This window comes from Streptococcus entericus DSM 14446, from assembly GCF_000380025.1.
Taxonomy (GTDB): domain Bacteria; phylum Bacillota; class Bacilli; order Lactobacillales; family Streptococcaceae; genus Streptococcus; species Streptococcus entericus.
In genome coordinates this window covers 205,025-249,973 of record NZ_KB904156.1, presented here as the reverse complement: position 1 = coordinate 249,973, position 44,949 = coordinate 205,025, and the positions used below count along the sequence as shown (strand labels likewise).

General features: G+C 43.5%; 53 protein-coding genes, 1 tRNA gene and 1 other annotated feature (1 of these 55 running past the window's edge). Of the genes, 11 read left to right on the top strand and 43 right to left on the bottom strand.

The window, feature by feature from the left end; translation table 11 throughout:
* Positions 1–399 precede the first annotated feature (399 nt).
* From A3GW_RS0102720 to A3GW_RS0102710, 3 genes are read right to left on the bottom strand one after another with little or no spacing between them, the layout of a single operon-like run.
* The gene (locus A3GW_RS0102720) at positions 400–879 is read right to left on the bottom strand and encodes a hypothetical protein (protein WP_018367789.1); all 480 of its coding nucleotides are present in this window, start codon (positions 877–879) and stop codon (positions 400–402) included.
* Between the two features lie 23 nt (positions 880–902).
* The gene (locus tag A3GW_RS0102715; protein ID WP_018367788.1) at positions 903–2,486 is read right to left on the bottom strand and encodes a phospholipase D-like domain-containing protein; all 1,584 of its coding nucleotides are present in this window, start codon (positions 2,484–2,486) and stop codon (positions 903–905) included.
* A 9-nt stretch (positions 2,487–2,495) separates the two neighbouring features.
* The gene (locus A3GW_RS0102710) at positions 2,496–3,797 is read right to left on the bottom strand and encodes an LCP family protein (RefSeq protein ID WP_018367787.1); all 1,302 of its coding nucleotides are present in this window, start codon (positions 3,795–3,797) and stop codon (positions 2,496–2,498) included.
* Positions 3,798–3,999: 202 nt separating this feature from the next.
* Here A3GW_RS0102710 and A3GW_RS0102705 point away from each other — a divergent pair, with 202 nt between their 5' ends.
* The 3 genes from A3GW_RS0102705 (at position 4,000) to A3GW_RS0102690 (ending at position 6,184) form a co-directional block, all read left to right on the top strand.
* Complete coding sequence (locus tag A3GW_RS0102705; protein WP_018367786.1) at positions 4,000–4,704, top strand: cytochrome c biogenesis CcdA family protein; 705 nt, start codon at positions 4,000–4,002, stop codon at positions 4,702–4,704.
* Between the two features lie 66 nt (positions 4,705–4,770).
* On the top strand, positions 4,771–5,322 hold the full coding sequence (locus A3GW_RS0102700) for a TlpA family protein disulfide reductase (RefSeq protein ID WP_018367785.1): 552 nt from the start codon (positions 4,771–4,773) through the stop codon (positions 5,320–5,322).
* Positions 5,323–5,341: 19 nt separating this feature from the next.
* Complete coding sequence (locus A3GW_RS0102690) at positions 5,342–6,184, top strand: CPBP family intramembrane glutamic endopeptidase (RefSeq protein ID WP_083907103.1); 843 nt, start codon at positions 5,342–5,344, stop codon at positions 6,182–6,184.
* A gap of 38 nt (positions 6,185–6,222) precedes the next feature.
* On the opposite strand, the gene rplT is transcribed toward A3GW_RS0102690, so the two are convergent.
* From rplT to A3GW_RS0102665, 5 genes are all read right to left on the bottom strand, one after another.
* Complete coding sequence (rplT, locus tag A3GW_RS0102685; protein ID WP_018367782.1) at positions 6,223–6,582, bottom strand: 50S ribosomal protein L20; 360 nt, start codon at positions 6,580–6,582, stop codon at positions 6,223–6,225.
* Positions 6,583–6,635: 53 nt separating this feature from the next.
* Positions 6,636–6,836, bottom strand: a complete 201-nt coding sequence (gene rpmI, locus A3GW_RS0102680; RefSeq protein ID WP_018367781.1) for a 50S ribosomal protein L35 — start codon at positions 6,834–6,836, stop codon at positions 6,636–6,638.
* Between the two features lie 38 nt (positions 6,837–6,874).
* A complete protein-coding gene (gene infC / locus A3GW_RS0102675) occupies positions 6,875–7,405 on the bottom strand; it encodes a translation initiation factor IF-3 (protein WP_018367780.1) in 531 nt (176 codons plus the stop codon).
* Positions 7,406–7,419: 14 nt separating this feature from the next.
* Positions 7,420–7,545 (bottom strand) — a sequence feature (ribosomal protein L20 leader region).
* 20 nt (positions 7,546–7,565) lie between these two features.
* Positions 7,566–8,249 (bottom strand): (d)CMP kinase, encoded by a 684-nt coding sequence (cmk, locus tag A3GW_RS0102670; RefSeq protein ID WP_018367779.1) that lies wholly within the window; start codon positions 8,247–8,249, stop codon positions 7,566–7,568.
* A gap of 10 nt (positions 8,250–8,259) precedes the next feature.
* Positions 8,260–8,733 carry an SAG1386/EF1546 family surface-associated protein gene (locus A3GW_RS0102665; protein WP_018367778.1) on the bottom strand — a complete coding sequence of 158 codons (474 nt, stop codon included), beginning with the start codon at positions 8,731–8,733 and terminating at the stop codon, positions 8,260–8,262.
* 46 nt (positions 8,734–8,779) lie between these two features.
* On the opposite strand from A3GW_RS0102665, the gene A3GW_RS11365 reads away from it, so the two are divergent.
* Positions 8,780–8,974, top strand: a complete 195-nt coding sequence (locus tag A3GW_RS11365) for a ferredoxin (RefSeq protein WP_083907102.1) — start codon at positions 8,780–8,782, stop codon at positions 8,972–8,974.
* Here A3GW_RS11365 and A3GW_RS0102660 read toward each other — a convergent pair.
* Positions 8,960–9,451, bottom strand: coding sequence for an EbsA family protein (locus A3GW_RS0102660; protein WP_018367777.1), 492 nt, complete (start codon positions 9,449–9,451; stop codon positions 8,960–8,962). The two genes, A3GW_RS11365 and A3GW_RS0102660, sit on opposite strands and share 15 nt — an antisense overlap.
* Positions 9,452–9,454: 3 nt before the next feature.
* Entirely contained in the window at positions 9,455–10,681 is a 1,227-nt protein-coding gene (gene pepT, locus A3GW_RS0102655) for a peptidase T (protein ID WP_018367776.1), read from the bottom strand.
* A 216-nt stretch (positions 10,682–10,897) separates the two neighbouring features.
* On the opposite strand from pepT, the gene A3GW_RS10705 reads away from it, so the two are divergent.
* Positions 10,898–11,191: a DUF3270 family protein gene (locus tag A3GW_RS10705; RefSeq protein ID WP_018367775.1), complete on the top strand. Its 294-nt coding sequence runs from the start codon at positions 10,898–10,900 to the stop codon at positions 11,189–11,191.
* Between the two features lie 33 nt (positions 11,192–11,224).
* On the opposite strand, the gene A3GW_RS0102645 is transcribed toward A3GW_RS10705, so the two are convergent.
* The 14 genes from A3GW_RS0102645 to A3GW_RS0102570 form a co-directional block, all read right to left on the bottom strand.
* A complete protein-coding gene (locus A3GW_RS0102645) occupies positions 11,225–11,515 on the bottom strand; it encodes a YtxH domain-containing protein (protein WP_018367774.1) in 291 nt (96 codons plus the stop codon).
* Positions 11,515–11,907, bottom strand: a complete 393-nt coding sequence (locus A3GW_RS0102640; RefSeq protein ID WP_018367773.1) for a DUF948 domain-containing protein — start codon at positions 11,905–11,907, stop codon at positions 11,515–11,517. Before A3GW_RS0102640 ends, A3GW_RS0102645 begins: the two co-directional genes overlap by 1 nt.
* Before the next feature lie 11 nt (positions 11,908–11,918).
* A complete protein-coding gene (gene lgt / locus A3GW_RS0102635; RefSeq protein ID WP_018367772.1) occupies positions 11,919–12,698 on the bottom strand; it encodes a prolipoprotein diacylglyceryl transferase in 780 nt (259 codons plus the stop codon).
* Complete coding sequence (hprK, locus tag A3GW_RS0102630; RefSeq protein WP_018367771.1) at positions 12,695–13,624, bottom strand: HPr(Ser) kinase/phosphatase; 930 nt, start codon at positions 13,622–13,624, stop codon at positions 12,695–12,697. Before hprK ends, lgt begins: the two co-directional genes overlap by 4 nt.
* 181 nt (positions 13,625–13,805) lie before the next feature.
* On the bottom strand, positions 13,806–15,116 hold the full coding sequence (locus A3GW_RS0102625) for a serine hydrolase (protein ID WP_419757096.1): 1,311 nt from the start codon (positions 15,114–15,116) through the stop codon (positions 13,806–13,808).
* 165 nt (positions 15,117–15,281) lie between these two features.
* Positions 15,282–15,602 (bottom strand): hypothetical protein, encoded by a 321-nt coding sequence (locus tag A3GW_RS0102620; protein ID WP_018367769.1) that lies wholly within the window; start codon positions 15,600–15,602, stop codon positions 15,282–15,284.
* Positions 15,603–15,696: 94 nt separating this feature from the next.
* The gene (locus A3GW_RS0102615; RefSeq protein ID WP_018367768.1) at positions 15,697–16,338 is read right to left on the bottom strand and encodes a Maf family protein; all 642 of its coding nucleotides are present in this window, start codon (positions 16,336–16,338) and stop codon (positions 15,697–15,699) included.
* A 150-nt stretch (positions 16,339–16,488) separates the two neighbouring features.
* Positions 16,489–18,714 (bottom strand): DNA internalization-related competence protein ComEC/Rec2, encoded by a 2,226-nt coding sequence (locus tag A3GW_RS0102605; RefSeq protein WP_018367767.1) that lies wholly within the window; start codon positions 18,712–18,714, stop codon positions 16,489–16,491.
* Positions 18,707–19,330, bottom strand: coding sequence for a helix-hairpin-helix domain-containing protein (locus A3GW_RS0102600; RefSeq protein ID WP_018367766.1), 624 nt, complete (start codon positions 19,328–19,330; stop codon positions 18,707–18,709). Before A3GW_RS0102600 ends, A3GW_RS0102605 begins: the two co-directional genes overlap by 8 nt.
* 78 nt (positions 19,331–19,408) lie before the next feature.
* Positions 19,409–25,468, bottom strand: a complete 6,060-nt coding sequence (locus tag A3GW_RS11930) for an exo-alpha-sialidase (protein WP_018367765.1) — start codon at positions 25,466–25,468, stop codon at positions 19,409–19,411.
* A 317-nt stretch (positions 25,469–25,785) separates the two neighbouring features.
* On the bottom strand, positions 25,786–26,475 hold the full coding sequence (gene rplA, locus A3GW_RS0102585; RefSeq protein ID WP_018367763.1) for a 50S ribosomal protein L1: 690 nt from the start codon (positions 26,473–26,475) through the stop codon (positions 25,786–25,788).
* Positions 26,476–26,531: 56 nt separating this feature from the next.
* The gene (gene rplK, locus A3GW_RS0102580) at positions 26,532–26,957 is read right to left on the bottom strand and encodes a 50S ribosomal protein L11 (RefSeq protein ID WP_018367762.1); all 426 of its coding nucleotides are present in this window, start codon (positions 26,955–26,957) and stop codon (positions 26,532–26,534) included.
* A gap of 124 nt (positions 26,958–27,081) precedes the next feature.
* On the bottom strand, positions 27,082–27,333 hold the full coding sequence (locus A3GW_RS0102575) for a DUF1912 family protein (RefSeq protein ID WP_018367761.1): 252 nt from the start codon (positions 27,331–27,333) through the stop codon (positions 27,082–27,084).
* A gap of 58 nt (positions 27,334–27,391) precedes the next feature.
* Positions 27,392–27,462 (bottom strand) — tRNA-Thr (locus A3GW_RS0102570).
* A 211-nt stretch (positions 27,463–27,673) separates the two neighbouring features.
* Between A3GW_RS0102570 and nrdH the strand changes: the two genes are divergently transcribed.
* From nrdH to A3GW_RS0102540, 5 genes are all read left to right on the top strand, one after another.
* A complete protein-coding gene (gene nrdH / locus A3GW_RS0102565; protein ID WP_018367760.1) occupies positions 27,674–27,898 on the top strand; it encodes a glutaredoxin-like protein NrdH in 225 nt (74 codons plus the stop codon).
* Position 27,899: 1 nt separating this feature from the next.
* Positions 27,900–28,259, top strand: coding sequence for a class Ib ribonucleoside-diphosphate reductase assembly flavoprotein NrdI (nrdI, locus tag A3GW_RS0102560; protein WP_018367759.1), 360 nt, complete (start codon positions 27,900–27,902; stop codon positions 28,257–28,259).
* Positions 28,249–30,408, top strand: a complete 2,160-nt coding sequence (gene nrdE, locus A3GW_RS10695; RefSeq protein WP_018367758.1) for a class 1b ribonucleoside-diphosphate reductase subunit alpha — start codon at positions 28,249–28,251, stop codon at positions 30,406–30,408. The genes nrdI and nrdE overlap by 11 nt, the downstream gene beginning before the upstream one ends.
* 105 nt (positions 30,409–30,513) lie before the next feature.
* Complete coding sequence (gene nrdF / locus A3GW_RS0102545) at positions 30,514–31,473, top strand: class 1b ribonucleoside-diphosphate reductase subunit beta (RefSeq protein WP_018367757.1); 960 nt, start codon at positions 30,514–30,516, stop codon at positions 31,471–31,473.
* 683 nt (positions 31,474–32,156) lie between these two features.
* The gene (locus tag A3GW_RS0102540) at positions 32,157–32,507 is read left to right on the top strand and encodes a DUF3397 domain-containing protein (RefSeq protein ID WP_018367756.1); all 351 of its coding nucleotides are present in this window, start codon (positions 32,157–32,159) and stop codon (positions 32,505–32,507) included.
* Between the two features lie 110 nt (positions 32,508–32,617).
* Here A3GW_RS0102540 and A3GW_RS0102535 read toward each other — a convergent pair whose 3' ends face one another.
* Both A3GW_RS0102535 and A3GW_RS0102530 read right to left on the bottom strand, forming a co-directional pair.
* A complete protein-coding gene (locus A3GW_RS0102535; RefSeq protein WP_018367755.1) occupies positions 32,618–33,550 on the bottom strand; it encodes a DUF4299 family protein in 933 nt (310 codons plus the stop codon).
* A 22-nt stretch (positions 33,551–33,572) separates the two neighbouring features.
* Positions 33,573–34,145 carry a PepSY domain-containing protein gene (locus A3GW_RS0102530; protein ID WP_018367754.1) on the bottom strand — a complete coding sequence of 191 codons (573 nt, stop codon included), beginning with the start codon at positions 34,143–34,145 and terminating at the stop codon, positions 33,573–33,575.
* Positions 34,146–34,279: 134 nt separating this feature from the next.
* Here A3GW_RS0102530 and pepA point away from each other — a divergent pair, with 134 nt between their 5' ends.
* Positions 34,280–35,347 carry a glutamyl aminopeptidase gene (pepA, locus tag A3GW_RS0102525; RefSeq protein WP_018367753.1) on the top strand — a complete coding sequence of 356 codons (1,068 nt, stop codon included), beginning with the start codon at positions 34,280–34,282 and terminating at the stop codon, positions 35,345–35,347.
* A gap of 91 nt (positions 35,348–35,438) precedes the next feature.
* Here pepA and ptsP read toward each other — a convergent pair whose 3' ends face one another.
* The 17 genes from ptsP to A3GW_RS0102440 all read right to left on the bottom strand — a co-directional run.
* Positions 35,439–37,169, bottom strand: coding sequence for a phosphoenolpyruvate--protein phosphotransferase (gene ptsP, locus A3GW_RS0102520; RefSeq protein WP_018367752.1), 1,731 nt, complete (start codon positions 37,167–37,169; stop codon positions 35,439–35,441).
* A 2-nt stretch (positions 37,170–37,171) separates the two neighbouring features.
* Positions 37,172–37,435: a phosphocarrier protein HPr gene (locus A3GW_RS0102515; RefSeq protein ID WP_018367751.1), complete on the bottom strand. Its 264-nt coding sequence runs from the start codon at positions 37,433–37,435 to the stop codon at positions 37,172–37,174.
* Between the two features lie 171 nt (positions 37,436–37,606).
* Complete coding sequence (locus A3GW_RS0102510) at positions 37,607–38,350, bottom strand: DUF3169 family protein (RefSeq protein ID WP_018367750.1); 744 nt, start codon at positions 38,348–38,350, stop codon at positions 37,607–37,609.
* A 16-nt stretch (positions 38,351–38,366) separates the two neighbouring features.
* Positions 38,367–38,717, bottom strand: a complete 351-nt coding sequence (locus tag A3GW_RS0102505; RefSeq protein ID WP_018367749.1) for a hypothetical protein — start codon at positions 38,715–38,717, stop codon at positions 38,367–38,369.
* On the bottom strand, positions 38,714–38,929 hold the full coding sequence (locus A3GW_RS0102500) for a helix-turn-helix transcriptional regulator (protein WP_018367748.1): 216 nt from the start codon (positions 38,927–38,929) through the stop codon (positions 38,714–38,716). The genes A3GW_RS0102505 and A3GW_RS0102500 overlap by 4 nt, the downstream gene beginning before the upstream one ends.
* A gap of 1 nt (position 38,930) precedes the next feature.
* Positions 38,931–39,569 (bottom strand): CPBP family intramembrane glutamic endopeptidase, encoded by a 639-nt coding sequence (locus A3GW_RS0102495; RefSeq protein ID WP_018367747.1) that lies wholly within the window; start codon positions 39,567–39,569, stop codon positions 38,931–38,933.
* Positions 39,570–39,624: 55 nt separating this feature from the next.
* The gene (locus A3GW_RS0102490; RefSeq protein WP_018367746.1) at positions 39,625–39,819 is read right to left on the bottom strand and encodes a hypothetical protein; all 195 of its coding nucleotides are present in this window, start codon (positions 39,817–39,819) and stop codon (positions 39,625–39,627) included.
* 413 nt (positions 39,820–40,232) lie between these two features.
* A complete protein-coding gene (locus tag A3GW_RS0102485) occupies positions 40,233–40,475 on the bottom strand; it encodes a GlsB/YeaQ/YmgE family stress response membrane protein (RefSeq protein ID WP_018367745.1) in 243 nt (80 codons plus the stop codon).
* 36 nt (positions 40,476–40,511) lie between these two features.
* A complete protein-coding gene (locus A3GW_RS0102480) occupies positions 40,512–41,060 on the bottom strand; it encodes an Asp23/Gls24 family envelope stress response protein (RefSeq protein ID WP_018367744.1) in 549 nt (182 codons plus the stop codon).
* A gap of 21 nt (positions 41,061–41,081) precedes the next feature.
* Positions 41,082–41,273 (bottom strand): CsbD family protein, encoded by a 192-nt coding sequence (locus tag A3GW_RS0102475; RefSeq protein WP_018367743.1) that lies wholly within the window; start codon positions 41,271–41,273, stop codon positions 41,082–41,084.
* A gap of 23 nt (positions 41,274–41,296) precedes the next feature.
* Positions 41,297–41,821 (bottom strand): Asp23/Gls24 family envelope stress response protein, encoded by a 525-nt coding sequence (locus tag A3GW_RS0102470; RefSeq protein ID WP_018367742.1) that lies wholly within the window; start codon positions 41,819–41,821, stop codon positions 41,297–41,299.
* Between the two features lie 15 nt (positions 41,822–41,836).
* Positions 41,837–42,037 carry a DUF2273 domain-containing protein gene (locus A3GW_RS0102465; protein WP_018367741.1) on the bottom strand — a complete coding sequence of 67 codons (201 nt, stop codon included), beginning with the start codon at positions 42,035–42,037 and terminating at the stop codon, positions 41,837–41,839.
* 9 nt (positions 42,038–42,046) lie between these two features.
* Entirely contained in the window at positions 42,047–42,619 is a 573-nt protein-coding gene (amaP, locus tag A3GW_RS0102460; protein WP_018367740.1) for an alkaline shock response membrane anchor protein AmaP, read from the bottom strand.
* Between the two features lie 351 nt (positions 42,620–42,970).
* The gene (locus A3GW_RS0102455) at positions 42,971–43,597 is read right to left on the bottom strand and encodes a GntR family transcriptional regulator (protein ID WP_018367739.1); all 627 of its coding nucleotides are present in this window, start codon (positions 43,595–43,597) and stop codon (positions 42,971–42,973) included.
* A gap of 189 nt (positions 43,598–43,786) precedes the next feature.
* Positions 43,787–44,020: a GlsB/YeaQ/YmgE family stress response membrane protein gene (locus A3GW_RS0102450; RefSeq protein ID WP_018367738.1), complete on the bottom strand. Its 234-nt coding sequence runs from the start codon at positions 44,018–44,020 to the stop codon at positions 43,787–43,789.
* A 12-nt stretch (positions 44,021–44,032) separates the two neighbouring features.
* The gene (gene aguB / locus A3GW_RS0102445) at positions 44,033–44,908 is read right to left on the bottom strand and encodes an N-carbamoylputrescine amidase (RefSeq protein WP_018367737.1); all 876 of its coding nucleotides are present in this window, start codon (positions 44,906–44,908) and stop codon (positions 44,033–44,035) included.
* A gap of 18 nt (positions 44,909–44,926) precedes the next feature.
* A protein-coding gene (locus tag A3GW_RS0102440) for a GNAT family N-acetyltransferase (RefSeq protein ID WP_018367736.1) crosses the window boundary here: on the bottom strand, positions 44,927–44,949 show its final stretch. 343 nt of this gene lie beyond the right edge of the window; the window shows 23 of its 366 coding nt (coding positions 344–366); the start codon falls outside the window, past its right edge; its stop codon occupies positions 44,927–44,929.

Sequence of the window (44,949 nt, the reverse complement as noted above, 5' to 3'; positions counted from 1 at the left end):
ATCGTCTCATTCGGACAATGTATTACCTCATTATGCATAACAAACTTTACGATTACACTTTAACCCAAAATCAGTAAAATTGTTTATGCCATATTATTGTAACACCTTATTTCAAAAATCACAAAATAAGGTGTTGGTTTTGTATACACTTTTTATGTAAATCTTTAGTGTAAAGTAAGGTCACTTCCCTATTTTGATGACTGTATGAAAATTATTTTTTCTCTAAAACCTTGATAGACTTGACAAATGGTAGAAAAAATCCCCAGAAAAACTGGGGAAAGGGCATCTCAAACGAGATGAGATCAGTTGGTTCACACAACTCATCAAGATCGGCTCCTGCCTTTATGACCTCCCTAGCGTAAATTTGGTCAGTGACCAAATTCGGCTCATCGCATATTTTTATTCTAACTCATTTGTGTCATTTTGTAAAGGCCTGTGTTCTACTGGTTGAAAAAACTCGGTAACAGCTCTTTGTAGCCCATCAGGTGAGGCTGACTTTAGCCGTTGCTGGCAGACTCTAACAGGATAAAACGGCTTACCATCCAGTATCAGAACCATGTCCAAATCATCTTCTGTGACTTCATCGCTCAGTTCCCATTTGCCACCATAGTTAGCAATTAAGGTTTCACCTAAATAGGCCGCAACAGCAAATAAAATAATCCCACCATCTGGTCGTCTAAGAACTCCGCCTTCCTGCTTCTCCGTTTCAAAGAAGTCATCCAATGCCGCGATGCTTGATAAGCTAAAGTCAGCCAGATAACCAGAAGCTGTCAGATTGTCTACCGTCCACTCGATGGCTTCTGGCAAATCATCTACCAAAGTTGCCTGGGGACTTTGCGCAGTTTTAGCTTTAAATGCTTGAAAAATTTTCTTAAACATAAGATCTCCTTATAACTCCTTCGTTACAATAGCGGTGCAACAACTTTAGCGAATACACCTGTTAATTTCATAAGAATCGGTAATTGTGACAGCTCATCAGGTGTCACACGGTGGCAAAGTAGCAGAGTTTGTTGGAAATCTGCTTCAACAGCTGCGACTGCTGGTGAACGGTAGAGATAAGTTGCACACTCAAAGTGATGGTAGAGGCTACGATAATCAAGGTTTATGGTGCCAACAACAGCCTTAACACCGTCTGCTACAAAGACCTTAGAATGATTAAATCCAGGTGTATACTCGTAGATTTCAACGCCAGAATCCATCAGAATTTTGTAATAGGTTTTTGCCAGAGCATAAGGAATTTTTTTATCCGGAATTCCTGGCATCATGAGCTTGACATCAACTCCTCGCTCCGCAGCAAAGCGAATAGCATGTTCTAATTCACTGCTCAAAATTAGATATGGTGTCATGATATGGACGTATTCTCTCGCATGGTTTAACATGTCAATGTAGACATTTTCACCAACATTATCACGATCAAGAGGAGAATCCCCGTATGGTATCACATAACCATCAGTCTTGTCCACTGGTTGGGCTAAGCCGATATAAGACGCAAGCGACTCATCGCTTCCCATGCTTGTCCACATCTGTAGGAATAGCACCGTAAAACTATCAACAGCAGGGCCTTTTAAGAGGACACCTGCATCCTTCCAATGCCCAAAACGCTCGATTTCATTGATGTATTCATCTGCTAGGTTGGCTCCACCGTTAAAAGCCACCTGTCCATCAATGACTAAAATCTTACGATGATCCCGATAGTTGTAGTAGGTCGATAGAAAAGGCGTAATGGGAGCAAAAGCCCTCGCTTGTATGCCTAATTTGCCCAAACGCTCAGTGTAATCGAAGGACAGGCGAGACAGCTCGTTCATCCCATCGTAGAGCACTCGGATTTCGACTCCTTCACTAGCTTTTTGCTTTAAAATGGCTAGAATTTCCCCCCACATCAGCCCTTCATCAATGATAAAGTACTCCAAAAAGATGAACTGTTTAGCCTTGAGCATTTCTTCTTTCATCTTGGCAAAAAAGCTCTCACCTGTCGGCAAGTAGGTGACCGATGTCCCTTTATAAACAGGAAACTTATTATCGCTACGTCTCAAATATTCGACAAGATTATAAGCTGTGCTGTGCTGTGTACTGAGCTCTTGGACAACCTCCTCGTCCTGCTGTAAAAGATTTGAGCTATTTAAAATAACCTCTTTCAAACGTCTCCTCAAGGTTCGATAACCCAAATCCTGCTTGGTATATAATAAAAACAAGGAACCAAGTAGTGGAGCCAGCATAATCATCACTAACCAGGTAATTTTTGAAGTCGTATCCATACGGCTGTTGACCAGATAAAGGACACTGGCAACCGTGATAACAGCCTCAAAAATTTGAAAGAATACCCGATACTCTCCCAATAACCAACCAAAAGAAATGGAGATTAGCCATAATTGCAAAAGGATTAAGATAAAAACAATCGTCGCTCGGCTAAATACTGCACTGAAGAGCTTATCCTTTTTTAACAAGCGAATGGCTTTTAACTTGACTTTGCGTTTTTTCTCTTCCATATCATCTCCCTAACGTAAGCCTAATTCAGCTAGACGCTGCTTATAAGCCTCAAAATCAATCAGCAGACCTAAACCACCATACAGGTCATACTCATCTATCCAGTCTCCCTGCTCAGGAATACTCATCCGTTCAATGCCCTTTTGACTTGCCGTCAAGCCAGAAAGCCCATTAGATAGGATGAAAGGAAATGATATATTGGTCGAGGTTAATGCGTAAATTTTTCCCAGAGCCTCAGAGCCTGTAAAGAGCTTGGTCGGATCTTTTATTTGGGATAGGACAGCCTGCATGACTTCCTGTTGGCGACGTGTTCGGCCATTATCTCCTTCGTCATCACTTCTGAAACGCGCATAGTTAAGCAGCGTTTTACCATCCATCCGTTGAGGACCAACCTGAATCGTTTGATAAAGGCTACCGCCAGAAGCAAACCCCAAGTCATCTGGCACATCAACAGCACCAACAACCTCACCATTCACAGTTGAAAACTTTGCATCCATCTCTACACCATTAGGAAAGAGGGTGTCAACTGCCAGAGCAAAGGTTTCAAAGTCAATCATGACGTAATATTCAATAGTGATGTCAAAGTTATTTTTCAAGACTTGGCGCACATATTCCGCCCCTTGGCTATTATCCTGTTCACCGATGGTAAAGGCTGCATTCAACTTGTGATCAGCCATGCCTTCATAAGAAGCTCCCTCAATATTCACCAGGGTATCTCTCAAAAAGCTGACCAGCTTTACCTTGCCTGAGCTATTGCCGACATTCATCACCATAATGGTGTCTGTCCTAGCTTCTGTTGATTCTTCCGTGATGCGCTTATCACTACCTAAAATCAAGATGTTGACCCCATCGGCAGTCTTTTCACCCGCAAAATACTCTGTCATGGCTGGTTTTAAGTTCTCTTGACCTGAGGTCACACCAAACAAGCCCTTGAAAAACATCACTGCCATTCCAATGACAAGTAACAACATGAGGGCCACGGTTACTTTGACAAATCGTTTCACTTTAAGACCAAAGCTGGTCTTTTTGGCAAGCTTCTTTGGTGCAGAAACTTGTTTATTGACAGACTTTTTCGACCGTCTAGGTCTCTCATCCGTTAACTCTAAGTTTCGCAGAGAGGACAGTTCAGATTGTCTATCCGTCAAATGATTTTCTTCTTGAGCATAAGAAACGACTCTTGGTTCATTTCCTTCAGCCTTTGCAGACAAATAAGCCAGCTCAGCTTTTTCTTTTTCACCCAAAAAATGGATATTTTGTGTTAAATAATCATATCGTAACTGCTCATGCCGAGACAGAAAAGTACTCTTTTTCATGGATTGTTCTCTTTTCATTCAGTTACTTTCCATTCTATACTGAACAGCCGTCGCTGTCAACTGTTACAACGCTTACATAGGTATGTTTGCGCTTTCTTCATGAACAATTGCATCAATAGAAATCAAGTGTATCTTGACAAAGGTTGCTTTTTGTGTTATCTTATGGGTACATAAAAACATTGATATAAAAGAGGTATCGCCTATGGATATTTTCAAATTATTAGCGCTATTTGCAGAAGGACTATTATCCTTCTTTTCTCCCTGTGTCTTGCCTATTTTACCGGTTTATATTGGTATTTTAGGAGGACAAGTGTCATCTGAAAAAATAGAACATTCCTCTGTTCAGCGACGCATCCTGGTCAACACCCTTTGCTTTGTTTTAGGTATTACTCTGACCTTTTTTGTTCTAGGATTTGCTAGCAGCCTGCTCAGTCGTCTCTTGACCCAGCACATGCAAATAATTCAGCTCATCGGAGGTCTGCTCATCATCATCATGGGGCTAATCCAGCTTGACCTCTTTCAAACTATACTGACCAAGCGAGAGTTTTCAGCCAAACACAAAGTCTATCAAGCTGGACAACAGGTCACACCTTTGCTTGCCACTCTTATGGGATTTACGTTTAGCTTCTCCTGGACACCGTGTATCGGTCCTATCCTTGCTAGCGCTTTTCTCTACGCCAGTAGCCATCAGGGGATATTTAGCGTTCTTTTAATCAGCGTCTACTGCCTAGGTTTCATCCTGCCCTTTGTTTTAGTTGCCTTCTTTTCTCAAAAAGTTCTTGCCTATTTCAAAAAGCACCAACATCTGATGAAACACACAAAACGCATTTCTGGTATCTTGCTGATTCTTATCGGGCTGTCTATTATCACAGGCCAATTCACTACAATCAGCCGCTTCTTCCATTAACATGGTTATCAGGTCAATACCTATCATCAAAAACAACAACTAATTACCATACTAAAGGAGTCTATCATGTTTAAATCATTTAAATTCGCCATTATGATGGCTGTCGCCCTTTTCACACTTTGTGGTTGCTCACTCCTCCTACCAAGTCAAGAACCGATTGGCATTAGCAAGGGACAAGTTGCGCCAGATGTCACTCTCGTCGACAAAGATGGCAAGGCAGTTTCCCTTAAAGACTATGCTGGCAAAAAAATCTACATCAATGTCTGGGCCAGTTGGTGCGGACCATGCAAACAAGAATTTCCTGAACTGGAAAAAGTCTACCAAAACTTTAAAGATAAAGACGACTATGTTTTCTTGTCCGTCGTTTCTCCCAACGACAGTAAGTTTAACAATCAACGCCCAATGGACAGCAGTGAACAAGAAATTCTCTCAGTTGCCAAAGACGGTAAAATCACCTATCCTGTTCTTTTTGACACAAAAGATAGTTTTGCAAGTCAATTTGGCATAACGTCTTTCCCAACTCATATCATCATCAACAGTGACGGTACAGTTGGTCAAGTCATGCTCGGCAGCACCAATGAAGACGTCTTGACAAAGCTGCTTCAAGAAGCTAATTAAGAACTAAGAGGTGACCATTATGTTCAATACAATCATTTCTAAAACACATACAAAAAGTCTATTCTTCAAGGCCGCATTACTTCTCTTTAGCGGATTCTTCGTCACTATCTTTTCCTCAATAGCGGTCTCTTTATTCTTGGTGGTAACAGGACACCCTGTCATGCTGACTCAGACAGTCATGCTAGAAGTCATGTTCTTCTTAACGCTCATCTTTGCAGCTATTATTTGGAAAATCATCCACGGACAACGACTCTTTTCTCCCAAGATCGCTTGGACTAAACCTATTAACTACCTCATTCACGCCAACCTTATCGCGGCCATTGCTCTATTATTTTACAACGGTTTTATTCCTGGACTGATTGGTCTATTTGAAGGCGGTTGGGAACTGATATTGCCAAGTTTTTGGGCAGCTGCAACTGCTGGTATCGGTGAGGAAATCTGGTTACGTGGGCTATTCTTTACCGCTTTTCTCTCACTTTTTCGGTCACAATCGCAGAGCTTAACCAAGACTGCTCTGACAACTTCTGTTTTATTTGGACTCTTCCATCTTGTAAACCTTGCTCAAGCGGAACCTCTTGCTGTCGCTCAACAGATTTTCTACGCCACCTGCTTTGGTCTTAGCTTTGCGGCCCTGCGAGTGGGTTATAATAACCTCTGGTTGCCAATGCTAATCCATTTTCTTATCGACTTTCAACCCAGCATTAATGAGCCGGTCAGCTCTGGTAGCTGGATTGAGTTTATCGTTGTCTTTGTCCCTCTAGCCGGACTAGCCTTATGGACACTTATCAACATGGATAAGACGATTGAACAAACACCTGAACTTAAACACGATACTGAAGAAATCATTGTAGCCGAACCATAAAAAATATCTGGAACAACTAAATGTTCCAGATTATTTTTTTATTTTGCTAATTTTGCTTTAGCAGCGTCAGCAAGTGCTGTGAAAGCCGCTGGATCGTTCACTGCCAAGTCAGCAAGCATTTTACGGTTTACTTCGATTTCAGCCAATTTCAAACCGTTCATCAACTTAGAGTATGATAAACCGTTAAGACGAGCTGCTGCATTGATACGGGTAATCCACAATTTGCGGAAATCACGTTTCTTCTGACGACGGTCACGGTAAGCATAGTAGTAAGAGTTCATCACTTGCTCTTTTGCCGTGCGGAACAAGATATGTTTAGCTCCGTAGTAACCTTTCGCCAGTTTCAAAATACGTTTACGACGTTTGCGTGATACAACGCCACCTTTAACACGTGCCATTTATTTTTCCTCCAAATATCTATCTCTAATCTGTCTAAGGGTCAATGCTAAGATTAACGAAGACGCGTCAACATTGACTTGATACGCTTAAAGTCACCTGAGTGAACCATGCGTGCTTTACGCAACTGACGACGTTGCTTCTTAGTTTTACCGTGGAAACGGTGAGACGTGTAAGCACGGAAGCGTTTCAAACCGCCTGAACCAGTACGCTTAAAGCGTTTTGCTGATGCGCGGTGTGTTTTTTGTTTTGGCATGATAGATTTCTCCTCTTAATAATTTTTCAGGCGACAAGTTACTTCTTGTCTGGAATCGGTGCGAGTTGCATAAACATTTGACGACCATCCATTTTTGCGCGTTGCTCAATGATGGCAATATCTTGGGTCGCCTCAGCAAAATCAGCCAACACCTTAGCGCCGATTTCTTTATGGGTAATCATACGCCCCTTAAATCGGATAGAAACTTTGACCTTATTTCCTTTTTCAAGGAACTTACGACCATTACGGAGTTTGGTTTCAAAGTCACCTTTGTCGATAACTGGACTGAGGCGTACTTCTTTAACCGTCACAACGCTCTGTTTCTTGCGTTGCTCCTTTTGTTTCTTCTGATACTCAAACTTGAACTTACCGTAGTCCATAATTTTTGCAACAGGCGGTGTGGCTTGTGGCTGAATGAGAACCAAATCGACATTTGCCTGATCAGCAAGAGCTTGCGCTTCTGACAGGGGCTTAATGCCTAACTGCTCACCTTCAAGACCAACGAGACGAACTTCGCGAACGCGAATCTCGTCATTAATGAACAAATCCTTCTTAGCTATGTTCTTCACCTCTTCATATTTTTAGAGAAAAACAAGAGCGGACTTGATAAATCAAGCCCGCACACATAATCTTCCTGATGGAATCTTGACATGTCAGGGCCAGACAACCTAAGTCGCAAGGCGAGAAGTTCTCACTTCTGCTTTTCTCATTATGACTATTATACGTTATCTATTGGTCCTTGTCAAGGATTTCAGCTACTTTTTTTGAGATAAATACGACGACACCCTCAATAGACACCCCAGTTGTATCAAAATGAATCGCATCGTCAGCTGGTTTGAGCGGCGAAACTGCTCTCGTACTGTCCTTATAGTCCCGCTCAGCAATTTCCTGCTTGAGCTGGTTAAGGTCTGCTGGAATACCTTTTTCGATATTTTCCTTATAGCGACGCTCTGCTCTTTCCTCAACGGACGCAACCAAGAAAATCTTGAGTTCCGCATCAGGCAAGACCACTGTCCCAATATCACGACCATCCATGATGATTCCTCCATCACGGGCTATCCGCTGTTGCTCCGCAACCAGTTTTTCTCGCACTTCCGCCAATGCGGAAACCCAAGAGACATTGGCCGTCACGTCGTTTTGTCGAATGGCTAAAGTGATATCTTCTTTACCGGCAAAGACAGTCTGTGTGCCATCCTCTGCTATTCCAAAGCCAATTGGATACTGATCGATCAAAGCCAAAATATCAGATACCTGATGCTCTTTCAGTCCTGCCCGCAAGGCTAGGTAAGTCGCTGTGCGGTACATAGCACCTGTGTCTAAGTAGGTGTAACCAAGTTCTTTTGCTAAAATCTTTGCAACGGTACTCTTACCACTTGAAGCAGGTCCATCGATGGCAATTCTAATCTTTCTCATACCTGTCTTTCTAATTGACGATAACCACGTCACCTGGATTTGCCCACCAAGTGCCACCAGGACCGACCATCTTATCTGGGTTGAGTTCGTAGAGACGCTCGAGAGAAATACCTGCTCGTGCTGCAATCTGACCCGCACCTTCGCCAGACATAACTGTTAGGGTCTCGCCAGTAGCTGACGGTGATGTCGATGAAGCTGTACTTGATTCAGTCGTTTCTTTTTCTTCAGTTTGACTTGGTGCCTCAGTGCTTGATGACACTAAACTGCTCGATTTGCTCGGGTCATAAAAAGCTTGTTCTGCTTGTTCTTGATTGCTGCCGCCGTTTGATGTCCATAAAATAAAGGCCAGTATACAAACCACGATAAGCAAGAAAGCTGCCAATAAAATCGTCAGAAAGTAACTACTGAACCATTCAATTGACTTATTTTTTTGACCTGATTTATCATCAGCCAAGAAGGCTTTGGTATCCCATAATTTTTTCATCAGTTTTCCTCTTGTGTATTCTAAGTTTTCGTATTACAATAGTGCTATGAAAGTATCTTTGATTCCTGAAAAATGCATCGCCTGTGGTCTTTGCCAAACCTATTCTGCTGTTTTTGATTACCATGACGATGGTATTGTAAAGTTTGCCGACAGTGACGACCTCGTTAAGGTTCTTCCAGATAGTCCCGATACCCTACTAGCTGTTAAATCCTGCCCGACCAAGGCGTTAGTCCTTGACTGAAGGTTTTTTATCTTTGCGATAAGCCCAGAAATAGTCATGACGGGTCAAATTATCGTGTAATTCCACTTCGCCGTTGAAGGCTGGGTGAATCGCCAAGGCATCTAAAAAATATTTTTTTGGCCATTTTCGCATGAAAACGGTCTTTTTTTGATGATCAGTGAGGCGTAAAGACACACGATACTTGCTAATTTCAACCTTTTCAATGGCTGAAATCGGTATTTTTTTCTTGGTAAATGGATTGAGGGATGTGATCCCAAGATAACCATCCTCTCCGATAGTAAAATACCGATGAAAGCCAAAAATCGTTAGGATAACCGTTAACCAAAAACCACCAAAAATCAGATGCGTCGCTCTGCTATGCTCATAAATCAAAGAAAGAGCGAAAAAGGTTGGCAACCAAGCCAGCGACCAATAAATGATGGCTAAGGATAACTCTGGTTGCCAGTGGTAACGCACCTTGCCAAAAATTTTAATCATGCGTTAATCCTTGTGAGAGACGATACCGATAATGGTATCAACAGCCTTCTCCATGGTTTGCAAACTAACATACTCAAATCGTCCATGCATGTTCTCGCCACCGGCAAAGAGGTTCGGTGTCGGAATACCCATGAAGGAAATTTTAGAACCGTCTGTTCCACCACGAATTGGTTCAATGATAGGAGTGATATCCAGCTTTTCCATGGCTTTTTTAGCCAGTTCAATCGGCGTCATATCTCTGACAATAATCCGCTTCATGTTATAATATTGGTCTTCAATCTCAAGACCCACGCGCTCCATACCAAAGAAAACGTTCATATGGTCAGCAATGCGGTCTACAAGCATCTTGCGATCGTCAAAATCATCGTCATCAAAATCTCGGATAATGTAGGTGGCTTTAGCTTCTTCGACATTACCTGACAAATCCATCAAGTGGATAAAGCCCTCACGCCCTTCCGTATGCTCGGCACGGTCTTTTTCAGGCAACTGATTGTGAAAATCAATCGCTAGTTGAAGAGCGCTAATCATCTGATCTTTAGCTGTGCCAGGATGAACGTTACGACCAAAGAAAGTCAACTCCGCTACAGCTGCGTTAAAGGTCTCATATTGTAATTCGCCAAGAGGCCCGCCATCCACTGTATAAGCAAAATCCACATTAAAGTCAGCCGCATCAAACTTATCTGCACCAACACCGATTTCTTCGTCTGGACCAAATCCCACTCGAATCTCACCGTGTTTAATCTCAGGATGAGCAATGAGGTATTCCATAGCCGTCATAATTTCAGCGATTCCTGCCTTATCATCAGCTCCCAGCAAGGTTGTACCATCAGTAGTAATCAGCGTTTGACCCTGATACTTATTCAAGTTTGAAAAATCATCAGGGGATAAGACATAACCTGATGTTCCCAGCTCAATATGACCGCCATCATAATCTTCAATGATTTGTGGGTTTACCCCTTCGGCATTGAAATCAGCAGTGTCCATGTGTGAGATGAAGCCAATCTTATAAGGGAAGCTTGGATCGTTGGCTGGCAAAGTTCCAATTAAAAAGCCGTTTTCTTCAATATAATGAACATCCGTCAGACCAATGCGCTCCATCTCAGGTTTTAAAATATTTAGGGCAAAGTCAACCTGATTTTGACTTGATGGTGTCGTCTGGCTGGCAGGATTGCTACGCGTGTTTTCTTTGACATAAACTAAGAAACGGTTCAACAAATTCGGATAAGTCATCGTGTTACCTCTTCTTTTTCTTCTTTCCTACAATTATAGCAAAAAATAGGAAAAATTTCCCAATTTTAACCGATATATGATAATTTTACAGCAACAATTATTTTCGTCTCTTATCTGTAACATAAAAGAAACTTTTGTAATCTTTTTGTCACAAAAAAGTCATCTTTTTTATGTTATGATAGAAGCACATAGAAGAATGATAGAAAGGAGGCAAGTATGGCTAGTCCCTTGAGACAAATTGATGAGAGTCTTTTAAACGACTACATCGTCCAAGAAACCCCAAAATTCCAAACATTTGATGAACTTAATCTTAACACCAGTGATATTGATGTTGAAGAACTAGCATTTTTTGCTCAACTGTCAGTTTTTTGCATCTTGACGGTTATGCTGTCCTTCCTTTTCTTAGCGATTAAGCTCTCAGCCTTCTTTGCTTTACCGCTTGCTATTGCGAGCAGTTTATTGACCGTTTATAGCGTCAAAGAACTTCTTATTAAGCACTATAACAAATAACTCACTCCTAATATGCTAGGAGTGAGTTATTTGTTATAAGTCTTCGTCAGTATAGGTGATGATGATATCCTCAGCATCTGCTGAAGGGATTTCGGCATCTGATGGCTCACCAAACTCTTCTTTGACCAATTCTTTCACATAAGCCACTTGTTCGCTAACAAAAGCCTTGGCTTGTTCTTGGTAATAGTCTGGTTGTTCACGATAGGCGGCTATGCCTTTTTTTATTTTCATGACTAGCTGTTGACCTTTTTCGGTTGACAGATAATGACCAGCTGCGGCACCAAGAACCAGACCTAGCCCGATTTTACGAGATAATTTACCCATTATTTTTTCCTCCCTTTGAATAATTTGCTAGCTACAACTGCTGCTGAGCCAACCTTACCAAATGTGCTTGCACTGCTGTTGCTAGCTTTGCTAGTTAATTTACGTGCCTGCTGATTTAAATCTGACACACTGACTGATAAATCTGCTAAAGTTGTAAAGACTGGGTCGATGGTATTGATTTTCCCATTAACATCTTCAACTAAAACATTCGTCTTTGCTAGTAAAGCATTGGTATGGTGAAGGGTGGTGTCAACGTCACTGGTTAAGAGCTTGACCGTTTGGCGAACTTCACCAACAGTTTCATTGACATTTTTCAACAGTATCACGAGATAGACAACCAATGCAGCAAAAGCAATGGCAATAATAAGTAACGAGATTCCAACTAAGTCCATAAGATACTCCTTTATTCTTGATAATAAGGTGGGTTAAGTTTATAACGACGATAAACAACAAGTGCAAAGCCTGCGATGACTAGGAGGGCCGATAGCCATTGAGACACACGTAAACCTGCGAACATTAAACTATCTGTTCGTAATCCTTCGATGACAAAGCGTCCTATGCCGTACCAAATCAGGTAGAAGAAGGTAGGTTCACCCTGTCTAAGTAGATGGGGGCGACGTCGCAAAATAAGGATAAGGATAAATCCAACTAGATTCCACAGGCTTTCATAAAGAAAGGTGGGCTGACGATAACTACCATCAATATACATTTGCTTCTGGATAAATTCAGGCAGATAAGCCAACGAATCAACCGCACTGCCGTAAGCTTCTTGGTTGATAAAATTGCCCCAACGCCCAATAGACTGAGCAATCATCACACCTGGAGCTGCGATGTCTAAAAAATCAAGCGGTTCGATTAAATGGTAGTAGGAGTAAACAAAGAGGGCAATCGCACCAGTAATCAGTCCCCCATAAATGGCAAGTCCACCTTCCCAAATGGCGAAAATTTTGACGGGGTTAGCTGCGTAATCCTGCCATTGAAAAATGACATAGTACAGCCGAGCCCCAAGGATGGCCAGCGGAAAAGCTATTAAAATAAAGTCAATCACATCGTCTGGCTTTATTTTTTTGCGTGGTGCTTCTTTTTTTGCAAGGTAAATGGCAAGAAAGAGTCCTGTCACGATACAAAGCGCATACCAATGGATTTTAAATGGACCTAACTCAACTGCAATAGGATCAATCATGCGTTCACCCCATTTCTAGCAATCAGGTCTGTCAGGCGTTCCTCAAAGGTATTTGTCGCATCAAAGCCCATCTGCTTTGCACGATAGTTCATCGCTGCTGCCTCAACCACCACCGAAACGTTGCGTCCTGTTTTAACAGGGATACGCACGCGTGGAATCTTCACGCCAGCAAGCTCAATGTCTTCATTGCCATTGCCTAAACGATCAAAGACCACTTCAGAAGACTGTTCTAAATACACAGCTAATTGAACTTGTGAAGAATCCTTAACCGCACTAGCACCATAAAGGCTCATAATATCAATAATACCAACGCCTCTAATCTCTAGCATGTGGCGAAGGATTTCCGCAGGTTCTCCCCACAAGGTCTCCTCATCTTTGGCATAGACATCCACACGATCGTCAGCTATTAAACGGTGCCCTCGCTTAATCAATTCAAGCCCGGTCTCGCTCTTCCCGATACCGCTATCGCCTTGAATCAAAACACCCATGCCGTAGATATCCATCAGCACACCGTGAACACTAATCCGCTCTGCAAGGCACGTGTCCAAATACCATGACATAACGGCTGACAAGCGACTGGTCGGCATTCTGCCTTGCAAAATAGCTACGCCCTCTTCTTCAGCAGCTTGTAGCATTTCCTTTGGAATTTCCAAATCACGCGCCACAACAAGGGCTGGCGTTTCTTGTTGAAACATCTGGCACAAAACGGCATAACGGTTTTGGCTGGTCATGGTCATCATGTATGACCATTCTTTCATACCGATGAGTTGCACGCGCTCAGAGGTATAGTAATCGAAATAACCTGTCATCTCAAGACCCGGTCGCGAAATATCCGCTGTCGTAATGGTTTTTTCCAATAATTCTGGCGTTCCATAAATGACCTTTAGCTTGACCTTATCGGCTAACATTTTTACTGTTACTGTCATTTTTTCTCCTTTTCTATCATTTTACCACAAATTCACAAAACATGCATGATTTTACGGTAAAACAAAAAAGCAAGAAAGGCTGCTCACCTAGTAAGTTGACAGCCTTTCCTGCTCTGAACTGTGTAAGTTGATAATAGACTCAATTTGTTGCTTTCTTTGTGTTCAAACGACCTAACCCAACTTAGGAATGACGGTGTTTTTTTATTTCATGGATAATCAGCCCTAGCACCACTACAATCATCACAATAATCACGAGAGCGATGACTTTCAAATATGCCGCCCACTCGTCAGCTTCTTTTTTGATAGGAGGTTCTGAGCTCGAGCTATTTTCTGTCGATAAAGAGATGACCTCCTCAATAGGTACGGCAATACTTTCTGTTAGACCAGCAATACCTGCTACAGTGGCCTGCTGATGGTCAATGACCAGAGTTGGTTGAGGTGATGCTTTTTTTAGGGTGACCACCAAGGGCTTCTGCACTTGATACGGTTTTCCTTCTATTTCTTGTCTTCCTGATGGCAGAACGGTTTTCTTTTCGTAGTCTTTGAAGCCGTGATTTAAGAGCGCATTAACAAAGTAATGTCTCACATGCTCCCCATCTGGATCCCCCCACTTGCTTGCTCCCATCACAACGGCAATCAAACGTCGTTCACCTTGTTTAGCAGTGACAATTGCATTGTAACCCGCAGTTGGGCTGGAACCTGTTTTCAGGCCGTCAACTCCCTCAAAAGCCAGACTAGCTCCTGGTAAAGAATGATTGTAGGTTTTAAAGGTCTCTTGATAAGGCGTTCCAGTTTTGACAGTTACTTCAGCACTGTTGGTAAATGCCAATATGTCTGGGTGTTTGGTCAATAAAGCTCGCGCTAAAATCGCTAAATCTTTGACAGTTGTTAGATTATAGCGTACAGGGTCATATCCTTCTGGCGCATAATAACCCTTGAATGAGATAATATCTGCACCGGTGCCATTATAGAAGACCGTATTGGTCATTCCCAACTCCTGAGCAGTAGCGTTCATTCGCTCGATAAAGCTGGCATCTGTTCCATCATGAATTAAATGCGCCAACATCAGGGTTGCAACATTTGACGATGGTACAACCGTCATGGTCAGCAACTCCCGAACCGTATAGGTCACTCCCGCAACTATTTTATTATTTGATAACTCAAAAATTTTTGAAATCGCTTGGTCCGTTTCAGTCGCTACAACCTCAGTATCCAAAGAGATTTGACCTGATTTTATCGCTTCCATTGTAAGGTAAATGACCATCGTTTTAGTCGTACTCGCAGGATCGCTCTGCAAATCAATGTCATGACCCCAGATAATCTGACCCGTATCCGCTTCAATAACAATCGCTCCCTTGGGTGCAATAGCAGATGTTGCCGGGTAACCTAAATCCTGTGCCATTTTTACCAAGTCGTCATTGGCAGAAACAGTCATCGTCATTAGTAAAGGAAACACCCACAAACTAAGCCATTTCAAGTATTTCAAGTTCACTTCTCCTTGCCCGCATAAGAATTGTTAGTTATTATACCATAATATCTCTTTTTTTCCAACTTAAATCAGAAAAAGCAGATATCATCATACGTTATGTGACACCTGCTTTTTTAAAACTTCCCCCAATTTTTCCTCAACTATTTGCTCTTAGAACAACGGATACCGCTAGCTAACTTCATGACTAACCGTGCATTCGTCCCAGTGGTCGTCATGCTTATGGTGCAAGTGACCATCGTGGACATAGTCGATATGATCGTCGTGGACAACCGCTTCATGACCACAGCCCTCGCCATGTTCGTGGTCATGGTCAGCATGCACAGTGTGTTCTATGATCGCAACAACTGTCGCTTCATCCCAATGCCCCTCATGCTCATAATGAATGTGTCCGTCATGTAGATAATCAACATGGTCGCCATGAGCAATTGCTGCATGCCCACAGTTCGCGCCATGCTCGTGATTATGGTGCTCATGTGTGTGATGTGACATCGTTTGTCCTCCTTTTTTAATAAATCTTTCGCCTTTATTTTAGCATATTAGCCCAATGAGATAAACCACTTTTTATTTAGTGGGTGACTGCCAGTTAAGGAGTTTTTGGAGCAAATAGCCGAGCAGATACCTCTGCAACAGGTAAACCGATAACGGTATAAAGATTGCCATGAATTTCCTTAACAAATCTCGGATCCAGCTCCTGTATGCCATAAGCACCAGATTTATCTAAGGGGCGCTTATCCCTCACATAGCTCTGCACCGCTTCATCCAAACCGTCATAATAGTCAACAAAGTCAAGTCTCGCCACAGCATAAAAGACATCCAGATAGGTCGTCGTCCTCAGGCAGACCGAGGTCACCACATAGTGACTTTTGCCAAAATAAGACCGTAACATCGTCTCTGCTTCTGATAAATCTTTCGGCTTGTTGAAAATTTTGTCATCTGACAGGACAATAGTATCTGCCGAAATGTACAGTTTACCATCTTCCAGTAGCTTATCCGACTTTGCCTTTGAAATCTCACAGCAGGTTTTTGCTGCTCGCGTTAAAAAGTCCTCTTTAGCATAGACCGCCATATAGTGATCTTCGATGGCGCGCTCATCAACCTCAACACCAGCGATTTCTGGGTTCAAAAAAGATAGTAAGTCACGTCGCCTAGGAGAATTAGACAGGAGCACCACCTGACTAAACGCAGTTAGCTCTCCATATTTTTCATAATCAATAACTGTTTTCATTGCCTTCTCTTTTCATCATTTCAATGGCATGATTCAACAACTGACATCTCTCAGGCATGATAGCTGTCAAAATTATCCTGCTCATCTGTACCGAATTGCCCCATTTCATGCCGATTAAGTACCTTTATATTGTATCATAAAGAGGCAAATCTACCTAACAGTCTCTATCTGCCAATTGAACAATCCCCTAAAGCGAATAGCACCTTGGGTATCTGTCCGATAGACCTTGATTCGTTGTTGTTCAAATCGCTCTAACGTTTCCTGGTGAGGATGCTTATAGCGATTGTTCCGACCAGCCGAAATCAAGGCGAGCTTCGGCTTAGTATGCACCAAAAACTCTGGATAGGAAGAACCTTTCGACCCATGGTGGCCAGCTTTTAGGACATCAACAGGCAAATCGGGATAATGTTTAATCAATTCTAATTCCCCTGCTTCCAAATCACCTGTAAACAAAAAGTTCAAGCCTAATAAGCGACCATAAAGCACCAGTGAATCGTTGTTGCCACCATCTCCTGTCGTCCATGGATACAGCACCTGCAAATGACTCCCCATAAATGGCAATCTGTCCCCAGCTGTCACTGTCCGAACACGGACATTCATGGCTCTCAGGCGCTTCACAAATTCAGCATTCGTCAGACTCCCTTGACTAACCAAGACCTCCCCAATTGTAAACTCTTTAGCCACTTCCTCCATATCACCGATATGATCCGTATCGGTGTGGGTTAGCACCAGCTGGTCAATACGCCCAACTCCGCGACTTTTCAAATACGGAATTAGTGTGCGACTAGCATTGCTTGTGGTCTGCCGCTTCTGCCAATCCTCTCCAGCCTCAAACTCAACACGTCCGCCAACGTCAATCAGCAAGGTCTGACCCGAAGCAGCCCGCAGAAAAATGCTATCCCCTTGCCCAATATCGACAACAGTCACCTCGTTTTCTAAAGGATGTTTCGTCAAGAAAAATAGCAGAGCTAAAAGCAAGCTTAGGACAAGGACAACTTTTTTTCGGTAACGGTAATCATAAAGCAAACCGAGACACAGCAACAGACCTAGTAAAACAAAGACACTCGGACTCCCAAGAACCAACGACCGACTAGCCCAATCGCCAACAAACACTAAAAAGCGTTCCAATAAGACAAATAATACATTAAGAAAACTAAGATTTACCACTGGTGACAGAAGAAATGCCAAACTAAGAGCAGGCAACATGAGCCCATCAAACAGCAGTGATAACAGAGCTGTTAACACAAGAGACAAGGGTTGAAAACTGGAAAAATAAAACATCAAGATAGGCAAAACAGCCAAAGCAAGCGCGACAGCTTCAATAACTTGCCGTTTAAGCCCCGTAAATTCCTTAATTGTTAATAAGCAAAGAACAAAAGCGTAGCTACAAGATAAAATACCTCCAGCTGTTAAAAAAGCATTTGGAACTAAACATAGTAAGCTCAGCATCGTTAAGCCAAGGTTATCCATACCTGTTACACCTAAACGTGACCAAAAGGACTGCAACAAGCTACGACAAACGGAGACCTGAAAACCCGTCAAGACAGCATAGCAAAAGGACAGTGGCACCTGCAAGAAATCAACTTGGCGAACTGTCAACCCTAATCTTAATAAGATTTTTCTAAACCAGCCGAGAAAAAAATCCACCTGCATCCCTGACAAGGCAAATAAATGAATGATCCCAAGGCTAGAATAAAGCTCTGTCATGTCATCAAATGATTTATCCAAATGACCGAATAAAAGACCAGTCATGTAATGCGTCATGGGGTCAGGAAAATGACCATAGATATAAACCAGCGCCTGTCGTCTCAACAAACGTAGATAATCACCCAGACCAGATAACGACCGCGGAGAAACCTCTTCCAACGATGTAACTTTAGCAACCTGATAGATTCCTTGTGTCTCAAGATAAGAATGGTAGTCAAAGCCCTTAAAATTTCGTTGACCCTCAGCCTCTGATAGCTCAAAACTGCCCGTCAAGCGAACAGGCTGAGTCAAGGTTTTGAAAAATTCTTGCTCTGTCTGGGTCTTTAGCTGATAGAAGACCTGATAAACTCGTTCATCGGATTCCCCTCGAAAAGATAACTGATCACCGTTAATCTGTAGACTATCTGGTATGAGTGCTAAACTGGTTAGCTGAGCTGGCGCGGTAGTGTCTGCACGCCTTGCTTGATGGTGACGATAAGCAAACACTCCTGTAAGAACGCTTAAGATAAGAAGGGTTCTTAGAAAAATAGCTCTGCCATTTTTCCACAAACGCCAAAAACTAAACAATATGATGCCTACAAGCGACCAGTGAAATCGGTAAACGGTAAAGTAAGCTAGTAAACTCAAATAAGCCAACTGAATGGGTGGCAGTGGGAATCGCTTAATCAACTGTAATCTCCGAGCGAATCTTGTCAATGGTTTTTTGACCAATACCCGCAACCTGCTTGAGATCATCTACACTTGAAAAACGACCTACTGTTTCACGGTGGGTGATGATGTCTTTAGCTTTTTTAGCGCCGATCCCTGTGATGGTTTGCAACTGAGCCTCATCAGCGGTATTCAGATTGATTTTTTGAGTAGAGGTTGTTTCAGAGCCTGTTGCGACGACTGAAACATTTTCTCCTTGGCTAGCGACATAAATCACCGCCTCATCTGCTAGTTTTTGTGCTAAATTCACAGACTTTTTATCCGCCAAATCAGTCAACCCTCCTGCCTTCATAATAGCATCATTCACACGGCTACCAGACGGTAGTTCATAAAGCCCTTCCTTAACAACAGCCCCTTTGACATCCACTGTAATCATGATAGACTCTGAGCTTTCTTCCTCAATACTGTCACTCTTGACGTTTTTCTCCTCAACCTGTTGAATCTCTGGAAAATCATTCGGCAGACTGGGTTTCGCAAAAGCTTGACTGGCAAGCACACCTGTCAACGCTACAATAATCCCCCCCATTAGCAGAGTTGTCCTCTGCTCCTTCAATCGTTCAATCCATTCTTCAACCATTTTTCCCTCCTTGTTCTATAAAACTATTCGTAATAATAACAAAAAAGATTGGCATAAAACCAATCTTTTTTTGTTAACTTATCTAGCTCGTCTTCTCAGTCCAGCTAAGCCTAAGGCTGATAGGAGGGCTGTTGCGCCGACAGCGGCTAGAGCTGTGTGGGCATCGCCTGTTGCAGGGAGTCCCTTCTTACCTACTGTCGCTGAGGCTGGTGCTGTAGCTGCAGGAGCTGTAGCTGGTCGGCTTGTCGCTTTAACAAGCTTAGCAACTTCTGCCTTGATGGCTTCGAGTTCAGCTTCGGTTTCTGCAAATGCTACCTTGACAGCCAATTCGCCTTTTTGCTCGTCAGTCAAGTTGGATGCATCGATTGCTTTGAGCAAATCAGTCGCCAACTTAGCCTTGTCCACAGGTTTATCTGGTGTATTACCAGTGTCTGGTGTGTCCCCACCTTGACCAGGGGTTCCAGGGGTTGGAACATGGTCTGGGTCTGGATTTGGCGTCGGTTCTGGATCCGGTGTTGGTTTTGGATCCGGTATTGGATCTGGATCTGGTGTTGGCGTTGCTTCTGGAACCGGTGTTGATTGTGGCTTATAAACAATACCATACTGACTGAAGTGCTTGGCAGTGAAGGTTAAAATATTATCCTCTACTTTATAGTCAAGAGACTCAGGTAGTCCATCGGCCGGTAAGTAGAATACTTCAGCCACTTCTTTACCTTCATCAACTGGCAGAGTAACAGTAGCCTCGCCTTCCCATTCAAGGATCTTACCGTCTTTGTCAACGAGCTCGATGTCAAAGAGGTCGTAATCTTTTTCTTTGAGGGCTTGTGGTGTTTCAGCGTTTCCTGTTTCAATATGGACAACAGTAACACCTTTTATCTGTGCAGCTATTTCAGCGTCTTGGCTATTTTTAACTTCAACTTTAACTTTCGTCTCTGTATCAGTAAGTGGCTCTACTGGTGTATTACCAGCGGTGTTGTCGCCTTGATCTCCACCTGTGTTTCCGCCTTGGTCGCCACCTGTGTTGCTGCCTTGATCAGCGCCGGCGTTACCACCTTCGTTGGTATCAGTGTTATCACCTTGGTCACCACCTGTGTTATCACCTTGGTCACCACCTGTGTTACCGCCTTGGTCACCACCTGTGTTGCCATCTACATCGGTACCCGAGTTGTCGCCCTCATTGGTATCAGTGTTATCACCTTGGTCAGCGCCTGTGTTGGTATCGGTGCTACCACCTTGATCAGCGCCTGTGTCAACACCTACGTTGTCGCCTTGGCTGTCACCATTAGCCTGGTCACTATCTGGGGTCATGTTTGTATCAGCTGAATCGCCTGGTGTGACTGGATTTTGTTCTGGATCTGGAGTTGGCTCTGGATCTGGAGTTGGCTCTGGATCTGGAGTTGGTTCTGGATTTGGAGTTGGCTCTGGAACTGGAGTCGGCTCTGGATCTGGAGTTGGCTCTGGATTTGGAGTTGGCTCTGGATTTGGAGTTGGCTCTGGATCTGGAGTTGGCTCTGGATCTGGTGTTGGTTCTGGATCTGGAGTTGGCTCTGGATCTGGAGTTGGCTCTGGATCTGGTGTTGGTTCTGGATCTGGAGTTGGCTCTGGATCTGGAGTTGGCTCTGGATCTGGAGTTGGCTCTGGATCTGGAGTATCAAGTTCCGGTATCTGAGGTGCAGTAGACGTTGGTTTTTGCTTATACACAATACCATAGTGGCTGAAATGTTTAGCCGTAAAGGTTACAATGTTATCCTCCACTTCAAAGCTCAACTGTTCAGCTGGTCCGTCCACTGGCAAGTAAAATACTTCAGCCACTTCTTTACCTTCATCAACTGGCAAGGTGACTTTGGCTTCACCTGTCCACTCAACTGGTTTACCGTCTTTGTCAACTAGCTCGATGTCAAAAAGATCATAATCTTTTTCTCTGAGAACGCTTGGTGTTTCAGTATTTCCTGTTTCCATGTGAGTAACGCTAATACTCTCGATTTGAGCAGCAACAGTGTTGTCCTGGTTACTCAGAACTGTTACCTTAACACCTGTTTGTTCATCAGTAACAACAGGCAGAACAATCTCTTTTGTCCCCACGCGAACCTTTTTAGATTGAGCAGGGATCTCATCTTCGCTACGGACTGGATTAGTTCCCTTAGTCACTAAAACATCATTGACATAGATATCCTCATAAACATCTACACGACTGCCGTTAACGCCTTCTTGGTCAGTTTCTTCTTTACCTTTTTCCAGAGTTGCATCTTCTGTACGTTCAACCGTAAAGTCAATCACAATTGTTTCACGACGCTCACGTGTCTCTGTCTTCTTGGTACCAATAACGATAACCTCAGTCGTTGGCTCAATCCGCTCAACAGAACCTGGAATGTCCTCAGTAGCTATGACTCGACCATTGACTACAGTTTCCTTAATGCGTTTGGAAACAGAGCCGTTGACACCAGCAGTCTCAATCTCGCGATAACCGGGGTCTTTGGTGTTATCTTCTTTAGTAACAGAAGTAAATGGCAAAGCTTCTGTCACAACACGTTCACGCGTGACAACACGTGGTCCAAAGAGTGCCAACTCTCTTAACGTCAACATGGTTGGTGTCGGATCCCCTGTCGCTCTTGACTTAGCTTCCAACAATGTCAAAACGACGCGATCTGCTTTAATCCCTGCCTCACCAAATTCATGGCTGACTTCTGCTTGTTCATAAGGCACAGCAATATCGTTAGACTCATAGACGGTCTCAGCACCTTGGAAAGCTGCTACCTTATACTTGGTTAATGTGCCATTTGCATTGGTCCGCTTACTGATGAGCAGGCTGGTCAAATCAATTGGTTCGCCATCTTTTGAGCTGATGGTCACTGATTGTGGCAAGCGCCAGTCTGTCGGATAGACACCATCAATATGGTTAGAAGCCATATCCCACTTGAGCTCTGCAATGGTTGCCTTATTGCCATCAAGAAGTTTATCTGGCTCTGCACCTGGTTGCCAAGCTTCTGGAGCACCAGCAACTATTTTCAAGACCTTATTGTCGATTTTAGCTAGGTTGCTGTTTTCACCAAGCACGGTCACCACATTGACACGATGTCCATCGACATTACTGATGTCGCCACTAGCCACCTCAAGTACCGTTCTGCCCTTGTCTGTTGGCTGGATACGATAAGCCAGCGTTTTACCATCACGCTGCTCGATAAAGGTAGCGAGATTACCATTAGACAATAGCAGAGCTGGATTATTTGTCGGTAGGACAGACCGTTCAAAGGTAAGAAGAGCTGTTGTCTCGTCAGCAAAAGAAACACTAGCGACATTATTATCCGGCAGTTTTGGTGCCTCATTAATCAAGAAATCCCAGTTGAATTTTCGGAAATAAAGCGTGTAGTCGTTCTGATCACCAGAAGCATGCTCATAAAGGATACCAAACTCATCCCCACCCAGGTGTTGCAGTGAGTTATAGGCGAATTTACCTGGTTGAATCAAGCGATGGTTCAGCCACTTCATCTGACCGCCTTCTTGAACTTCAGCCACACGGACATGCCCGTCAATGCGGTCGCGGTTAGAATTCCCCCAGCCAGGTCCATTTGAGTTGGCTAGAACAACGTACTCTTTGCCATCACGGACAAGATGAACAGCTGACAGTTGGACGTAATTATCTTTAACATCTTCATGACTTTCGATGTCATTTTCCCAGGTTGCGCCACCGTCTAAGCTGGTTGCTGAAGTGACCTTACCAGTCATGCTCCGCATGAACATCTTCAGTTGACCATTATTGAGTTGAACAACCGTCGCTTCTGTCTTTTGTTCACGACCATTATTCATCGTCGCATGATTGAGGACTGTGCCATCAGCCAGACGACGATTATCATTGACCGTCTCTCCTGCCTTCCAAGTCAGACCATGGTCGTCAGAGTAAAAGACCATAGAAGACTGTGAACCACTTAATCCCCCAGCATAGTTAGTTGCATAAGCAGGCACAATCAAGCGACCCTTATGAGGACCTGTATGTAAGGCAATACCTGTACCAGGACCGATTCCTAAGAAGTTAACATGATCTTTCTTCAAAATAGGTGTTAGGTCCTGTGGCCGTGACCAAGTCCGGCCATCATCGTCACTATGAGATAACCAAACATAAGAGGCATTAGCGATACGGAAAGGTGCCTCGGTGCCCTTATGGGTTTGGAAATAGATGTTGCCAAGTACGGTATCCTGACCATCCCGACGAATATCACCTAAGTTAGCATAGGCTGGGCTGTTATCCTCAAGATTAACTCGAAATTCTGTGGCTTGACCTTGAGCATCATAGATAACACCATTTTCACGAACCGTATGCGTTGGTTTGTTTGTACCATCGGTATAAAGGTTTAAATAAGCTTTACCATCAATAGTTGAATACTGAACTTCACGCGCTTCAACTGTTTGTGGCAAACCAAATACAGCTCGACCTTCTGGGAACATGTCCATAAAGGCATAGATGCGCTTGGTGGTTGGGTCTTGTACCAGACCAGCATCAATGGTCAAAGGCGAGTTAACAGCACCGTTTGAAACGGCCGGGTTATTGCGCAAGTTCACAATCGGAATAATCGGTTCCCAAGTATTTCCGTTGTCGTTACTACGTCTGATAACTGTCGCAATGTCTCCTTGGTCGGCGTAGGTATTGTAGCGTTCATCAGTCGCTGCAATCAGGGTTCCTGCATCTGTTTTCAAGAGGGCTGGGATCCGGTAATAACCTGAACCAGTAGGCCCTTTTTGACCATTACGTCCACCCTCAAACACAGGCAGTTTATCTGTTAGGGTCTCATTATCACGTGGTGGGAATTCATATGGTGTCCGTGTAAATGGTTGAGATTTGGCGATAATGTCTTCGCTCGTTAAAGCTGTCTTGTAGAAACTGGCTTCGCGAATTTCAAAACCATCAACTCCCCATACTTTACCGCGCTGGGCACGCTGGGCAGCCCCGATTTGAGCATGAGCTAGATTAGGCAGGGCCGCAAAGAGAGGACTGTTCAACTGATGTGTTAATGAGTGAACACCATTGACATAGATATTGACTGTTGTCCGATTCGTCGCTTTATCTTTCTCATAAGTTAAGGCAACCGCATTCCACTCACCATTCTTAACTTTCTGAGTTCCGCCATTGAGATGGGCGTAATCGGCTTGATTGGCACTCACACGGGTCTCGATGGCTACAGTTCCTGCGTTAGAATAGAGGGCTGTGTATTGGTTGTCAACACTGCCGCTGGTAGCGTTGAATAGGGTATGGAAACCTGCATTTTCTGGAACACGATATTCAATATAAAAGGTTCCACTGTCAGCTGTTTTAAGAGCTTGTTTAACCGTTTCATCAAAGGCATAGCGTTGACCGTTTGAAGCATCCAACACTTGATTGTTAATCGTAATAACAGGTTCCTTTGATGGCTCCTCCGGTGTTTCTTCAACTTGAGGGGTCTCTTCGATTGGTTTAACACCAGATGGAATGAATTGAGCCGCAGTGACGACACCTGATTTAGCTGGTAAATTATTTGCCCAAGACTCCAAAGCAGTTAGTCGCAGGTATTGAGCCTTAACAGGTTGGAAGTTGATAACACGAGTATTATTATTTGCCCCTAAACTAAAGGTTTTATCCGCATTCGCTACGCCACGACCGGTTGAATCACCATCGATTCTAGTTGGTGTGACAGGCTCCCAATCTGTTCCGTTTAAACTATAATCAATCTGCCCCTTAGTTAATAACCCTGCATGGTGTTTAGGGTTTGGAGAAGAGGGATCCTGAGTCGTTACTTGACGAGGAGTGTAGGTTACTTTATCCACCGTTGCAACTTCGGACATTTTTACTGTTAGAGTTGTCGCTTGCCCATCTCCAGTCGGTGCACTCTCCCAGTAGGTGTTGATGTCTGCATCCACTGCATTTGTTGCAGGTGCATTTTCCTTGCTACTGCTAGCCTCAGCGTAAGCCGAATCGACCATAACAGGTTCTGGCGTTTCTACTGCGGGTGTTGCTGCACCAGCTGAATTTGGCTGATTAGAAGGCTCTGAGGCTTCTGTCGCATAAGCCGTCTGTGCTCCCAAGAGGCTCAAACCGATAACAGCAGAGCAAACACCTATGGATAATTTACGAATGCCGTATTTATTTTGCTTATCAAAAAGTTTTTTCATGAACAGCTCCTTTTATATTGATAGCGTTTTCTTTTTTGTCACTTACCATTCTAGCAATTTTCAACTCTTTTGTCAACATAAATATTCTTAATAGAACATTTATAAACTATTTCCTACTATTTACATTAATCTAGAGCAGAATAATCGCTTCAAGAGAGCTAAATTCAAGACAGATAGGACAATCTATCAGATTATTTTAAAGAAGCCTTTTACTGAAAATTATTCAAAAAAATCAAAGAAATATATATTATCTTATTGTTTTTGTTCAATTTTGTTCAAAAAAATAGCGCTCCAAATGGAGCACTATTGTCATTTCATTAAAGTGAGTTTGTATCGATCTTGATACCAACACCTTGAGTTGTGGTGATGGTCAAGCTAGTGATATAAGTCCCTTTGGCAGTTGCTGGCTTAGCTTTGATGATTGTGTCGTGGAAAGCTTTAACGTTTTCAACGAGTTTATCAGCTTCAAATGATACTTTACCAACAAGAGCTTGAACGATACCAGCCTTGTCCGCACGGTAAGTGATTTTACCACCTTTAGACTCTTCAACAGCTTTAGCAACATCCATGGTTACTGTACCTGTTTTAGGGTTTGGCATGAGGTTACGTGGACCAAGGACACGACCAAGACGACCCACAACAGCCATCATATCTGGTGTTGCGATAACCACGTCGAAGTCCAACCAACCACCGTTGATTTTTGCAACGAGGTCATCTTCACCAACGAAGTCTGCACCAGCAGCTTTAGCTTCTTCAGCTTTCGCACCACGAGCGAAAACCAAGACACGAGCAGTTTTACCAGTACCGTTTGGCAATACCATTGCCCCACGGATTTGTTGGTCAGCTTTACGAACGTCGATGTTAAGGTTGTAAGCCACTTCAACAGACGCATCAAATTTTGCGAAGTTTAATTCTTTAGACAAAGCCACAGCTTCTTCAACGCTGTATGCTTTTGTGCTGTCGATTTTTTCAAGAGCAGCACGCAGTTGTTTGCTTTTTTTAGCCATTTGTTATTCTCCTTGTAAGTCTGATAATTAAGGTCGGGAAACTGTCCTAAAACAAATTAGTCAGTCACAGTGAATCCCATAGAACGAGCAGTACCCTCAATCATACGCATAGCAGCTTCAAGGTTAGCAGCGTTCAAGTCAGGCATCTTAGTTTCAGCAATTTCTTGTACTTGCGCACGAGTAACTGTTGCTACTTTCGTTTTGTTTGGTGTACCTGAACCTTTTTCAACACCTGCAGCTTTCTTCAATAGAACAGCAGCTGGTGGTGTTTTACAGATGAAATCAAATGATTTATCTTCATACACAGAGATAACAACTGGGATAATCATACCAGCTTGATCAGCTGTACGAGCGTTGAACTCTTTAGTGAATCCCATGATGTTGATACCGGCTTGACCAAGCGCAGGACCAACTGGTGGGGCTGGAGTAGCTTTACCCGCTGGGATTTGCAATTTAACGAGTTTTTCGACTTTTTTAGCCATAATATAAAATCCTCCTATTGTGGTTCTCTCGGTAATTACAGATTTTTACCTCCCACAAGTATGACAAGCATACCAGACTAGTTTACCAAAAAATGAAAGCTTTGTAAAGTATTTCGCACATTTTTTATTTGTAATGGCGCTGATTTAACAAATTGTCTGGTAGGTCATGAAATGACTTGCCCTGATGGTAATTACTGAATTTCCCTAAAATGTAATTGTAGGCATCTAGCTTACTCTCATAACGGATGTAGGCATCCATCGCACGCTCATCACCCGTTTCTTCTATCACTTTTTTAGTTTCAACCATAGCCATATCATTTATCATCACTTGAGTGCGAACCCATTCTTCAAAATCGGTTAAAAATTGTTCAGCCATTGCCACAATTCCTCCTACAACAATAAAAATAGAGCCAGTCCGCTGACCAGCTCTTCTCTGCCACCACCGAGAATTGAACTCGGAACTGAGCATTACCATTGCTCTATTATACCATTTAACTATAGCGGCGACTACCTATCTATCATACTATAACTTTACTATTTTGACAAGAGATTTTATTAAAAAATTTTTCAAGCGCTGAAAACCCTAATAACTCCGCCATTTCCCAAACATCTCACCCACTATATATTGTATTCTCAAAAAAACATCAACCCTATATCTTGTGTTTTTTTCGTCTTTTTGGTATGATTGGAGGGTATTACTTTTCAAGGAGATTGATATGGCTAAAATCACTGTTTTTACCAAAAATAACTGCATGCCCTGCAAGATGACCAAAAAATTTTTAACCGAAAATGGTGTGGATTTTGAGGAAATCAATATTGAGGAGCAACCTGAAAAAATCGATTACGTCAAAAGTTTAGGATTTAGTTCCGCTCCTGTGATCGAGGCTGGCGATATCGTCTTCTCTGGCTTCCAGCCCGCCAAACTTAAAGAGTTAATTTAAGATGAAACTCGTTTTCTTCACGATTACGGGACAAACCAGACGCTTTATCGCTAAGTTGAACATGGCTGAGCAAGCTCTGGAGCTGACGCCTTCAACCATGGTCACCCTAGACGAGGAATTTATCCTTATCTGCCCAACCTATGAGGATGGTGTGGATCATATTGATGATTTTTTAGATGACCACAAGGCACAGCTCAAAGGTCTTATTGGTATTGGCAACCGTAACTTTGGTCCAGACTTTTGTCATCTGGCCAAGCGTTACGCCACTACTTATCAGGTCCCCCTACTTTACACATTAGAATTTAACGGCACGCCAGACGATGTCGAATACGTCAAAGGAATTTTACAACATGAGTCTTAAAGATTTAGGCGATGTGTCTTACTTCCGCCTCAACAACGAAATCAACCGTCCAGTCAACGGACAAATCCCTCTTCATAAGGATAAAGAAGCCCTAGACGCTTTCTTCAATGAGAATGTTATCCCAAACACCAAAACCTTTGCCAGTATGGTGGATAAGGTGCAATTCTTGCTTGATGAAGACTACCTAGAACAGGAATTTATCAGCCTCTACAGTCCTGAATTTATCGAAAGTTTGGCAAAACAGCTCAAGGATGCGAACTTCCGCTTCCAGTCTTTCATGGCAGCTTATAAGTTCTACCAACAGTATGCCTTAAAGACCAACGACGGCGAGTTTTATCTCGAATCCTTTGAGGACCGGGTTTTGTTCAACGCCCTTTACTTCGCTAATGGTGATGAGGAACTAGCACGCACCTTGGCTGACGAGATGATTCATCTGCGTTACCAGCCGGCAACCCCATCTTTCCTCAACGCTGGTCGTAGTCGCCGTGGGGAGCTGGTGTCTTGCTTTCTGATCCAAGTGACGGACGACATGAACGCCATCGGTCGTTCCATCAACTCTGCTCTGCAATTGTCCCGTATCGGTGGGGGCGTAGGTATCTCTCTGTCAAACCTCCGCGAAGCTGGAGCGCCAATCAAGGGCTACGCTGGAGCTGCTTCTGGTGTTGTTCCGGTCATGAAATTGTTTGAAGACAGCTTCTCCTACTCCAACCAGTTAGGGCAACGTCAGGGGGCTGGTGTTGTTTATCTGGATGTTTTCCACCCAGATATCATCAATTTCCTATCGACGAAAAAGGAAAATGCGGACGAGAAAATCCGTGTTAAAACCCTATCTTTGGGGTTGACTGTACCAGATAAGTTCTATGAGCTGGCTCGTAAAAATGAGGACATGTACCTCTTCAGTCCTTACTCTATTGAGCGTGAGTACGGTGTGCCATTTAACTACATCAACATCACCGAGAAATACGATGAGCTGGTGGCCAATCCAAACATCACCAAGACCAAGATTAAGGCGCGTGATTTGGAGACCGAGATTTCCAAACTTCAACAAGAATCTGGCTACCCTTACATCATCAATATTGACACGGCTAACCGCAGCAATCCTATTGATGGTCGGATTATCATGAGTAATTTGTGCTCTGAGATTTTACAGGTTCAAAAAACCAGCCACATCAATGATGCTCAGGTCTTTGAAACCCTTGGAACAGATATTTCTTGTAATTTGGGCTCGACCAACATCGTCAACCTGATGACATCGCCTGATTTTGGCAAATCGGTTCGTGCAATGACGAGGGCTTTGACCTTTGTTACGGATAGCTCAAGCATTGAAGCCGTCCCAACCATCAAGAACGGTAACGAACAGGCTCACACCATCGGTCTGGGGGCTATGGGACTGCATTCCTACTTTGCTCGTCATCACATGCACTACGGTAGTCCAGAGTCTATTGAGTTTACAGACATTTACTTCATGCTTCTCAACTACTGGACCTTGGTGGAATCTAACAACATCGCCCGTGAGCGTGGCACTAGCTTTGTCGGTTTTGAAAAGTCAAAATACGCTGATGGGACATACTTTGACAAGTATGTGACGGGGCAATATCAACCGCAGTCTGAGCAAGTGAAAACCCTCTTTGCTGGTCACTTTATTCCGACCGGAGAGGACTGGGCTAAGCTCCGTGAAGCTGTTCAAGAACATGGGCTTTACCATCAAAACCGCCTGGCCGTTGCGCCAAATGGCTCTATCAGTTACATCAACGATGTGTCTGCTTCTATTCATCCGATTACACAACGCATCGAGGAACGTCAAGAGAAGAAAATCGGTAAGATTTACTACCCTGCTTCTGGACTCGCGACTGACACCATCCCTTACTACACCTCTGCCTACGACATGGACATGAGAAAGGTGATTGATGTCTATGCCGCAGCAACCGAACACGTTGACCAAGGCTTATCCATGACCCTCTTCCTTCGCAGCGAAATGCCTCTTGGACTCTACGAATGGAAGACCGAGACCAAGCAAACCACACGCGACTTGTCCATTCTCCGTAACTACGCCTTTAACAAGGGCGTCAAGTCCATCTACTACATCCGCACCTTTACGGATGACGGCGAGGAAGTCGGGTCCAACCAATGTGAGAGCTGTGTGATTTAATCCGCTACTGCTTGTTGCGAAATCTAATTTTTTGTCGCCAAGTTTTTAACGACTTGGCTCTTTTATGATATAATAGACGTATTGATTTTCAAAAAGGATATCCCCATGACAAATTACTACAACGCCATCAACTGGAATGCTATCGAAGATGCGGTGGACAAATCCACCTGGGAAAAACTGACTGAGCAGTTTTGGCTGGATACTCGTATCCCTTTGTCAAACGACTTAGACGACTGGAGAAAGCTTACTGCCACTGAAAAAGACTTGGTTGGTAAGGTTTTTGGTGGGCTGACCTTACTTGACACGGTGCAATCCGAAAGCGGTATGGCTCAGCTTAAAAAAGATGCACGAACTCCTCACGAAGAGGCTGTCCTCAATAACATTGAGTTCATGGAATCCGTTCACGCCAAGTCTTATTCTTCCATCTTTTCAACCCTCAATACCAAGAGCGAAATCGAGGAGATTTTCGACTGGACCAACTCCAACGAGTACCTCCAGAAGAAGGCTGAAATCATCAACGAGATTTATAAAAACGGCAAGCCTTTGGAGAAAAAAGTCGCCAGTGTCTTCCTCGAAACTTTCCTGTTCTACTCTGGTTTCTTTACCCCGCTTTACTATCTGGGAAATAATAAACTGCCTAACGTGGCGGAAATTATCAAGCTGATTATCCGTGATGAGAGCGTACACGGGACCTACATCGGCTACAAGTTCCAACTAGGCTTTAACGAATTACCAGAAGACGAGCAAGCTGCCCTCAAGGACTGGATGTACGACCTCCTCTACACCCTTTATGAAAACGAGGAAAACTACACCCGTTACCTCTACGACAGTGTCGGCTGGACCGAGGAAGTTCTGACCTTTATTCGTTACAATGCCAACAAGGCGCTGATGAATCTGGGACAAGACCCACTCTTTCCAGACACCGCCAACGATGTTAACCCTATCGTCATGAATGGTATTTCGACAGGAACCAGCAACCACGACTTCTTCTCTCAAGTCGGTAACGGCTACCTGCTGGGAACTGTTGAGCCCATGCAAGATGATGATTATACGATGGGAATGTAGCCCATAACTTTTTCGCACCAAGATTTTACCCTTAGACACAAAGGGGGCTAGGACAGAATTCCTAGTCTCCTCTTTTTATTATTAACAAGATTAGGCGTAATAGTTTTGAACAACTCTTATCGCTTTGCCAGTTTTAGTGTTATCTCTTCTGCACAGATTATTCAGTACTTTGTACCAATGCCTCTGCTAAGCACTTCAACTGTTCCCCTTAAGATGGGGCATTGTGAGTTGCAAAAGCACCCTACTCCCTAATACACTGATGTTATCAGCTGAACTGTCCTAACGAATGGAGGAAACAACGATCCCTAAATGTCCAACCTCAAACAGTCACCCCCCTGACTGTTTGCTCGCTTTCTGACTTTCAGGCTCACACCTTCAACAGTCACTCCCCTGACTGTTGCTCGCTTTCTGGTTTTCAGGCTCACACCTTCAACAGTCACTCCCCTGGCTGTTGCTCGCTTTCTGGTTTTCAGGCTCACACCTTCAACAGTCACTCCCCTGACTGTTGAAGTCATCCGGAGGTGGACACGAAATAATTTGGAGACTATTTAAGCCCAACCCTCGACATTTGACAGGTGGGGAGACAGCAACTGCTAATCAAGAACCGATTGAGGAACCACTCTCTTTAAGAACATGTTATGTTTACTCTTGAAATCTGATTGATTTAGCGTTACAATAAACATATGATTATTTATCGTCTCTTCGCCTTAGCTTGGCTGTTTACCTTGCCAATATTAGCCCAACTGCTGGTTAAATTGTTCCGCCTGGAACGCTTCAAAATCAATCTAGCAGACCTCAGTCTGCCTTTCTACGCTTTTGCTATCTTCCAAGTCTCCAAACGTTTCTTCACTCATAGTTTCCTTCCGCACTACTTAGCTGCTATGGCCATTTTAGCCCTTGTTATTTGTACTGCCATGCTCAACAAACAAGAAACATTTTTGGTGAAACGATTTTTCAAACTTTTTTGGCGCATTGGCTTTTTTGTGACAGTTTTCTGCTATTTACTCACGATTATTCTTATCTTTTTCAAATAAAAACAAAACCGCCAGATAAACTGGCGGTTTACTATGTAATTAGAGCAGAGGATTTACCATTTTGATGATGATTGATTTGACAGTGATTATTTAAGACTGTATGACCACCATCAAGACGTTGCTGTCAGCTGATCAATAATGGCTTGCAAGTTCTCTCGTGACAGGGAACTAGTGATGATAAAATTATCATCTAGTTCTTCATAAGGATATTCTAGCAATCGATCCATCACATCTTGATAGGGGAACGTCCCAACCAAACGGTAATCCCAGTCACTCCTGTCCTCACTTTTATAGACAATCGACAAGGTCCAGTGGCTAAGTGGATGTCCCACCAGATGTGTCTCATTGTGACGTTCAACAAAGGGACGTCGTGGCAAAACAACCGCCAATTCCTCTCCGATAGAATAATTACCGTAAATCGTCTGTTGATCGTTAGTCAGATGGAAGGTCTGTTCATGGATATGAGCTTCTGGGTATTGCGCCGCTAAAACAACTTCTTCATAAGTTGAGAGTATTGGCTTACCCATATAGATTAATCGCTCTGCCATTTTCCGACCAATCACTAAAGGACGTTTCAAGTAATAGAGCACCTGCTCCTCCTGTCGAGCGACCTGACATAAGCCTATCAAGTTACCTTCTAAAATAGGAGTGTACGGAAAGTCTTCGATGTTCTCACTGGAAAACTTTTGCCCGTCATCAGTGATGATTGGTTTTTTTAGATGTTGTGACAAGCGTTTAATGTAGGCCAGTGCCAACTCCCAATCAGCAGGCAAGGCAAAGTGATCAACATAGACCTTATAAGCTTGTTCTTTTTGATCATAGTGCAATCGATGACCTGAGGCAGACTTGCCAGGAATCCCTAACCATAGCCCACCAGCGTTAACCAAAGTATCTGCCAAAAACGCAGAGCGGTTAAAACCCTCTTGGTAGTCGTCATAAGAGTACTGCGCTAAGTTCGGTAGGAGCTCCAAGCATTCCTGAACCGTTAAAACAGGCAGAGGAGTAAAAAACTTTTTGGCATTTTTTATGGTAAATATTGGCATGACTCTTACCTTTCCAAGTTTTTTAAGAAGCTGTCAGCTCCGTCTCCTGACTGATTACCTGACCCGTTGTCGCATCAATGGTGTAGCTGTACTCCATACCATTGTAATCAAAATCAACATCAAAGACAACGGCCATCCCTTCTGTATCTTGGGTAACAGTCAAGTTAGTCACCTCTTGTTCGGTTAAACCTGCATCCTGCAACGCAGTTTCTTTAGCTTGCTCAGGCGTTAATTCAGTAGCTACAGTTGCATCTGCAGGCTCATTTTCTCTTTCTAAGATACTGCCATCGCTCGCTTTAACTGTGTAACTATAATCTCTATTGCCTGAAACAAAGGCAATCTCATAAACCTTTTGCCCCAGCTCCAAATCTTCTCTAATTGTCAGATTGCTGACATCTCCTTCTTTTACCATTGCAGCATCAAATGCAATCAATTTAGCTTGATCTTGACTAATCTGAGCAGTGCTTGATACCTGAGACGAAGAGCTAGCAGATGAAGATGACATTGTATTTGTTGTTGATGGTTGGTTGTTAGTACAAGCAGCAAGAGTAAGGAACGATGTCCCTAATACTACTAACGTTTGAATTTTTCTCATGGTTTTTATTCCTTTCCCTACCATCCATTTTATACTATTTGGCTTAAAAAGGCGATAAAAAGGTTTCTGATTGTCAAGCACTTTTACTCACGCCTTGTTTTTTGGTATAATGGATAGATAGAAAAGGAGTACTTATGACTGACTTATTCACTAAGATTAAAACCGTAACCGAACTTAAAGGCACATCTGGCTTTGAACAGGATATTCGTCACTTTATTCGTGAGGCGATAACCCCCAACGTTGACCGCATTGAAACAGACGGTCTAGGTGGTATTTTCGGCCTCAGAGAGAGCAAGCTTGAAAATGCTCCTCGTGTCTTGGTCGCTGGCCATATGGACGAGGTTGGCTTCATGATTAGTAGCATCAAACCCGATGGTACCTTCCGCGTCGTGGAGCTAGGTGGCTGGAGTCCGCTCGTGGTCTCAGCTCAGCGCTTCACCCTCCATACCCGCGACGGTCGTACCTATCCCATTATCTCAGGTTCTGTACCGCCTCATCTGACACGGGGCAATGGCGGAGCTTCTCTGCCTGCGGTCGGTGACATCATTTTTGATGCAGGATTTACAGATAAAGCCGAGGCAGAGCACTTTGGCGTTCGTCCAGGTGATGTCATCGTTCCTGATAGCGAGACCATCTTGACTGCCAATGGCAAACAAATCATTTCAAAAGCCTGGGACAATCGCTACGGTGTCCTAATGGTCACTGAGCTTCTTGACAGTCTCAAGGATACCCCACTACCAAACACCCTTATCGCAGGAGCTAATGTCCAAGAAGAGGTCGGCCTACGTGGTGCCCATGTCTCAACCACTAAGTTTAACCCAGATATTTTCCTAGCAGTGGACTGCTCACCTGCTGGAGACGTTTACGGTGACCAAGGCAAGATTGGCGATGGTACCTTAATTCGCTTTTATGACCCTGGACATATCATGCTCCCAGCTATGAAGGATTTCCTCTTAGACACCGCTGAACGCCATGGCATCAAGTACCAATATTACTGTGGCAAGGGCGGTACAGATGCAGGGGCTGCGCATCTGAAAAACGGCGGTGTCCCTTCAACAACGATCGGCGTTTGCGCCAGGTACATCCATTCCCATCAGACTCTCTATGCCCTTGATGATTTCCTAGAAGCCCAAAACTTCCTCCAAGCCCTGGTCAAAACCCTTGACCGCTCAACAGTAGATACGATTATTGGAAATTATTGAGTAACATCCTGCTAAGATGTCATCTATATAATCCAACATACAAAAGAAGAGCCTAGGACAGAAAAGTCCCAGCCTCTTTTCTTTTGTTATTTTAAACCGTCACATACTCTTTTTGCAGTTCAAGCACTTCTTCTGCTGTTGAACATTCGTTCAAGGCACGGTGAGCATACTCTTCCATCTTCTTGGTATCAAGAGTTTTCATCAAGCTACGTGTCCGAAGGACAGAAGTCGCTGACATGGAGAACTCATCCAAGCCCATACCAACCAGAAGCGGTACAGCTTGCTGATCACCCGCCATCTCACCACACATACCAGCCCACTTGCCTTCAGCGTGCGCTGCTTTGATCACATTGTTGATCAAACGCAAGATAGATGGGTTGTAAGGTTGGTAGAGGTAAGAAACCTGCTCATTCATACGGTCAGCTGCCATGGTGTACTGGATCAAGTCGTTAGTACCGATGGAGAAGAAGTCCACTTCCTTGGCAAACTGGTCCGCCAACATAGCTGCTGCAGGGATTTCAATCATGATACCGACTTGGATATCGTCTGCTACTGCAACGCCTTCTGCGTGCAACTTCGCCTTTTCTTCATCAAAGACTTTCTTCGCTGCACGGAACTCGCTCAAGAGCGCCACCATTGGGAACATGATGCGAAGTTGTCCGTGTACAGACGCACGAAGAAGCGCACGGATTTGTGTACGGAACATGGCATCGCCTGTTTCAGAGATAGAGATACGAAGGGCGCGGAATCCAAGGAATGGGTTCATCTCATGTGGCATGTCAAAGTATGGCAACTCCTTGTCACCACCGATGTCCATGGTCCGAACCACAACTGGCTTACCGTTCATGCCTTCAAGCACTGCCTTATAGGCTTCGTATTGCTCGTCTTCTGTCGGGAAGTCTTGTGAATCCATGTAAAGGAACTCGGTACGGTAGAGACCAACAGCCTCAGCACCGTTGTCATTTACCCCTTCAACGTCTTTTGGTGTACCGATATTAGCTGCAAGCTCAAAGTGCTTACCGTCAGCAGTCACCGTTTGAGCATCTTTCAAGAGTGCCCACTCTGCTTTTTGCTTAGCGTAAGCTTCGCCAGCTGCTTTGAATTCAGCAATCACATCATCAGATGGGTTGATAACAACCTCACCTGTAATACCATTAACCGCCAAGACATCACCATTTTTCACGATTTCAGTGATGTTGTTGGTTCCAAGAACAGCTGCAATCTCAAGGGTACGTGCCATGATGGCAGAGTGTGACGTCCGTCCACCGATATTGGTGACGAACGCCTTGACAAAATTCTTATCCAACTGAGCTGTATCAGACGGAGTCAAGTCATGGGCAATCACAATAGACTCTTCTGAAATAGTCGCCGGGTTTGGCAAACTCACCCCAAGCAAGTTAGCCAAGACACGTTTAGCCACGTCACGAATATCTGCTGCACGCTCCTGCATATATGGGTTGTCGTCCATGCTCTCAAAGATATTGACAAACATGTCCGTCACTTCTTTAAGACCAGCTTCTGCATTAACTTGCTTAGCACGAATCGTTTCTTTAATCTGACCAACCATTTCTGGGTCTGCAAGAACCATCAAATGCGCATCAAAAACTGCTGCTGCTTCTTCACCAAGGGTATCTACTGCCTTGTTACGGATAGCAGAAAGCTCGTCTTGTGACTTGGCAAGCGCCGCATCGAGACGAGCCTCTTCTGCACCTGTGTTCTCAACTGTAATAGTCTCAAAAGACAGGTCCGGTTGAACAAGTAGATAGGCCTTAGCAACTGCAACGCCATCAGACGCTGCGATTCCTTTCAGCTTATCTGTCATGTTTAGATCAACCCTTCTTTTGTCATTGTTTCCTCGATGGCAACGATAGCATCGTCAGCATCAGCACCTTCTGTTGAGATGGTCACATCAGCACCTTGACCAACACCAAGGCTCATCACGCCCATGATTGATTTCAAGTTAACAGATTTGCCTTTGTACTCAAGGGTGATGTCAGAAGCAAACTTGCTAGCTGTTTGCACAAGCAAAGTAGCTGGACGTGCGTGAATACCTGTTTCAGCAACGATGTGGAAATCTTTAGAAGCCATAATGGTTCTCCTTTATGTATTGTTGTTTTTTGGGTAATCAAGATGATAACCCTTACAAGTTAAGATTATACCATACTCTCCATTTATTTTCAAGATAAAAAATAGGTTTATGGAAAGTTTTGGAAATCCCTTACGGTGATTTTCATCTGCCAAAGACCAGATCTTTAAGGCTTATTTATAAAACTCTCTGGTCATCTTGATGTTTTTAATCATGATGTAAAGGTGAATGGTTGCTAAAACAACGAAACCCATCAAGGTACTCTGCTTGGTCAACTGAGCGAGGAAAAATAGCACAATATAAAGTGTAGGAATAACGACATTAGACAAGCCCATAATGGTTTCAAAGGCCATCTTGTAGTTAGCTTGCAACTCGGCCTCATCCTGCCGCATGACGTTGTTTTTCAACTCCTTTAGCGTTGGTAGCAAGGGCATGTCAAGCCCTCGCAAGTCATTGTACAATTTCAACTGATACATCTGCAAGCTACTCGCAATCACCAACCCTAAAAGTCCAAAAATAGGAATCACTAAGCTAGCACTATCGTCAAAAACAGTTACCTGATAGCCCAAAAACATCAGCAAAAAGGCAAAAATTATTGATACACCAGTTGCCACCATCGCATAGCCATGACAACGATTAACCTGACGATAAAGGTACTCATCAACCTCCTCTTCACTGACTTCTAGATATTGCTTAACCCCATGCTTAACTCGGATCGTTAAGTAACCGCTAAGCACCAGACCTAAACCTAAGCCCAAATATCCAAACAGGTGAGCTAAATCTTGTAGCAAGGTCTCACTAACAACCACGGATTTTTCAAGTAATCCAAAATACCCAACTAAAAATCCAACCGGTCCTCCGATAAGAGCACCAACTCCTAACTGCTTCACTAAACGCTTGATTGTGTCTTTATTCACGATGTTCTCTCCTTATCTACTTTTCTTCCATCATCGCCAGTGTCCCACTATATAAGATGACGGTAAATATATCTATCGAAATGCCTGATGACATCTTGGTCGCATCTGTCAATATGACGATTAAAAGTCCTAAAATAGCGGGTAGTGCCAAGAGCCAACCCACCCAAGGCTTCGTTTTTTGGAGCTGATACAACTCACCCTTTTTCAAGTGAATAAGACCCACAAAGAGGTAAAACAGCCAGTTAAGATCAACAACTTGTTGACCTGATTGGAAAAAGCTGATAACAACCATCAGGATTGATAGCACTAAGAATATCAGCCCAAGGCTCTGGTAGACGATTTTAGTTGTCGATGTTTTCGTTGTCATTTACTCTCTCCTTCTGCGAGGGAAAAGACCTGCTCAACAGGCTCTTTGAAAATCTTGGCGATTTTCAGGGCAATAAGAATGGAGGGCAGGTATTCGCCACGTTCAATCAGACTGACTGTCTGACGAGAAATCTGTGCTAATTTAGCCAACTCCGTCTGATTTAGACTGTCTCTGGCACGCAGCTCTTTGAGACGATTTTTTACAGTATCCATCTTAACCTCCTGCCATCGTCATCATCACGACAAATCCTATCAGGTTGTTAAGCGCATGGACCCCGATAGCGACATCCAATCGTTCAGTGTAGCGATAAACCAGCCCAAGCGCCAGCCCCATGCCACCATACATGACCCAGCTCCCTAAGTCTGATGGGCTATGCAAGAATCCAAAGACAAAACTGCTGATTAACAGCCCCCAAATGGAGCGAGGATTAAATAGTTTTCCCATCACCAGACCTCGCATCACAAACTCCTCAATCACTGGCGCCAAAACGACTGAAAAAGCAAACAGGAGATAGGGAGGCATGCCAGCATCCATAATGGCCTGCTGGTTATTAGGCATGTAACCTGGACCATGTTCAATCATAAGAAGCATGGCTCCTAAAATTTTGAAAAAATAAACTGCAAATAACCCCAGCCCCATCGCCAATAAATATTGCCACCAGACCAGTGTAACACTTCCTTTGAGCAGCTTACCACGCCAGATCACGTAAGCCGTAACCAGTGCCAACAGCACACATAAAACTGCAACAAGCCAATCCTCTGAAGAACCAATCCGGGCTATCAGCTGAAGATCTGCCATAAACAGAAGAGCACCGAGCAAGAGAACTTGCCATTTTTCCAGTGTTTTTTTCATCATATTTTCCTTTCACTAATTAGAGATGCCTTAACATAAACAATCATAGTCACTACTATTCCTTCTCCTTGTCCGCTAATAGCAGAGCTATGACTGATAGCAAGGGACTGATAAAGAGAAGACTATCGAACCACCAACTAATCTCACCACCGACATCAGACAGCCCCACCGTTATACCGCATAAAAATCCTATAATGGTTATCATACCAACAATGAGAACTGCCTTTATTGTTGAAACTGACCTTTTCATGACATTCCCCTTTCCTTCACTAATCTTGCTAGGTTCTTACTTATCTGGTGAGAATTAAGACCCAAACCCCTGATGATAACTAATCCAACAAGTGTCATCACGACTGCTAGTAAACTCTCTAAGAGACCGTATAAAACAAGACCCAGAGCAATACCGATAAAAATTGATTAGCTTTTCCTCTCATGTTAACCTCCTCTAATCGATTTATTTTATTTAACAAATTCATTGTAACACATCATTTTATTTTTGACAACTATTTTTGTCAAAAAAATAATTTTTATTGTCATTTTAGATATGATTATCGTCAAGAGATTAAATCATTGTAGAACAACACTTCTCCCTTCTATTCGTTGTTCAATGATAAAAAGACAGGAACGAGAAGTTCCTGCCCTAGAAATAACTTTTTTAGACGATTAGCCTTTTCTTCCAAAGAAGTAAGCTGCAACAATTGTAACAAGAGCCGCACCGATAATTGATGGGACGATTGCCATGCCAGCAGCAGTTGGTCCCCACACACCAAAAAGTGCCTGACCAACGTAAGAACCGACAATACCAGCAACGATGTTAGCAATCCAACCTGAAGGTCCTTTTTTAGTGATTGCACCACCGATTGCCCCGATGATTGCTCCGACGATAAGGGTCCAAATGAATTCCATAATATTATTTCCTTTCTCTTTCTTAACTCTTAAACATTAGTTTACACGAGCTTCTGTCGCGTCACTGATTGTTTCTTTGGCGGTATCGATACCATTTGAGAAGGCCACACGAGCTTTCCCTGCTTGTTCAGATGCAAAGTCACTTGCTGACTGTGCCGCATATTCAACCCTGTCTTGTACGGTGATTGAATCGGCAACGTGTTCGGCACGTGTCTTAACATCAACAACGTTAACATTAAGCTCAACCAAGACTAACTTGGTCATCCGTTCCACTTCACGGCTAACAACTTCCTTGATTTGTTCCGCGATGGCAGGAATGTCTTTTTGGTACTCAACAATAATGTCAAGGTCAACCGCAACTTCTTTTGTACCAACTTCAACATTGACACCATCAGTGACCTTTTCAGCGTTGAAGGTCTTGTTTTTTAAGTCAGTGAAGAAGCCTCCACTAACAGCCAACAAGCCATCAACGGTTTCTAAAGCATGACCGACGATTTTCTCAATCACCTTGTTTTCATAGGTCAAACTTGTTTTAATTGGTTTTACTAGAGTAGTTTCTGCTGGTTTATTTGCTTGATTTGTCATCTATTTCTCCTTTGTTTGTCTTTATTTTAGGAGGCTATCAATAGCCCCTTTAACAGTTGCTTTGGCATCTTCGATACCTTCCTTGATTTTTCCACCAAGTTTTTCAGCCGTTCCTTCAGCCTCTAACTGTTTGTCTCCTGTGACTTTACCAGCAGCCTCTTTAATACCGCCTGCAACTTGGTCTAGTTTTGCGTCAAATTTTTCTTGTGTCATGATGATAAACCTCTCTATTTTTATTAAACCACACGTGGTTCTGTGTTCTCTTTGATTGTAGTTACTGTGCCAGATACAGCTGACTTGACATGGTCAGCTTGTTTGCTCGCAAATTCTCCGGTTGTACTTGCGGCATTCTCTAGACGATCTTGAACAGTAATGGAATCAGCTTCGTGCTGGGCTCTTGTCTTAATGTCAACAACGGTCACATTGACCTCAACCACCTCAAGGTCGGTCATTTTGCTAACTTCTTCGACAATAACACGCTTGATGTTTTCAAAAATTGTCCCAACATGTTTTTGGTATTCAACAATCACCTTCAAATCAACAGCGACTTGCTTCGTCCCAACTTCAACATTGATGCCATCTGTGACATTATCGGTCGATACAACCTTATTTTTCAAGTTAGAAAAGAAGCCACCATCAACAGCCAAGAGACCATCAATATGCTCTAGGGCATAGCCAACAATTTTTTCGATAACCTTATTTTCATAGGTCAAGGCACCAGTTACAGCAACTGGAGTCACTGGGGTTACTGTAGTTGTCATCCATCTATCTCCTTTTTACAATTTGTTTCTTAATTTAATAAGGTATTTTTCTAAAATACCGGTGTCTTTGAACTGATGACCAATGATTGCACCGAGTGCTACAATGATCACTAACAAGAGGGTTTTGAAGAATCCAAAACTGAGGATAATCAGCATCAGCAAGAGTGCTATGATAGCTCCTGCGATTGCATATTTGTACTCACGAATAAAATCCATACAACCTCCTTAAATGACACGACTCTGTTTGCTTGAGCCTGTTTTGTCGACTTGTTTAACGACGACCACTAGGTCAATCGGCTGTTCCACACCGACAAATTCACGCAAGGTCCGCTCAATATCTGATTTTAAGTGATTAGTGCGATTGACAACATCATATTTTGGAACGACATCACCAGTCACTTTTACTTTAAAACGACGCTTGTAGAGCTTGGTCTTAATGGTTGGGGTTTTCATCAGACCATGTTCTTGGACAACAGATTTAACCAGACCATCAATAGCTGATTTGCTAAGCACTAACTGCCCATCCTTTTTAGCTAAAGGTAATTCTGTTTGCAAGCGTGGGAAGAAAATAATCACTAAAATACCGATAAAAACGGCGACAATAAGGGCTAAAGCAACCCAAAAAGTGTAGGTAGCAATGAGGTGCCTAAAAGGGAACTGAATGCCCGATAAATCCCTCAAAGCTAGCAACTGCGGTGGCACATTGGCATCAAGGGCACTGGTTACCAGCAAGGGTAACAAGAGTGTCAGTAAGACAATGCCCGTCACAATGCTTATTAGTTTAGTCAGTTTTGACATTTCTCCTCCTATATCTTTGTGTAACGACTGCTATCTATAACCGATTGGCAGAACGTCCGATAATGTTACTAGAGAATCCAGCAATGAACACACTCTATGGAGTTACCAGTTTTCTAAAAACATTTGATGACGGTCTTAATGATTTATCCGTTCATTTTGATAAATCAAAGTGACCACACAAAGTTGTATACCCCTATACATCTTTATGTTGTCAGTTTATCATAAATGAAATGAAATTGCAAGCGTTTTTTATCACTTTTTCACAAAAAAATTTCCCTTGCCTGAAAACAAGGGAAAAATAGAGCTATTAGTCATTGTCATCTTCTACTTATAGCAATCACGTTCTTAGCATTAGTCTTGGTTGAAAAAGGCATCGACTCTAGCTAAAACCTGGTCATCACCAACCACATAGAGAATATCCTCAGCCTGAATCGTTTCATAAGGCCCAGGCGATAAGATGAGGTTCTCCTCATGCTGAATCGCAATAATGGTCGCTCCTGTCTGATGCCAGAGATTAAGATCTGCCAGACTTTGTCCAAGCTTACTCGTTCCTGTAACTGTTAGTTCATAAGGACGAAACGGATAGTGTTTTTTTGCCAATGAAGCCTGATTCATAAAGGCATGAATCATCTGTTTCATACTATCCATGGCCTTTTTCTGGTAATTGATGGTTGCAATTATATCTTTGGACAGCGTCTTGATATTATTTTCTGAGTCAAATTGAGTGATAAATTCCTCAGCCTTTTCCTTAGAAATAATTTTAGAACCACTACCTTGGCGGACCTCCAAGATGCCTAGGTCAACCAAAACATTTATCGCTTTTCTAGCCGTTTCAGGAGAGACACCAAAGTTACTCGCAATGGTTGAGCGTGACTTGAGTTTTTCCCCAACTTGATACTTGCCATCAGCTATTCGTCCGGCAATTTCAAGAGCGACCTTTTGGTATTTTGAGGTCACAATGTTTTCAACTTTAGGCATAACTCCACGTCCTCCTCTTTACCTTTATAACCATTATAGCATACTTTCGATAAAAATGGTACCGCTTTACTTTACAAGGTTAGTCTTTCTGACATAGCAGAACTGGCTATGGCTAAGTTGACTAGGCATAAAGTGACCACTTCCTGTCCTAATCACTAGGCAACTTTTTCTGTTTGAATAGACAAATTTTTAATCGCGACCAAGAAAATGCGCCACAACAATAGTGACTAAAGCTGCTCCGATAATAGAAGGCACCAGCGCCATTCCAGCCAAAGATGGTCCCCAGTCACCCAATAAGGCATGACCAACATAAGAGCCTGCGATACCTGCTAAAATGTTAGCAAGGCAACCCTGACCTCCTTTCTTTGTCAAGGCTCCGCCAATAGAGCCAATCAAGGCACCGACAATCAGTTTCCAAATCATATCTTCTTTCTCCTATTCTGCAATTCGTGCATACATGTGCGGTCTGCGGTCACGGAAGAGCCCCCAGTCCAGACGCTCACGGCGCCCCTTGTCCAAGTCATAGGTCGCTAAGAGAACCGTCTCGCTAGTCTTATCGGCTTCTTGGAGCAGGTCGCCTGTCTCATCGGTCAAAAAGGAAGTGCCGTAGAAATTAAGCTGGGAGCTCTGTCCGCCGTTGGCCTCCTGGGGGAAGACTTCCTCCAGACCGACGCGGTTGGCAGCGATGACTGGCATGATATTGGCTGCGGCGTGTCCCTGCATGGCGCGCTTCCAGTGTCCTGTGCTATCTGTTCCTAAAATAGGCTCAGAGCCAATAGCCGTCGGGTAAAAGAGGAGTTCTGCCCCATTCAAGGCCAAGCAACGAGCTGTTTCTGGGAACCACTGATCCCAACAAATGCCGATGCCAATCTTGGCGTATTTGGTCTCCCAGACCTTGAAGCCTGTGTTACCTGGCGTGAAGTAAAATTTCTCTTGGTAGTAGTGGTCATCTGGGATATGGGTCTTGCGGTAAACCCCCAGAACCTCACCATCAGCATCAATGACACCGATGGAGTTATAAAGGGAATTGCCATCTTTTTCATAGAAACTGATAGGCAAAACCACACCCAACTCACGAGCAATAGGCTTGAAATGCTGAATGGCATCATTGTCCTCAACGGACTTGGCATAATCATAAAAATCATACTGGCGCTCTTGACAGAAATACGGGCGCTCAAAGAGCTCTGGCAAGAGGATAATCTGGGCGCCTTGGCTAGCAGCCTGACGCACCAGACGCTCGGCGGTGGCTAGGTTAGCTGCTACCGCTTCTTGGCACTGCATCTGAATGGCAGCAACGGTTACGTTTCTCATGGGTGTCCTTCTCTCTAATCACGGTCGGCGAAAACCTGTGC

Excerpts from the sequence above, each read along its gene's own strand:
- A3GW_RS0102720 (WP_018367789.1), bottom strand. The coding sequence starts at position 879 with ATGTTTAAGAAAATTTTTCAAGCATTTAAAGCTAAAACTGCGCAAAGT.
- A3GW_RS0102715 (WP_018367788.1), bottom strand. The coding sequence starts at position 2,486 with ATGGAAGAGAAAAAACGCAAAGTCAAGTTAAAAGCCATTCGCTTGTTA.
- A3GW_RS0102710 (WP_018367787.1), bottom strand. The coding sequence starts at position 3,797 with ATGAAAAAGAGTACTTTTCTGTCTCGGCATGAGCAGTTACGATATGAT.
- A3GW_RS0102705 (WP_018367786.1), top strand. The coding sequence starts at position 4,000 with ATGGATATTTTCAAATTATTAGCGCTATTTGCAGAAGGACTATTATCC.
- A3GW_RS0102700 (WP_018367785.1), top strand. The coding sequence starts at position 4,771 with ATGTTTAAATCATTTAAATTCGCCATTATGATGGCTGTCGCCCTTTTC.
- A3GW_RS0102690 (WP_083907103.1), top strand. The coding sequence starts at position 5,342 with ATGTTCAATACAATCATTTCTAAAACACATACAAAAAGTCTATTCTTC.
- rplT (WP_018367782.1), bottom strand. The coding sequence starts at position 6,582 with ATGGCACGTGTTAAAGGTGGCGTTGTATCACGCAAACGTCGTAAACGT.
- rpmI (WP_018367781.1), bottom strand. The coding sequence starts at position 6,836 with ATGCCAAAACAAAAAACACACCGCGCATCAGCAAAACGCTTTAAGCGT.
- cmk (WP_018367779.1), bottom strand. The coding sequence starts at position 8,249 with ATGAGAAAGATTAGAATTGCCATCGATGGACCTGCTTCAAGTGGTAAG.
- A3GW_RS0102665 (WP_018367778.1), bottom strand. The coding sequence starts at position 8,733 with ATGAAAAAATTATGGGATACCAAAGCCTTCTTGGCTGATGATAAATCA.
- A3GW_RS11365 (WP_083907102.1), top strand. The coding sequence starts at position 8,780 with ATGAAAGTATCTTTGATTCCTGAAAAATGCATCGCCTGTGGTCTTTGC.
- A3GW_RS0102660 (WP_018367777.1), bottom strand. The coding sequence starts at position 9,451 with ATGATTAAAATTTTTGGCAAGGTGCGTTACCACTGGCAACCAGAGTTA.
- pepT (WP_018367776.1), bottom strand. The coding sequence starts at position 10,681 with ATGACTTATCCGAATTTGTTGAACCGTTTCTTAGTTTATGTCAAAGAA.
- A3GW_RS10705 (WP_018367775.1), top strand. The coding sequence starts at position 10,898 with ATGGCTAGTCCCTTGAGACAAATTGATGAGAGTCTTTTAAACGACTAC.
- A3GW_RS0102645 (WP_018367774.1), bottom strand. The coding sequence starts at position 11,515 with ATGGGTAAATTATCTCGTAAAATCGGGCTAGGTCTGGTTCTTGGTGCC.
- A3GW_RS0102640 (WP_018367773.1), bottom strand. The coding sequence starts at position 11,907 with ATGGACTTAGTTGGAATCTCGTTACTTATTATTGCCATTGCTTTTGCT.
- lgt (WP_018367772.1), bottom strand. The coding sequence starts at position 12,698 with ATGATTGATCCTATTGCAGTTGAGTTAGGTCCATTTAAAATCCATTGG.
- hprK (WP_018367771.1), bottom strand. The coding sequence starts at position 13,624 with ATGACAGTAACAGTAAAAATGTTAGCCGATAAGGTCAAGCTAAAGGTC.
- A3GW_RS0102620 (WP_018367769.1), bottom strand. The coding sequence starts at position 15,602 with ATGTCACATCACACACATGAGCACCATAATCACGAGCATGGCGCGAAC.
- A3GW_RS0102615 (WP_018367768.1), bottom strand. The coding sequence starts at position 16,338 with ATGAAAACAGTTATTGATTATGAAAAATATGGAGAGCTAACTGCGTTT.
- A3GW_RS0102600 (WP_018367766.1), bottom strand. The coding sequence starts at position 19,330 with ATGGTTGAAGAATGGATTGAACGATTGAAGGAGCAGAGGACAACTCTG.
- A3GW_RS11930 (WP_018367765.1), bottom strand. The coding sequence starts at position 25,468 with ATGAAAAAACTTTTTGATAAGCAAAATAAATACGGCATTCGTAAATTA.
- rplA (WP_018367763.1), bottom strand. The coding sequence starts at position 26,475 with ATGGCTAAAAAAAGCAAACAACTGCGTGCTGCTCTTGAAAAAATCGAC.
- rplK (WP_018367762.1), bottom strand. The coding sequence starts at position 26,957 with ATGGCTAAAAAAGTCGAAAAACTCGTTAAATTGCAAATCCCAGCGGGT.
- A3GW_RS0102575 (WP_018367761.1), bottom strand. The coding sequence starts at position 27,333 with ATGGCTGAACAATTTTTAACCGATTTTGAAGAATGGGTTCGCACTCAA.
- nrdH (WP_018367760.1), top strand. The coding sequence starts at position 27,674 with ATGGCTAAAATCACTGTTTTTACCAAAAATAACTGCATGCCCTGCAAG.
- nrdI (WP_018367759.1), top strand. The coding sequence starts at position 27,900 with ATGAAACTCGTTTTCTTCACGATTACGGGACAAACCAGACGCTTTATC.
- nrdE (WP_018367758.1), top strand. The coding sequence starts at position 28,249 with ATGAGTCTTAAAGATTTAGGCGATGTGTCTTACTTCCGCCTCAACAAC.
- nrdF (WP_018367757.1), top strand. The coding sequence starts at position 30,514 with ATGACAAATTACTACAACGCCATCAACTGGAATGCTATCGAAGATGCG.
- A3GW_RS0102540 (WP_018367756.1), top strand. The coding sequence starts at position 32,157 with ATGATTATTTATCGTCTCTTCGCCTTAGCTTGGCTGTTTACCTTGCCA.
- A3GW_RS0102535 (WP_018367755.1), bottom strand. The coding sequence starts at position 33,550 with ATGCCAATATTTACCATAAAAAATGCCAAAAAGTTTTTTACTCCTCTG.
- A3GW_RS0102530 (WP_018367754.1), bottom strand. The coding sequence starts at position 34,145 with ATGAGAAAAATTCAAACGTTAGTAGTATTAGGGACATCGTTCCTTACT.
- pepA (WP_018367753.1), top strand. The coding sequence starts at position 34,280 with ATGACTGACTTATTCACTAAGATTAAAACCGTAACCGAACTTAAAGGC.
- ptsP (WP_018367752.1), bottom strand. The coding sequence starts at position 37,169 with ATGACAGATAAGCTGAAAGGAATCGCAGCGTCTGATGGCGTTGCAGTT.
- A3GW_RS0102515 (WP_018367751.1), bottom strand. The coding sequence starts at position 37,435 with ATGGCTTCTAAAGATTTCCACATCGTTGCTGAAACAGGTATTCACGCA.
- A3GW_RS0102505 (WP_018367749.1), bottom strand. The coding sequence starts at position 38,717 with ATGACAACGAAAACATCGACAACTAAAATCGTCTACCAGAGCCTTGGG.
- A3GW_RS0102500 (WP_018367748.1), bottom strand. The coding sequence starts at position 38,929 with ATGGATACTGTAAAAAATCGTCTCAAAGAGCTGCGTGCCAGAGACAGT.
- A3GW_RS0102495 (WP_018367747.1), bottom strand. The coding sequence starts at position 39,569 with ATGAAAAAAACACTGGAAAAATGGCAAGTTCTCTTGCTCGGTGCTCTT.
- A3GW_RS0102490 (WP_018367746.1), bottom strand. The coding sequence starts at position 39,819 with ATGAAAAGGTCAGTTTCAACAATAAAGGCAGTTCTCATTGTTGGTATG.
- A3GW_RS0102485 (WP_018367745.1), bottom strand. The coding sequence starts at position 40,475 with ATGGAATTCATTTGGACCCTTATCGTCGGAGCAATCATCGGGGCAATC.
- A3GW_RS0102480 (WP_018367744.1), bottom strand. The coding sequence starts at position 41,060 with ATGACAAATCAAGCAAATAAACCAGCAGAAACTACTCTAGTAAAACCA.
- A3GW_RS0102475 (WP_018367743.1), bottom strand. The coding sequence starts at position 41,273 with ATGACACAAGAAAAATTTGACGCAAAACTAGACCAAGTTGCAGGCGGT.
- A3GW_RS0102470 (WP_018367742.1), bottom strand. The coding sequence starts at position 41,821 with ATGACAACTACAGTAACCCCAGTGACTCCAGTTGCTGTAACTGGTGCC.
- A3GW_RS0102465 (WP_018367741.1), bottom strand. The coding sequence starts at position 42,037 with ATGGATTTTATTCGTGAGTACAAATATGCAATCGCAGGAGCTATCATA.
- amaP (WP_018367740.1), bottom strand. The coding sequence starts at position 42,619 with ATGTCAAAACTGACTAAACTAATAAGCATTGTGACGGGCATTGTCTTA.
- A3GW_RS0102455 (WP_018367739.1), bottom strand. The coding sequence starts at position 43,597 with ATGCCTAAAGTTGAAAACATTGTGACCTCAAAATACCAAAAGGTCGCT.
- A3GW_RS0102450 (WP_018367738.1), bottom strand. The coding sequence starts at position 44,020 with ATGATTTGGAAACTGATTGTCGGTGCCTTGATTGGCTCTATTGGCGGA.
- aguB (WP_018367737.1), bottom strand. The coding sequence starts at position 44,908 with ATGAGAAACGTAACCGTTGCTGCCATTCAGATGCAGTGCCAAGAAGCG.